Consider the following 47292-nt stretch of genomic DNA (forward strand, 5'->3'; position numbering starts at 1 on the left):
CTTGGCGCGCACGATGGCGGCGGAGTCATTGGCGGTGACGGCGCGGGCTTCGATGGCGGCGGCAGCGCCGGCACCGTCGAGGCGGTCCATGTTGGCTTCGGTGGCGTGGCCGGCGTTGGCGCCTTTGGTGGCTACTTCGCCTTCTTCTTCTTTGTCGAATTCGTCCCAGCTCAGCATGACGTGTCGTCTCCTGCGTGAGGGCTCAAAGGTGCCCGTGTGAAACCGGATGGTTGGGTGTTCACACGGCCCAGAGGCCGCGGTGGATCTTAAGGAATCGTTTGTTGCAGCAGCTAGCGCAGGCATTAAACGGAATAGGGTTACGGGTACTCTGCGTGAGGCTTGAGGTGCGGAGCGGTGCGTGCTTGCTCCTGCGGAGGCCTCAGGTCTGGCTCTTCGTCCCTGTGTAAAGGGATATTGCAGGCCCGATTTACCCGCGCATTGTAGGGGAAAAAAATGGGTTTGTGTTGGGACGGATAGTCTCGGAGGGAGAGCAAAATGAACGTCGTTACGGCCAGGGTCTTGGTTTGCAAGGGGTTGCGACTTCAGGATTTTTTTCGTGAATGCGGGAGGCTTCCGATCGTCGGCAAAGCGCCCTATGCCTTGCATATGTCTGTTTGGGTCCTTACATTGCAAATGTCATGCATAGGTAGGCGTTCTAATCATGCGCACAGTCTCAATTTTTAAAAACGGAAAGAACCAAGCTATTCGGTTTCCAAACGATATGGCTTATGAGGGCGTCGGTGAGCTCGAAATTACTCGCAATGGCGACACGATTACGCTGCGCCCCGTCCGGCCTAGCTGGGGGTCTCTGAGTGATTTGCCTAAGGCGGACGAGGATTTTCTCCAAGAGCGTCAGGACGTCGTTGGCGATGAAGGCAGGTTCAATCTGTGACGACATACATGCTGGATACCTGCATTTGCTCGTTCATCATGCGTGAGCGGCCCGAGTGTGTATTGGAGCGGTTGGCGGCGGAGGTGGCGAGGAGTAATCGAATTGTTATCTCGGCAATTACCTATGCCGAAATGCGGTACGGGCAGATTGGTAAGAAGGCCTCTCCCCAGCACAAGACATTGGTTGATGAGTTTGTAAAGCGGCTTGATGAAGTACTGCCTTGGGGGCCGGCAGCCGTGGGTGCGACGGTCGAGGTGAAGCGAAGCCTTACTGAGACAGGGCTGATCATTGGTCAAAATGACACAGCTATCGCAGGGCATGCGATTGCGGCGGGGTGTACGTTGGTGACTAACAACGTTCGGGAATTCAGTCGGGTTGCAGGATTGTCGTATGAGGACTGGGTTCATTAGGGGAGGGGAATAGATTTAGAGCTGTGGAGTCGTCTGTACGGTCTTCGCGAGCAAGCCCGCACACCGTTGGATCTAGGTGTGCCAAGGGCGGGTCCTTGGCCGCAAGAACGATTTCTTGCGGCGGCCAAGATCCGGGGTTAAACCTGTCTTAATAAGTTATTACCCGTTAGAGCAACCATTGCCCATCACGTGGTAATTAAGAATATGACGCTGACCGTGCGAGTCTTCATATTCCATCTTCACCGGTACAACTTCGCAAACTTCCGGGACATTGCTCATCGACAATACTTTGGCGACGTCCAGGTGGGTGCTGTAAGTGTAGTCCTCAACAATCGGCGGGTTCTGGCCAGCCAGCTCAGTCGGGGCCTCGTCGGCCAGGGCGGCGGTGACGCACAAGCTGCTCAAGGCCATAACTAATAAAGCTTTCATTTCTTTACTTACCTTCTTCAGGGCGAAAGGGGGCACGGGGCCCTTGTGAGGCCACGTGTGTCACTTAGGATTGGTGAGTTCGGATTAACGTTGCCTTCGTGGGGGCTGTTGCGTTGTCAATCGCGGTGCCTTTGTTGGCGGAAGTGATTCTAGGCGTGTGGGTTATATTCATATACCCGCACTTTTGATAAACACTTTTGGCGGTTTTTGTAACAATCCCGTGGTAAAGCTTTTTTCACACAGCCGCCAAGCGCCGCAGCCCGCGGGCTAGAGGCGCGAACGGGGATGTCAGGGTAATTTGTAGGGGCTTGTTACTACCATCGTCGAATGGTTCTATAGGCCAGCCCCGGCTACAACAGGGCCATACAAAAACAACTATGTCACCGAGGTAAGAAAGATGAGTGCGGCTTCCCTGTACCCCGTTCGCCCCGAAGTAGCGGCCAACACGCTGACTGACGAGGCAACCTACAAGGCCATGTACCAGCAGTCGGTGGTCAACCCCGATGGTTTCTGGCGCGAGCAAGCCAAGCGTCTTGACTGGATCAAGCCTTTCACCACGGTGAAGCAGACCTCTTTCGACGATCACCATGTCGACATCAAGTGGTTCGCCGATGGCACGCTGAACGTTTCCTACAACTGCCTGGACCGTCACCTCGCTGAGCGTGGCGACCAAGCGGCGATCATCTGGGAGGGCGATGACCCAGCCGAGAGCCGCACCATTACCTACCGCGAGCTGCATGAACAAGTCTGCAAGTTCGCCAACGCCCTGCGCGGCCAGGATGTGCACCGCGGCGATGTAGTGACGATCTATATGCCGATGATCCCCGAAGCCGTGGTCGCCATGCTGGCGTGTACCCGCATCGGTGCGATTCACTCGGTGGTGTTTGGCGGTTTTTCGCCGGAGGCCCTGGCCGGTCGTATTATCGACTGTAAGTCGAAGGTGGTGATTACCGCCGATGAAGGCATTCGCGCCGGTAAGAAAATTCCGCTGAAGGCCAACGTTGACGACGCCCTGACCAACCCGGAAACCAGCAGCATCCAGAAAGTCATCGTGTGCAAACGCACCAATGGCCAGATCAAGTGGAACCAGCATCGCGACATCTGGTACGAAGACCTGATGAAAGTGGCCGGCACTGTGTGCGCACCCAAAGAGATGGGCGCTGAAGAAGCCCTGTTCATCCTTTATACCTCCGGTTCAACCGGCAAGCCCAAAGGCGTGCAGCACACCACCGGTGGCTACCTGCTGTACGCGGCCCTGACCCATGAGCGCGTTTTCGACTACCGCCCAGGCGAGATCTACTGGTGCACCGCCGACGTCGGCTGGGTCACTGGCCACACCTACATTGTCTACGGCCCGCTGGCCAATGGCGCAACCACGCTGCTGTTCGAAGGCGTGCCGAACTATCCGGACATCACCCGGGTGGCGAAGATCGTCGACAAGCACAAGGTCAACATCCTCTACACCGCACCGACCGCGATCCGCGCGATGATGGCTTCGGGCACCGCTGCCTGTGAAGGCGCCGATGGCAGCAGCCTGCGTTTATTGGGGTCGGTGGGCGAGCCGATCAACCCGGAAGCCTGGGATTGGTACTACAAGAACGTCGGCCAATCCCGTTGCCCGATTGTCGACACTTGGTGGCAGACCGAAACCGGCGGCAACATGATGAGCCCACTGCCGGGCGCTCACGCGCTCAAGCCGGGTTCGGCCGCGCGGCCATTCTTCGGTGTGGTGCCGGCGTTGGTGGATAACCTGGGCAACCTGATTGAAGGGGCTGCCGAAGGCAATCTGGTGATCCTCGATTCGTGGCCAGGCCAGGCGCGGACGCTGTACGGCGACCATGACCGTTTCGTTGATACCTACTTCAAGACTTTCCGTGGCATGTACTTCACCGGCGACGGTGCGCGCCGTGACGAGGACGGTTACTACTGGATCACCGGCCGCGTGGACGACGTGTTGAACGTGTCCGGCCACCGCATGGGCACCGCCGAGATTGAAAGTGCCATGGTTGCCCACCCGAAAGTCGCCGAAGCGGCGGTGGTGGGTGTGCCGCACGACATCAAGGGCCAGGGCATCTATGTCTATGTCACGCTCAAAAATGGCGAAGAGCCGAACGAAGCGCTGCGCCTGGAGCTGAAAAACTGGGTGCGCAAAGAGATCGGGCCGATTGCTTCGCCGGATGTGATCCAGTGGGCACCCGGGTTGCCGAAGACGCGGTCGGGCAAAATCATGCGTCGCATCTTGCGCAAGATCGCCACGGCTGAGTATGACGGGTTGGGGGATATTTCTACCCTGGCAGACCCGGGTGTAGTGGCGCATTTGATTGAAACGCACAAGACCATGAACGTCGCGTAAGGCGGTTTGATGGGACAGAGCCCTATTCGGTGTGAGCCGGGTGGGGCTTTTTTGTGGGATCCCGAAAACAATGAAGATCAAAGGTGGGAGCAGGCAAGCCAGCGCCCACCTTTTGACGGCATTTCAAAGCAGGCCTTATGGTGTCTGACAGATCTTCATTCCATCCAAGCCAATAAATATCGGTTTCTCACGTAGGAGGTTTCTGAATGTTACCGTCGAACGCAAATGTGTAACCTCACGCCCAAACATGAGGCAAAGTGCTACGTCCCCGCCCGCAAAAGCCGCATTCCAGACACCCCAACAAATTAGATTAAACGCCACACTTGCCGTGCTAGAAGGGTTTGCGAATAATAGGCCCGCAACTTGCAGTGTCTACAGGTTTAATGTCTTTTGTCTCTGCATAAAATACAGAGGCTGTCAATGAGTTGGAACGGCTTTCTCGGTGCTTCTGTAAATTGTTGTCGCATTGAGGAAATATCGGCTTCCAGCCTGTCGTTAGAATGCCGATCACTCGCTCGTCGTCGCAGGCTTAACTGGCGTAGGACGTAGCACCGCAATTCGGTTTCCTTTAAGTCGCATCGTGGGCCATGGCTCATACTGCTGTTTTTGCCCTATACCGATGGAGTCCCAAGATGAAGAAACTCGTGCTGTTGGGCGCCCTGGCGCTGTCCGTGCTGTCCATGCAGGCTTTCGCTGAAGGCAAGCCGCTGAAAATTGGTATCGAAGCGGCTTACCCTCCGTTTGCCTCTAAAGCTCCCGATGGCAGCATCGTCGGCTTTGACTACGACATCGGCAACGCGCTGTGCGAAGAGATGAAGGTCAAGTGCACCTGGGTCGAGCAAGAATTCGACGGCCTGATCCCCGCGCTGAAAGTGCGCAAGATCGACGCGATCCTGTCGTCCATGTCCATCACTGAAGACCGCAAGAAGTCCGTGGACTTCACCAACCGCTACTACCTGACCCCCGCGCGCCTGGTGTTGAAGGAAGGCACTGCGGTCAGCGACAGTCTGGATGAACTGAAAGGCAAGAAAATCGGCGTGCAGCGCGGTTCGATCCATGACCGTTTTGCCAAGGAAGTCCTGGCCCCTAAAGGCGCCACGGTTGTGCCTTACAGCTCGCAGAACGAAATCTACCTGGACGTGGAAGCCGGTCGCCTCGACGGCACCGTGGCTGACGCTACCCTGCTGCAGGAAGGTTTCCTCGATACCCCAGCCGGCAAAGGCTACGCGTTCACCGGCCCGGCCTTCACCGACGTCAAATACTTCGGCGACGGCGTAGGCATTGCGGTACGTAAAGGCGACAAGGAAAACCTGGACCGCATCAACGCAGCGATTGCCGCGATCCGTGCCAATGGCAAGTACAAAGAAATCGAGAAAAAGTACTTCGACTTCGATATTTACGGCGCTGAAGCCAAGTAAACCGTCGTAGCTGTCTGTCCTAAATGGCGCAAGCAACAGAGTTCCTGAGGTTTGCGCCATTTTTTCATCCCCTTTTCGAGGACCTGAATCATGTTGAAAGGCTACGGGGCCGTCATCCTCGATGGCGCATGGTTGACGCTTCAGCTCGCCTTGTCGTCCATGGCCTTGGCCATTGTTCTGGGTCTGATCGGGGTCGCATTACGCCTGTCGCCGGTGCGCTGGTTGGCTTGGCTGGGTGACTTGTACTCCACGGTGATCCGCGGGATCCCCGACCTGGTGCTGATCCTGCTGATTTTCTACGGCGGTCAGGACTTGCTTAACCGCGTCGCGCCGATGCTTGGCTATGACGACTATATCGACTTGAACCCCTTGGCCGCCGGCATCGGCACCCTGGGTTTCATCTTTGGCGCCTACCTCTCGGAAACGTTTCGTGGCGCCTTCATGGCCATTCCCAAGGGCCAGGCCGAAGCCGGCCTTGCGTATGGCATGAGCAGTTTTCAGGTGTTCTTCCGGGTGATGGTGCCGCAGATGATTCGGCTGGCTATCCCTGGGTTTACCAACAACTGGCTGGTCCTCACCAAGGCCACCGCGCTGATTTCGGTGGTGGGCCTGCAAGACATGATGTTCAAGGCCAAGCAGGCGGCAGATGCCACCCGCGAGCCTTTTACCTTCTTCCTCGCAGTGGCGGCGATGTACCTGGTGATCACCAGCGTGTCGTTGCTGGCCTTGCGTTATCTTGAGAAACGCTACTCGGTAGGCGTAAGGGCGGCTGATCTATGATCTTCGACTACAACGTCATCTGGGAAGCCATGCCGCTGTACTTCGGCGGCCTGCTGATCACTCTGAAACTGCTCGCCATCTCGCTGTTCTTCGGCCTGCTCGCCGCCTTGCCCTTGGGCTTGATGCGTGTGTCCAAGCAGCCGATCGTCAATGGCGCGGCCTGGCTCTACACCTACGTGATCCGCGGCACGCCGATGCTGGTGCAGCTGTTCTTGATCTACTACGGCCTGGCCCAGTTCGAGGCGGTGCGCGAGAGTTTCGTGTGGCCGCTGCTGTCCAGCGCCACGTTCTGTGCGTGCCTGGCGTTTGCGATCAACACCAGCGCCTACACCGCCGAGATCATTGCCGGTAGCCTCAAGGCCACGCCCAACGGCGAGATCGAAGCGGCCAAGGCCATGGGTATGTCGCGCTACAAGCTGTATCGCCGCATCCTGCTGCCGTCGGCGCTGCGCCGCGCGCTGCCGCAGTACAGCAACGAAGTAATCATGATGTTGCAGACCACCAGCCTGGCCTCCATCGTCACCCTGATCGACATCACCGGTGCCGCGCGCACGGTGAACGCGCAGTTCTACCTGCCGTTCGAAGCCTATATCACCGCAGGCGTGTTCTACCTGTGCCTCACCTTTATCCTGGTGCGGCTGTTCAAGTTGGCCGAGCGCCGCTGGCTCAGCTACCTGGCTCCGCGGAAGCACTGATATGGAACGTATCGATCACCTGTTGCCCTGGGGCCACCTGGGGTGCGAGCGCCAACTGAGCGTGTTCCGCTTTGGCAAGGGCGAGCGCAAGGCGTATATCCAAGCGAGCCTGCACGCCGATGAATTGCCCGGCATGCGCGCTGCGTGGGAGCTGAAAAAGCGCCTGGCCGAGTTGGAACAGCAAGGTGCGCTCAATGGCGTGATCGAGCTGGTGCCGGTAGCCAACCCGATGGGCTTGGGCCAGTTGCTGCAAGGCAGTCACCAGGGCCGTTTCGAAGTGGGCAGCGGCAAGAACTTCAACCGCGATTTCGTCGAGTTGAGCGAGCCGGTTGCTGCGTTGCTGGACGGCAAGTTGGGCGATGATCCTCACGCCAATGTGCATATGATCCGCCAGGCGATGACCGATGCGCTCAGCGCGTTGCCCGAGCCGAGCAGCCAGCTGCAAGGCATGCAACGCATCCTGCTGAGCCACGCCTGCACCGCCGATGTAGTGCTCGACCTGCATTGCGACGCTGAAGCCGCACTGCACATGTATGCGCTGCCGCAGCACTGGCCGCAGTGGCGCTCGCTGTCGGCGCATTTGGGTGTGAAGGTCGGCCTGCTGGCGGAAGATTCCGGCGGCAGCTCGTTTGATGAAGCCTGCTCGCTGCCGTGGCTGCGCTTGTCCCAGGCGTTCCCCGAAGCACAGATCCCGTTGGCCTGCCTGGCGACGACCCTGGAACTGGGCGGCCAGGCCGACACTGGTCGTGACGAGGCGATCTTCCACGCGGAAGGCATTCTCGCGTTTCTCGCCGAGCAAGGCCTGATCAAGGGTGAATGGCCGGCTGCGCAACACGCACCGTGCGAAGGCATGCCCTTTGAAGGCACCGAGCTGCTGTTCGCCCCCCACGCCGGGGTGATCAGCTACCTGCGTAAAGCCGGTGAGTGGATCGAGAAAGGCGAGCCGATTTTTGAAGTGATTGACCCCCTGGACGACCGCGTGAGCACCGTTTGCGCGGGCACCTCGGGGGTGTTGTTTGCCGTTGAACGGCTCCGTTATGCCCAAGCGGGTTTCTGGCTGGCCAAGGTGGCGGGGCGCGAAGCGCTGCGTCACGGGCGCTTGCTCAACGACTGACCACCTGTTTTTGTGAGAACCGACCGCATGTACAAACTTGAAGTCCAAGACCTGCATAAACGCTATGGCAGTCATGAAGTGCTCAAAGGCGTGTCCCTGGCCGCCGCGGCCGGTGATGTAATCAGCATCATTGGTTCCAGTGGTTCGGGAAAAAGTACCTTTTTGCGCTGCATCAACCTGCTCGAGCAGCCTCACGCCGGCAAGATTCTGCTCAACAACGAAGAGCTGAAACTGGTGGCCAACAAAGACGGCGCCATGAAGGCCGCCGACCCTAAGCAGTTGCAACGCATGCGTTCGCGCCTGTCCATGGTGTTCCAGCATTTCAACCTGTGGTCGCACATGACCGCGCTGGAAAACGTCATGGAAGCGCCGGTGCACGTGCTGGGCATGTCGAAAAAAGAAGCCCGTGAAAAGGCCGAGCACTACCTGGCCAAAGTTGGGGTGGGCCATCGTAAGGATGCGTTCCCCGGCCATATGTCCGGCGGTGAGCAGCAGCGCGTGGCAATCGCCCGTGCCCTGGCGATGGAGCCGGAGGTGATGCTGTTCGATGAACCCACCTCTGCGCTCGACCCTGAACTGGTCGGCGAAGTGCTCAAGGTGATGCAGGACCTGGCCCAGGAAGGCCGCACCATGGTGGTGGTGACCCACGAAATGGGCTTTGCCCGTGAAGTGTCGAACCAACTGGTGTTCTTGCACAAAGGTATCGTTGAAGAACGTGGCAACCCGCGTGAGGTGCTGGTGAACCCGCAGTCGGAGCGTCTGCAGCAGTTCTTGTCAGGCAGCTTGAAATAATCAAGGCTGCTTTTGTGCACTGAAGTAGTGCATGCTCGGCAGTCTTCGGGTTGGCCCGCTCCCACATTTGGATCTTCATCAGCTTTAGAGATTTGCGTTGGTTTACGGGCTAGCATTAGCCCTTGTCTTCATTACCGTTCTTCGTTTCGGATAGCCCTCCATGACCGCCCATAAAATTGGTTTCCTGATTTGGCCCAGCACAAAAGCCCTGACGCTTGCGCTGGCTGAGGAGGCCTTGCGCGTTGCTCAGCGGGTGCATCCGGACGTGGTCTACGAGCTGTCGTTTTTGCTCGCGGAACCGGCGGCCGAAGGCGCGTGGCAACTGCCGGGCGAGCCGTGGGCCGGTAAGCTTGAGGGCTTCCAGAAACTGTTCCTGCTGGCGGACGAACCGCCGACCATCATCGCCTCGCAACTGAGCACCGCGCTCAAGCAGCTGGTGCGCGCCGGTTGCGTGATTGGCGGCTTGTCAGCGGGTGTGTACCCGCTGGCCCAGCTCGGCCTGCTCGACGGTTACCGCGCCGCCGTGCACTGGCGCTGGCAGGACGATTTCGCCGAGCGTTTCCCCAAGGTCATCGCCACCAGCCATCTGTTCGACTGGGACCGCGACCGCCTCACCGCCTGCGGTGGCATGTCTGTGCTCGATCTGCTGCTGGCAGTACTCGCCCGTGATCACGGCGCCGAACTGGCCGGTGCAGTCTCCGAAGAACTGGTGGTGGAGCGCATTCGCGAAGGCGGCGAGCGCCAGCGCATTCCACTGCAAAACCGCCTGGGTTCCAGCCATCCGAAGCTGACCCAGGCGGTTTTGTTGATGGAGGCCAATATCGAGGAACCGCTGACCACCGATGAAATCGCCCAGCACGTCTGTGTATCGCGACGACAACTCGAACGCATCTTCAAGCAATACCTCAACCGCGTCCCCAGCCAGTACTACCTGGAATTGCGCCTGAACAAGGCGCGTCAGATGCTCATGCAAACCAGCAAGTCGATCATTCAGATCGGCCTGTCGTGCGGCTTCTCCTCGGGGCCGCACTTCTCCAGCGCCTACCGCAACTTCTTTGGCGCCACACCGCGTGAAGACCGCAACCAGCGGCGCAGCAGCAGCCCGTTCGAGCTGTCTTCAGTGCCGTCCGAGCGCGGTTAGCCGTTACTCCTCATCCATGGCGTCGTCTTCCGTGACCAATGGGGCACCGTGTTCATCCACGGTCACGTCTTGGATTTGGAAATCGATCCCTGTCTGTTGGTAGTACGCGCGCAAGCGCCTCATGCTCTTTGGCGACCAGGAGTTGCCACTCAAATCCGAGTCCGCGTCGAACACCTGCAGCATTTCCATCAGTTGCGCTGGGATCTTCGTAATGGAGTTACTGCTCAGGTCGAGGTTTTGCAGCAGGGGTAGTTGAAACACACCGGCGGGCACTTCGCTTATTTCCGTGTGCGGTAAGTGCAGTGAGCTCAACTGTTGCAGGTGGGTGACGTCCGGCGCGTTATTGAGTGGGTTGTTGGCTAAGCGCAGATACTCAAGGCTGTGCAGGTCACCCATTGCCCGGGCCGCGGTCGTCGTCAGGCTGATCTCGCAGTGCGACAGGTCCAGCGTGTTCAGGTGGGGCATGCTGAAAATCGCAGATGGCAACTTACCGAGCGTGCAATGGCTGACGATCAAGGTCTGGAGGGCGCCGAAGCGGGTAAGCGTGCCATTCACATCCGTGACGGTGAATGCGCCTTTGATTTCGAGCGATGTCACATGTTCGAAACCTGCCCTCAAGACTGGCATTGCGCCGATGATCGACACGTCGAGTACTACGGCGTGAGAAAAACGATCCTCCAGGCTTTCTGTGTCTTCCGGGGTCTCGCGGCGCCACGCCTTTTCAAGCTGACGCTTCAGGCGCAGGCGATTGAGCTCTTCTTCGACGCGCAGACTGTCACCCAGTACGCCGCCAACCAGTGGATGCTGCTCAGGAATATCCTCAGTCCAATGCTGGAGGTCCGCGACCAGTTGATGGTAGTCCGCCTCAAGTGCCATCAGTGCGTTATCGATGCCGTCCAGGTCGCCGGGCAGTCCAAAAATCAATCTGTTCAGGTCTTTTTCCTGTTTTTTGGGGTAGAGCGTTTTAGCGCGGCCTCGTTGTATGGCGGGTGTCTGGATATTAAAAAACACGTCAGTACGCTGGCAGTGGGTTTTGACCTGCTCAAGGGCTTGGCGCGTCAGTGGGTTGGCAGACAGGTCGATTGCTTGGCTGACGTGGCTGGGTAGCGCGAAAAGCTCGGGGGGCAGTTCAGTGATGCTGTTCCCGCCCAGATCAATGAGGGCGCGTGGTGTTTCCGTCAACAGGCTGAGGGGCACGGCTGAAAGCCCGGTGTCCCTTAAACGCAGGGTAGTCAGGTGGGTCAGTTGACTGAAGTCCGCTGTCTCGCCCAATGGGTTGTTGCTCAGGTTCAAGTAGTTGAGTTGGGTCATGCGTTCCAGGTTCGCGCGGCTGGTTTGCGTCAGGTGGACTGAGCAGTTTTCCAGATCCAAGAGTTCGAGTTTGAGGTGCGCAAAAATCGCGGATGGGATATCGCCAAGTCTCGCTCGATAAAGACTGATCGACCGCAGTTCGGGAAAGCGGTCGAGGAAGCTTTCGACGTTGATGAATACGTCGTTGCCCCGGATCATCAGCGAGGTAATGTGCGTGAACGAAGCGTCCAAAGTGGGGAGTTCGCCAGCCAGGTTGCGGGGAATGATCAGCGAGTGCCGTTGTTGGCTGCCGGTGGTCAATTCGCGTCGCCAACTGCTTTCCAGCAACCGGCGCAGCGCGATTCTGCGTTCAACCTCTTGTGGGGCAGTGCCGGGTGTCTGTTCCCACTGGCTGAGTTGCCCTTGCAGTGTTTCCAGCTCAGCAGCCCTGCGCGCCAGTTCGATACGGCCGGCTTCGAGTGTGCCCGGCAGGTTGTAGATCAATCGGTTGAGCTCTGTTTCTGTCAGGCTTGGGTACAGTCTATGTGCCTCGTGCACCTGCGCGGTCGGTGCGTCGGCTCCGAAATCAATGCCGTGGCGTTGGTAGTAGTTCTTGACCTGTTCCAGCGTGGGCAGCGACAACGGGTTGTCGCTCAGGAAGAACGTATTGGCTTTCTGCGGGGTGATCTCAAAAAAGCCAGGTGGCAGCGTCTGGATTCGGTTGTCGTTGAGCAGCGCCACTTGTAGCTCGGCGCGACTCAGGGCTCCGGCGGGTAACTGCGCGATACCGGTGTTCGAGAAGTCGAAGTGAATCAGATCGGGCATGTTTTCGATACTGGGTGCCAGGCCCAGAGGGTTGTTAGCCAGTTCCAGCGTCTGCAAGCGGCGCAGCGATGCGATCCGGGCCTGGCTGGCCGGGTCCAGGCGTATCTGGCAATTGCTCAAGCTTAGGGAATTCAAGCGTGGCAGGGTAAAAATGGAGTCTGGAACGGTACCGAGGTTAAAGCCCCTGACCGAAAGGTGACGCAGTTGCCGGAAGCCTTGCACAAACGCGCTGGCGCCAGGGGTGTGGGGGTGTCCGCTCAGTGTTAGCAGCGACACGTGGTTGAAGTTGGCCGTCAGTTCCGGCAGCGCGCCGAGGATCGGGTACTCCAGTCGCAGGCTGTGGCCATCAACGGAGGGGTCGTCGAAGTAGTCGTCGACTTCGGTTTCGCGTCGCCAGCAGCGTCGCAACGCTTGGGCGATCATGCGCCGGTTCTGGCGCTCGTTGCTGCGTTCGGGCGCGGTTAAAGGCTGCCCAGTGTCGGGGTGGACGTCGATGACGTGTCGCCGCCAGGTACGCAGGTCACTGTCCAGTTGGCGGTACTCCTCTGCCAGTGCCGCAAGGCCGTTAGCAGCGCCTTCCGGTTGGCTGCGCAGATAGTTGAGCACGTCGTTGATTTGTCGCGCGTCGAATGCCGGGTACAGTGCCCGTGCGCGTTGCTCCAAGGTCAACGGTAACGCTGCTGGCCCTGCCTGAACGCGGTAGCCCGCATCCATTCCCAGTGCGTGCAGTGTTTCCCGACTCGGTGGGCGGATCACCTCAGGATTCAGGGCTTTTCGCAGTTCGTCGCGGGGCAGTGGGTGTTGCCGCAGGCGTTGTTGCAGCGCCGGGCCTTGATTGACGTGGAACCCTAGGGCGTTTCGTTGTGCGTCGGGCAGGGCGTTGAGCGTCGCGGTATATAGGTCGGTTTCGCCAAACAGCGGGCCTTTTTCGTCGTGAGGGACATAGCGTCCGTCGGCGGTGCGCACCAGCGTGCGTAAGAGCGGCGCATCATCCGAGCCGATGTGCAGCCATTTCTCCCCGTCGGCGGTCAGGTGTCGGGCTTCAATGCGCATATTTGGCGACCAGCCCGGTTGGACTCTCAACGTGTTCAGGGCCAGTCTTTCGCTGTCCAGGTTGGGGGATGCGATTAGGTGTTGACCCTCGTAAGCCCGGTTCAGGCGCAGTTCGGCCAGTGCGGCGCTTGCCAAGTCTGCGAGGCGCGGTGGTGTGCGTTGATGGTCGAGCTCAGACCGTTCATTCGCGCTGGCGTGGTCCAGCAAGTGTGCAGCGACCTTGGCCGGCAAGCCTGGCGCCGCCTGAGCCAACTGCTGCGTCGACGTACCTTGGCCCAGTTGCTGCTGGGCGTAACGCGACTCGAACAGCTCGGTGCGATTGCGTTCGGCGAGTCGCCCAAGCTTTTTGCGCAGTTGCTTGACGCGGTTATCCAGGCTCAGTTGCGGGTCAGCGGCGCTTTCGTCGAACTGGGCGCGGATTTCTTCCGGGCTGAGGGCTTGCAGTACGGTCTTGAGCAGTTCGCCATTGGCCAGTTGGGTTTCATGGATCTGCACGACCGGCATGCGCATGTCGCCAAACTCCCAGGCAGCCCTGCCTTCGGCGTTGAGCATGCGCAGGGAACGGGTTTTGGGCCAGTTGCCGTGGGTGGTCAGCAACTGGAGCGTGTCCTGGGGGTCGATCTGGGCATGGTCGTCAGGGTTGTCGCTGTTGAGCTGGTCTATCAGGGTTTGCAGGTCGCGATCGATGCGCAGCCGCTCAAGGGTATCGTCCAGCAGTGGCGGTATCGGCTCACCCCGTACGTGCATCTGGCGCAGGGCGTTTTCCTTGACGTTGCTGAGGTTCAAGGCCAAGCGTCGGTCGGCCTCACCCAGACCGCGCGCGCCATGTCCCAGGCGCCCCAGCAGGGTGGGTTCGTCCCATTGCAAGGGCGTGTCCAGTTCGCTGTGCCATGCGCCTGCGCCGTTGTGTTGCAGACGTGGGGCGTAGGCGTCGGGGCGGGTAGGGTGTTTGATCACATAGCCTTCGTCCCCAGCAGTTTTTTGCACGCTGTACAGCTTGTCTTCCAGTGCCAGCATGGGCTCGCCGCGCATCTGGTGCAGACCCAGGCGGTCATGGCCCAGTTTCGGCGGCAGTTTGATGTCTTGTTGATAAGGGGCAAGGTCGGGTTTCCAATAGCGCTTGGCACCATTGGCCAGGGTGACGGGCTTGAAGCGATCGATAAAGGTCAGCACTTCCTGAGGCAAAACTTTGCGCAGCTCGGCGACGCCAATGTGGCCGCCCAGGCCGAAAATACCCAGCTGTACCAAGGATTGCAGCACACTCATCAAGTGGCCAAAGGCTTCTTGGTCAAGCCCTTCGGCCCAGTCGATGACACCTTCGAAGAGGTCATCGAGCAGTTGATAGGCCATGTACGCCAGCATCAGCTCGCCCAGCCCGGGAATGAACGGTGCAACGATAAGCAGCGCGGCGTTGAGGATCGACGACGCCACATTGACGAACGAGTCCCAGCGCGCCCACCGCGCTGCGCGATCGGCCTCGGCGGTCGACACGGCCTGGGAGCGGGCGTCGTTGAGGATCTGGTTGAGTTTTTGTTGATAGAGGTGCTGCCAGGCATCGTCCTGAATCGGGGTGGCAACGAACTGTAGTTTGGGGTCGTCGGTCGGCTCCTTGCGCCACGGCGCCTGGCCGCTGCCATGCTCGGGCGGGTGCCAGGTAATGCGCGCCATGCGCTGGCTCAGGCCTGCGAAAAACACCCCGCGGTGCTCATGGGAGACGAAACGGCTGAAAAACGTCTGGTAATTGGCATCACGCAGTTGACGGGTGAGCTCCTGCTTGAACGCCAGCGCCGATGGGTATTCCTTGAGCGGATGCAGTGGATCATCCGGCACATAGGCGACCAGGCGCTGCACGGTGCGCGTGGTTTCCAGGTTGGGGGCAAGCAGCAGGATGCCGGCCAGCGGCGCACCCATCAGCGTCAAGCCGTGGCAACGCAGTGGCAGGTTGCCGAGCGTCAGGTCGCTGCGCCCTTGTAACAACCCCTCGACCTGTTGCGCAAAGTCGTCCTTGATATCTGCACCGATTTTCGCCAAATGCAGTGCGGCACGCAGGGCGGCTTTTTGGCTGGTTTCGACTTTGTTCTGGATGACAGCAGCGCTCAGCGGTTCGGTCAGACCCAGTTGCAGGCGCAGGTAACGACTGTAACGCGCGCCGATATCCAGTTCGCGGCACAGGCCGGTAAACGCGCGGATGCTGATTTTTTCCAACGTGGCCGGCAGGGTATCGAACTGTCCACTGGGCGTGGGGCGGGTGATAAAGGTTGATGCCGCCTCGTAGGCGCCCTCGACGGTTTCACCCTGCTCGAAGTTGTGCAGCGCGGCGTCCAGCAATGACACGGTCCAGGTGCGCGCGGCACCGGACGGTAGCTTAAACAACGTGATGGTCTGGGGAATGTACAGGCGCAGGTAGACGGCTTCGCTGTTGAGGTGCAGGCCGTAGCGCGTCAGCAGCGCTTCTTCGAGGATGCCACGTGCGTAGGTCCTGGGGTCCTGCACATTGTTAAGCGCGTCATCCACGGTATTTTGCGCGCTCCAGTGAGCGGCGTTCAGGCGTTTGAGTTCGCCCAGCAGCGCGGGGCTGGTGTGCAGTGGTTTTGGTTGGGCTTGGGACATGGCTTGGTGCTTGGCGCTGGAGGCCTTGCCCAGCCAGTCGGGAATGGCGGTTTGCAGCAGGTGATAGTGGCTGTCGGGCTGAACGGTATCAGTAGGGGGTGTTGGCGTGCTCATGGGCGCAACTCTGAATGGCAACAAAGCACATCAGTAGATCAGTGCGTTTCCCCCGGCCTGCTCTAGATAGTTAGTTTAAACTGCGCCATTGCGATGCTATTTGTCGCATTGGCGTAAACCCGCCAAAATCGCGGGTTGGCGCTATAAGAAGTTGTCGCTTGGCGGCAAGGCCCTACTGAAAACTGTCCTTACAATCCCTGCATCGCCCGCCAGTTCCAGGCAGGCGTTCCTCTTCAGGAGACTCCGATGTCCGTTGAGCAAGCCCCGGTGCAACGTGCCGATTTCGACCAGGTCATGGTTCCCAACTATGCACCTGCTGCCTTCATTCCCGTACGTGGCGAAGGTTCGCGCGTGTGGGACCAGGCCGGTCGCGAGCTGATCGACTTTGCCGGCGGCATCGCGGTCAACGTATTGGGCCACGCCCACCCGGCGTTGGTCGGGGCTCTGACCGAACAGGCCAACAAGCTGTGGCACGTCTCCAACGTCTTCACCAATGAGCCGGCCCTGCGCCTGGCGCATAAACTGATCGACGCCACCTTTGCCGAGCGGGTGTTCTTCTGCAACTCCGGCGCCGAAGCCAACGAGGCCGCGTTCAAGCTGGCCCGTCGCGTCGCGTTCGACCGTTTCGGCACCGAGAAGTACGAGATCATCGCGGCGCTGAACAGCTTCCACGGCCGTACCTTGTTCACCGTTAACGTCGGTGGCCAGTCCAAGTACTCCGATGGCTTCGGGCCTAAAATCACCGGCATCACCCACGTGCCTTACAACGACCTGGCTGCGCTGAAAGCCGCCGTGTCTGACAAGACCTGCGCCGTAGTGCTGGAGCCGATCCAGGGCGAAGGCGGCGTACTGCCGGCCGAACTGGCTTACCTGCAAGGTGCCCGTGAACTGTGCGACGCGAACAACGCATTGCTGGTGTTCGACGAAGTGCAAACCGGCATGGGCCGCAGCGGCCACCTGTTCGCCTATCAGCGTTACGGCGTGACGCCGGACATCCTCACCAGCGCCAAGAGCCTGGGCGGCGGTTTCCCGATCGCAGCGATGCTCACCACCGAAGCGCTGGCCAAGCACCTGGTCGTCGGCACCCACGGCACCACCTACGGCGGCAACCCGCTGGCGTGCGCAGTGGCCGAGGCAGTGATCGACGTGATCAACACCCCTGAAGTGCTGGCCGGTGTGAACGCCAAGCACGACCTGTTCAAGGCGCGCCTGGAGCAGATCGGCAAGCAATACGGCATCTTCACCCAAGTGCGCGGCATGGGCCTGCTGATTGGTTGCGTGCTGAGCGATGCGTTCAAAGGCAAGGCCAAGGACGTGTTCAACGCAGCCGAGAAAGAAAACCTGATGATCCTGCAAGCTGGCCCGGATGTGGTGCGTTTTGCACCGAGTTTGGTGGTGGAAGAAGCGGATATCAACGAAGGCCTGGACCGTTTTGAGCGTGCTGTAAAAGCACTGACGCAAGTTTGATCTACCGCTCGGCGCCTGGCGATCGGGCGTCGAGCAAAAATTCTATATGCCGGACCGAGTCAAATGTGGGAGCTGGCTTGCCTGCGATAGCATCACCTCGGTGCAACTGACAGACCGAGTTGCCTGCATCGCAGGCAAGCCAGCTCCCACATGGATCTGCTTGCACATCGAGATGTATGTGAACTCAGATCTCGTGTCCGGCATTTTTCCCTCTATGAAGTTTTCGAGTTAAGGAGTGACACCATGCTGGTGATGCGCCCCGCGCAAATGGCTGATCTGGGCGAGGTACAGCGTCTGGCTGCGGACAGCCCGATTGGTGTCACCTCCTTGCCGGACGATGTGGAACGCCTGAGTGACAAGATCGCTGCCAGCGAAGCGTCCTTCGCGGCCGAGGTCAGTTTCAACGGAGAAGAAAGCTATTTCTTCGTATTGGAGGACACCGAGACCGGCAAGCTCGCGGGCTGCTCGGCCATCGTCGCCTCGGCCGGTTACTCGGAGCCGTTCTACAGTTTCCGTAACGAGACCTTCGTGCACGCCTCCCGCGAGTTGAAGATCCACAACAAGATCCACGTGCTTTCCCAGTGCCATGACCTCACCGGCAACAGCCTGCTCACCAGTTTCTACGTGGTGCCGGAGCTGGTCGGTTCGCTGTGGTCGGAGCTCAACTCCCGTGGCCGTTTGCTGTTTGTCGCCAGCCACCCTGAGCGTTTTGCTGACTCGGTGGTGACCGAAATCGTCGGCTACAGCGACGAGAACGGGGATTCGCCGTTCTGGGACGCCATCGGCCGCAATTTCTTCGACCTCAACTACGCTGCCGCCGAGCGCCTGTGCGGGCTGAAAAGCCGTACGTTCCTCGCTGAGCTGATGCCGCATTACCCCATCTACGTGCCGCTGCTGCCGGACGAAGCCCAGGAAGCGATGGGCCAGGTGCACCCACGGGCGCAGATCACCTTCGACATCCTGATGCGCGAAGGCTTCGAGACCGACCATTACATCGACATTTTCGACGGTGGCCCGACGCTGCACGCACGGGTTTCGGGCATTCGCTCGATTGCCCAGAGCCGCGTGGTACCGGTAAAGATCGGCGAGAGGGTAAAGGGTGTGGGCCGCCAGTACCTGGTGAGCAACGTGCAGTTGCAGGATTACCGTGCGGTGATGCTGGAGCTGGACTATGCGCCCGGCAAACCGGTGACCCTGGACCTGGCAGCCGCCGAGGCCTTGGGCGTCGGCGAAGGCGCGAGCGTGCGCTTGGTAGCGGTTTAAAAGCAGAGTTTCGCGGGTGGCCTGAAGCAGGCGGCCCGTCTGAGGAGATAGCATGATCGTTCGTCCCGTACGCAGCAGCGATTTACCGGCCCTGATTGATCTGGCGCGCAGCACCGGCACCGGTCTCACCACCTTGCCGGCCAACGAAGAGCGCCTGACCCACCGGGTTGGCTGGGCGGAAAAAACCTTTCGCGGCGACGCCGGGCGCGGCGATGCCGACTACCTGTTCGTGCTGGAAAACGACGAGGGCCGCGTGGTGGGCATTTCCGCCATTGCCGGCGCCGTTGGCCTGCGTGAGCCCTGGTACAACTTCCGGGTCGGCCTGACTGTCAGCGCCTCCCAGGAGCTGAATATCTACCGCGAGATTCCGACGCTGTTCCTGGCCAATGACCTTACCGGTAATTCCGAGCTGTGCTCGTTGTTCCTGCACGCCGATTACCGCACCGGCCTCAACGGCCGCATGCTGGCCAAGGCGCGCTTGCTGTTTATCGCTGAATTTCCGCAACTGTTCGGCAACAAGATCATTGCCGAGATGCGCGGTGTGTCCAACGACGCCGGGCGTTCGCCGTTCTGGGAAAGCCTGGGCCGCCATTTCTTCAAAATGGAGTTCAGCCAGGCCGATTACCTCACCGGCGTGGGCAACAAAGCGTTTATCGCCGAGCTGATGCCGAAGTTTCCCCTGTACAGCTGCTTCCTGTCGGAAGACGCACGCAACGTAATCGGCAAGGTCCACCCGGACACCGAACCTGCGCTGAGCATGCTCAAGAGTGAAGGCTTCAGCTACCAGGGCTATGTCGACATCTTCGACGCCGGCCCTGCGGTGGAATGCGAGACCAGTAAGATCCGCGCGGTCCGCGACAGCGAAGCGCTGGTGCTGGCGATCGGCACGCCCGGCGACGACGCCACCCCGTTCCTGATCCATAACCGTAAACGCGACGATTGCCGCATCACCGCCGCCCCAGCGCGGCTGGCGGCAGGCACCCTGGTGGTTGACCCGCTCACCGCCAAGCGCCTGCAGCTGATCGCCGGCGATCAAGTGCGTGCCGTACCGTTGTCCGCTGCCCGGGAGTCGAAATAATGAATTCGCTGTATATCGCAGGTAGCTGGTTGGAAGGCCAGGGTGAACTGTTCGAATCGCGCAACCCGGTGACCCAGCAAGTACTGTGGGCCGGCAATGGCGCCACTGCCGAGCAGGTCGAATCCGCCGTGCAGGCCGCACGCCAGGCATTCCCTGCGTGGGCCAAGCGCCCGCTGGAAGAACGCATCAGCGTGCTGGAAACCTTCGCCGCCACCCTGAAAAGCCGCGCCGATGAAATCGCCCGTTGCATCGGCGAAGAAACCGGCAAGCCGCTGTGGGAATCGGCCACCGAAGTCACCAGCATGGCCAACAAGATCGCGATCTCGGTGCAAAGCTACCGCGAACGCACCGGCGAGAAGAGCGGCCCGTTGGGCGACGCCACCGCCGTATTGCGTCACAAACCTCACGGTGTGGTTGCGGTGTTCGGTCCGTACAACTTCCCTGGCCACTTGCCGAATGGGCATATCGTGCCGGCGTTGCTGGCGGGCAATACTGTGCTGTTCAAACCGAGTGAGCTGACCCCCAAAGTCGCCGAGTTGACCGTGCAGTGCTGGATCGACGCGGGGTTGCCGGCGGGTGTGCTGAACCTGCTGCAAGGCGCGCGTGAGACCGGTATCGCGCTGGCGGCCAATCCTGGCATCGACGGTTTGTTCTTTACGGGCTCCAGCCGCACCGGCAATCACCTGCACCAGCAGTTCTCCGGGCGCCCGGACAAGATCCTGGCCCTGGAAATGGGCGGCAATAACCCGCTGGTGGTCGACGAAGTGGCCGATGTGGACGCGGCGGTCTACACCATCATTCAGTCGGCGTTTATCTCCGCCGGCCAGCGTTGCACCTGTGCCCGCCGTTTGCTGGTGCCGGAAGGCGCCTGGGGTGATGCGTTGCTGGCGCGCCTGGTGGCGGTCAGCGCGACGATTGAAGTGGGTGCGTTTGACCAGCAACCGGCGCCGTTCATGGGCTCGGTGATCTCTCTTGGCGCCGCCAAGGCCTTGATGGACGCCCAGGAACTGATGCTGGCCAACGGCGCCGTGGCGTTGTTGGAAATGACTCAGCCTCAGGATCAGGCCGCCTTGCTGACCCCAGGCATCATCGACGTGACGGCCGTGACCGAACGCGAAGACGAAGAACTGTTCGGCCCACTGTTGCAAGTGATCCGCTACGCTGATTTTGAAGCGGCGATTGTCGAGGCCAACAACACCCAGTACGGGCTGGCCGCCGGTTTGTTGTCGGATTCTGAGGCACGCTACCAGCAGTTCTGGCTGGAAAGCCGCGCAGGCATCGTCAACTGGAACAAACAGCTGACCGGCGCCGCCAGTACCGCGCCGTTCGGTGGGGTAGGGGCGTCGGGCAACCATCGCGCCAGTGCGTATTACGCGGCGGATTATTGCGCGTACCCGGTGGCGTCGCTGGAAACGCCTAGCCTGGTTGTTCCAGCCACACTAACCCCCGGCATTACGCTGATCTAAATCGGGGAGCGGGCTTGCTCGCGAAAGCGGTGTGTCATTCAACATTTCAGGTGACTGATCCAGCGCATTCGCGAGCAAGCCCGCTCCCACTTGATTTGTGGTGTATTCAAGTAATTTGAAGCCTATAAAAACAGATGTTCGTGGAGCCTCGCCGATGAAATCCTATGAAGTCAATTTTGACGGTCTAGTGGGGCCGACCCATAACTACGGCGGTTTGTCCTTCGGCAACGTCGCGTCCCAGAGCAACAGCCAGCAGCATTCAAGCCCCAAGGAAGCGGCGTTGCAGGGCCTGCAAAAAATGAAAGCGCTGATGGACATGGGCTTTGTGCAAGGCGTATTGGCGCCGCAGGAGCGCCCGGACGTGGCCGCTTTGCGCAGCCTTGGTTTCAGCGGCACCGATGCTCAGGTGATTCAGCAGGCGGCCAAGCAGGCAATGCCTTTGCTGGTCGCGAGCTGCTCGGCGTCGAGCATGTGGGTAGCCAATGCCGCGACCGTCAGCCCAAGCGCTGATACGGCCGACGGCCGCGTGCATTTCACCGCTGCCAACCTCAATTGCAAATACCACCGCAGCATCGAACACCCCACCACCAGCCGTGTGCTGGGCGCGATGTTTGCCGATGAAAAGCACTTTGCTCACCACGCTGCGTTGCCGGCAGTGGCGCAGTTCGGCGACGAAGGCGCGGCCAACCACACGCGCTTCTGCCGGGAATACGGTGAGGCCGGCGTTGAGTTTTTCGTGTTCGGTCGCAGTGCGTTCGACCCCCGCTACCCGGCGCCGCAGAAGTACCCGGCGCGCCAGACGCTTGAAGCGTCCCAGGCAGTTGCACGCCTGCACGGCTTGAAGGATAACGGTGTGGTGTACGCCCAGCAGAACCCGGCGGTGATCGATGCCGGCGTGTTCCACAATGATGTGATCGCGGTGGGCAACGGTGAAGTGTTGTTCTATCACGAGGACGCGTTCCTCAATACCGAGCAGATGCTTGGCGAGCTGCAAGGCAAACTGGGCAAGTTGGGCGGCAACTTCCAGTCTGTTTGCGTGCCCCGCGCCCAGGTCAGCGTCGAGGACGCGGTGCGTTCCTACCTGTTCAACAGCCAGTTGCTGACCCGTGCCGACGGCTCAATGCTGCTGATCGTGCCGGACGAATGCCGCGTCAATGAACGCGTCTGGCATTACCTGCAAAGCCTTACGGCTTCAGGCGGGCTGATTCGTGAAGTGAAAGTCTTCGACCTCAAGCAAAGCATGCAGAACGGCGGTGGTCCGGCGTGCCTGCGCTTGCGCGTAGCCTTGAACGAAGCCGAGCTGGCGGCGGTGAATCCAGGCGTTATCATGACTGCACCGTTGTACGAAACCCTGACCCAGTGGGTCGACAAGCACTACCGCGACAGCCTTCGTGAAACCGACCTGGCTGACCCGCAATTGCTGCTGGAGTGCCGGACGGCATTGGATGAACTGACGCAAATCCTTAAACTGGGCTCGGTTTATCCTTTCCAGATCAATTAATGCCGTATGGCTGAGAGTTATTTTATGACCACCGACACCCTGAAACTGATCCTTGAAGACACCGACGGCACCCAGCTGGAAACCTCCTGCACCCGCGTCGCTGTGGTCTGGCAGGGCAAGGAAATCTGGATTCAGCACGACGGCCGTGGCCAACTGCTGATCGGCGTAGACGTGGAAGAAGGTGACGCGGAATACGCCAACCTGCTCATGCGCCCATTGGCCACCAACCTGATGAGCCTGCAACTGGAAATGGAACCGGCCGACGTCGAAGGTGATGACGACGATCACGTCCACGGCCCAGGCTGCAACCACTAAGGAAGCTGCGTATGCTCGCCCTCGGCAAACTGCTTGAACTGACCCTCGCCGGTCGTGAACCGGCGCAAAAAATTCAACTGACTGTCGACGGCGTGCAAATGCGCTGGCTCAGCGAGGGCGCACTTGAAGTGCGCCCGCCGCAAGCCCAGGACAAAGGCAGCGACTTGCTGCTGTCGTCCGGCATCCATGGCAACGAAACCGCGCCGATCGAACTGCTCGACCGCCTGTTGCATGGCATCGCCCGTGGGGAGATCAAACCCCGCAATCGTATTCTGTTCCTGTTCGGCAACCCCGAGGCCATGCGCCGCGGCGAGCGTTACCTCGAACTGGACGTCAACCGGCTGTTCAACGGCCGTCATGAAAAAAACATCGGCCCTGAAGCCATGCGTGCCGCCGAGCTTGAGCAATTGGCCCGCAGCTTCTTCAGCGTGCCTGACCGTTCGCGCCTGCATTACGACCTGCACACGGCTATTCGCGGCTCGAAGATCGAGCAGTTTGCCCTGTATCCGTGGAAGGAAGGTCGCCAGCACTCTCGCCACGAACTGGCGCGCCTCAACGCTGCCGGCATGCAAGCGGTGCTGCTGCAAAACAAGACCTCGATCACCTTCACCGCGTTTACCTACGAGCAGCTGGAAGCCGAGGCCTTCACGCTGGAGTTGGGCAAGGCGCGACCGTTTGGGCAGAACCAGAGTGTGGATGTGTCGCGCCTGGAAACTCGCCTCAAGCAGATCATTGAAGGCACTGAGCCTGATACCGATAGCCTTGAAGGCCTGAAGCTGTTCGCCGTTGCGCGTGAAGTGATCAAGCACAGCGATGCCTTCCTGATGCACTTGCCGGCGGATGTGGAAAACTTTTCGGAACTGGAAAAGGGCTATCTGCTGGCCGAAGACGTGGCCAAGACCCGTTGGGTGATCGAAGAGGAGGGCGCGCGCATCATCTTTCCCAACCCGAAGGTGAAGAATGGCTTGCGGGCGGGGATATTGATTGTGCCGACGACGGACGCTGGTTTGGCCTGAATTCCAAGCCAGCTCCCACACAAGCCCAGCTCTGAGGCTGGGCCTGGCGGTATTGTTTAGACCGCTACAGCACGCGGCTCGCTGCGACGGATCGCACGCACTTTGTGCAGCGTATCGGCGCAGGTCCGCGCCGCTTCCTGGCCTTTGTGCACGAAGTGCTCGTAGAAAAAGGTGTGGTGCTCAGTGCCCGCATGGAAGTGATGCGGTGTCAGCGATACCGAGAACACCGGCACTTCAGTTTCCAGCTGCACCTGCATCAGGCCGCTGACGACCGATTGGGCCACGAATTCGTGACGGTAGATGCCGCCATCCACCACCAGCGCAGCAGCGACGATACCCGCGTAGCGGCCGGTCTTGGCCAGCAGCTTGGCGTGCAGGGGCATTTCAAAGGCGCCGCCGACTTCAAAGAAATCAATATCCGATTCCTGGTAGCCCTGGGCGATCATTTCGGCGAGGAAGCCTTTGCGGGATTGGTCGACAATATCCTTGTGCCAGCAGGCCTGGATAAACGCGACGCGCTCGCCGTGATGGTTTTTGCTTTTGCTGTCGATTGCGGTGGGTTGCATGTTCTGACTCCTGTTTAAGAAAAAAACAGGGCGTTATGAATCGAATGGGATTTAAGGGTACGCAAGCACATTTCGTGCACGGCCCTTAGGCGCCAATCCCGTTCTCTCTTCATCCGGACTATGACCGTCGGCCCCGGGATCACACCGGGTCTGCTGACCTTGTCGCCGTCCTGCGTGAGCAGTTCGAGGCGCCAAGCGCTCGCGGGCTATACACATTGCGTGTAATTACCGCCGGTGGGGAATTGCACCCCGCCCTGAGAACGTTGCCACCAGAACCCTGGCGGCGGAGAGTTTTTAACACGGTTTTTCGCAAACTGCACGATCACCGTATCGATAAGCTATATCGGTTTGTTTGGTCGGTATTCGATTGAATGCAGCGGGGGCTTGATATTCCGTGGCTTTGCCCGCAGTAATCACTCACAAAAAGAACTTACTGAACCCCTAGAGGCTTGTTTCATGTCTGTGATCGACCTGCGCAGCGACACCGTGACCCAACCCACTCCCGGCATGCTCGACGCCATGGCCACTGCTGTCAGCGGCGATGATGTGTATGGCGAAGACCCCAGCGTCAATCGTCTGGAGGCCGAGCTGGCCAAGCGCCTGGGCTTTGCCGCTGCGCTGTTCGTGCCTACCGGAACCATGAGCAACCTGCTGGCGTTGATGGCTCACTGTGAGCGTGGCGAGGAATACATCGTCGGCCAGCAGGCCCACACCTACAAATACGAAGGTGGCGGGGCAGCGGTGTTGGGTTCGATCCAACCGCAACCGCTGGACGTGCAGGCGGATGGCTCCCTGGACCTGGACCAAGTGCTGGCGGCGATCAAGCCGGACGACTTCCATTTCGCCCGTACCCGCCTGCTGGCACTGGAAAACACCATGCAGGGGAAGGTATTGCCGCTGGACTACCTGGCGAAGGCGAGGGCATTCACCCGGGAACAGGGTCTGGCCCTGCATTTGGATGGCGCACGGCTCTACAACGCCGCGGTCAAGCTGGGCGTGGAGGCGCGTGAGATTGCCAAGCACTTTGATTCGGTGTCGGTGTGCCTGTCCAAGGGCCTTGGCGCGCCGATTGGCTCAGTGTTGTGCGGTTCCACGGCGTTGATCGCCAAGGCCAGGCGCCTGCGCAAGATGGTCGGCGGCGGCATGCGCCAGGCCGGTTCCCTGGCGGCGGCCGGGCTGTATGCGCTGGATCACCAGGTGCAGCGCCTGGCCGACGACCACGCTAACGCCCAATGGCTGGGCGATGAGCTGCGCAAAGTGGGTTATGAAGTGGAGCCGGTACAGACCAACATGGTCTACGTGCAGATCGGTGATCGGGCCGAAGCCTTGAAGGTTTTTGCTGCCGAGCGTGGTATCAAGTTGAGCACTGCGCCGCGCCTGCGCATGGTCACGCATAGGGATGTCAGTCGGGCGCAGATCGAGCAAGTCGTGCAGGCATTCGTCGAGTTTTCGCGCAAATGAGCCTGCAGACCGTCTAATTGAACCGTTCAATCGTATAAACACGCTGTACCCCCGGCAAAGGGCCGATATAATGCGGCCCTTTGCCGTCGCTCCGTCTGATGATGTTGCGCACTGGCCTTTGGCCGCAGCCTCCGTGGAAGAACCTAATGAAAAGCGCAGAAATCCGTGAAGCCTTCCTTCGCTTCTTCGAAGAGCAAGGTCACACCCGTGTCGCCTCCAGCTCCTTGATCCCAGGCAATGACCCAACCCTGCTGTTCACTAACGCGGGGATGAACCAGTTCAAGGACTGCTTCCTGGGCCAGGAAAAGCGCGCCTACACCCGCGCCACCAGCAGCCAGAAGTGCGTGCGTGCCGGCGGCAAGAACAGTGACCTGGAAAACGTGGGCTACACCGCCCGCCACCACACGTTCTTCGAAATGCTGGGTAACTTCAGCTTTGGTGACTACTTCAAGAAAGATGCGATTACGTTCGCCTGGACCTTCCTGACCGGCGTGTTGAAGCTGCCAGAGGAAAAACTCTGGGTTACCGTGTACGCCACGGACGACGAAGCGTACGACATCTGGACCAAGGAAGTCGGCGTGCCCGTCGAGCGCATGATTCGCATCGGCGACAACAAGGGTGCGCCGTACGCTTCCGACAACTTCTGGACCATGGGCGATACCGGCCCGTGTGGCCCTTGCACCGAGATCTTCTACGACCACGGCGCCGACATCTGGGGTGGCCCCCCGGGTTCGCCCGAAGAAGACGGCGACCGTTACATCGAGATCTGGAACAACGTGTTCATGCAGTTCAACCGCACCGCCGATGGCGTGTTGCATCCGCTACCTGCGCCGTCGGTGGATACCGGCATGGGCCTGGAGCGGATCAGTGCGGTGCTGCAGCACGTTCACTCCAACTACGAAATCGACCTGTTCACCCAGTTGTTGAGCGCGTCGGCCGCGGCGATTGGGTGTGCCAATGAAAGCCAGTCTTCCCTCAAGGTGGTGTCTGACCACATCCGTTCCTGCGGTTTCCTGATCGCCGACGGTGTGTTGCCGTCCAACGAAGGCCGTGGCTATGTGCTGCGCCGTATCATCCGTCGCGCCTGCCGTCACGGTAACAAGCTGGGCGCCACTGGCAGCTTCTTCTACAAAATCGTGGCCGCACTGGTTGCCGAGATGGGCGAAGCCTTCCCGGAACTCAAGCAGCAGCAAAGCACTATCGAGCGCGTGCTCAAGGCTGAGGAGGAGCAGTTCTCCAAGACCCTCGAACACGGCCTGAAAATCCTCGAGCAGGACCTGGCTGAACTCAAAGGCTCCGTGGTGCCAGGCGATGTGGTGTTCAAGCTGTATGACACCTATGGCTTCCCGATGGACCTGACCGCCGACATCGCCCGTGAGCGTGAGCTGACCATTGATGAAGCGGGTTTTGAGCGTGAGATGGAAGCCCAGCGCGTGCGTGCTCGCTCCGCCAGCTCCTTTGGCCTTGACTACAACACCCTGGTCAAGGTTGACGTGCCCACCGAATTCATCGGTTACAAGGCTACCGTTGGCGCTGCCAAGATCGTTGCCCTCTATAAAGACGGCAAGTCGGTCGACGTGTTGAGTGAAGGCGAAGAGGCGGTTGTGGTCCTCGACCAGACGCCGTTCTACGCCGAGTCGGGTGGCCAGATTGGTGATTGTGGTTTCCTGAGTTCGACGTCCGGCCGTTTTGAGGTGCGCGACACCACCAAGACCGGCGGTGCGTTCCTGCATCACGGTGTGTTAGTGCTGGGCAACTTGACGGTTGGTGCGCCGGTGGACACCCAGGTCGATGCCGATGTACGCCATGCGACCGCGTTGAATCACTCGGCCACTCACCTGCTGCACGCCGCGCTGCGCCAGGTACTGGGCGAGCACGTTCAGCAGAAAGGTTCGTTGGTTGACAGCCAGCGCCTGCGCTTCGACTTCAGCCACTTTGAAGCGATCAAGCCCGAGCAGATCAAGGCCCTGGAAGACATCGTCAACGCTGAGATTCGCAAGAACACCCCAGTAGAAACCGAAGAAACCGACATCGAGACCGCCAAGGCCAAAGGCGCCATGGCGCTGTTCGGCGAGAAGTACGGCGACAACGTGCGTGTCTTGAGCATGGGCGGCAGTTTCTCTGTGGAGCTGTGTGGCGGTATCCACGCCAACCGTACCGGCGACATCGCCCTGCTGAAAATCATCAGCGAAGGGGGTGTAGCGTCCGGTGTGCGTCGTATCGAGGCCGTCACTGGCGCTGCAGCCCTGGCCTACCTCAATGCGGCTGAAGAACAACTCAAGGAAGCGGCCAGCCTGGTCAAGGGCAGTCGCGACAACCTGATCGACAAGCTGTCCGCTGTGCTGGAGCGCAACCGTGCGCTGGAGAAACAGCTGGAGCAGTTGCAGGCCAAGGCGGCCAGTGCGGCGGGCGATGATTTGTCGGCTTCTGCGGTGGACGTCAAGGACGTGAAAGTGTTGGCTGCGCGCCTGGACGGTCAGGACGGCAAGGCGCTGTTGGCCTTGGTCGATCAGTTGAAGAACAAGCTCGGCCGCGCAGTGATCCTGCTCGGCGGTGTCCATGAGGATAAGGTCGTTCTGGTTGCCGGTGTAACCAAGGACCTGACTGGCCAACTCAAGGCCGGTGATTTGATGAAGCAAGCCGCCGCGGCAGTGGGCGGGAAGGGCGGTGGTCGTCCGGACATGGCGCAAGGCGGTGGTGTAGACGCTGGCGCCCTGGACGCAGCCCTGGCCCTGACCGTGCCGTTTGTCGAGGCAGGTATTTAAGGCACTGTTAATCAGCCCGTGGTCTAGTCGCGGGCGGGTTCGGTGCTGGTTGATTGGTTATCAGGCGCCCCTTTACGGGCTGAGGCGGCTTAGAAATGGCTTTGATCGTACAGAAATTTGGAGGCACCTCGGTCGGCTCTGTCGAAAGAATCGAGCAGGTGGCCGACAAGGTTAAGAAATTCCGCGATGCTGGCGACGACCTGGTGGTGGTGCTGTCGGCCATGAGCGGCGAGACCAATCGCCTGATCGATCTGGCCAAGGCAATCAGTGGTGATCAACAGCCGCTCCCGCGTGAGCTGGATGTGATCGTGTCCACCGGCGAGCAGGTGACCATCGCCTTGCTGGCCATGGCGCTGAATAAGCGCGGTGTGCCGGCGGTGTCCTACACTGGCAGCCAGGTGCGTATCCTCACTGACAGCGCGCATACCAAGGCGCGCATCCTGCAAATTGATGATCAGAAAATTCGCACTGATCTAAAAGCCGGCCGCGTGGTAGTTGTAGCGGGCTTCCAGGGTGTGGATGAGCAGGGCAATATCACCACCCTCGGGCGTGGCGGTTCAGATACCACCGGCGTGGCGCTGGCGGCGGCGCTCAAGGCCGATGAATGTCAGATTTACACCGATGTGGATGGCGTCTATACCACCGATCCGCGTGTAGTGTCCGTGGCTCAGCGCCTGGATAAGATCACCTTTGAAGAGATGCTGGAAATGGCCAGCCTTGGTTCCAAGGTGTTGCAGATCCGCGCGGTGGAGTTTGCCGGCAAGTACAACGTTCCGCTGCGCGTATTGCACAGCTTCAAAGAGGGTCCGGGCACCCTCATTACTATTGATGAAGAGGAATCCATGGAACAGCCAATCATTTCCGGTATCGCTTTCAACCGTGATGAAGCCAAGCTGACCATCCGTGGCGTGCCAGACACCCCGGGCGTGGCGTTCAAAATCCTGGGCCCTATCAGCGGCGCGAACATCGAAGTCGACATGATCGTGCAGAACGTATCGCACGATAACACCACCGATTTCACCTTCACCGTGCACCGCAACGAGTACGATGCGGCGGAGCGGATCCTGCAGAACACTGCGAAGGAAATCAGTGCCCGCGAAGTGATCGGCGACACCAAGATTGCCAAGGTGTCGATCGTGGGTGTGGGCATGCGTTCGCATGCCGGCGTTGCCAGCCGTATGTTTGAGGCCCTGGCCAAGGAAAGCATCAATATCCAGATGATCTCTACCTCGGAAATCAAGGTTTCGGTGGTGATCGAAGAGAAGTACCTGGAACTGGCTGTACGTGCGCTGCATACCGCTTTTGAGCTGGACGCTCCGGCCCGACAGGGCGAGTGATGCAGTGCCAGAAAGGCGCGGTTTACCGCGCCTTTCATTTTTTTGTAGGGCGCATGTTCTTTTGCGTGGGCTCGACAATACTTAGGTGGTAGAGCTACGGCTTTTAGGTTGTAGGTCGAATGCCTTTTTTTTGCAGACTGTTGTTCCTGAACTGAAATGCGTGAGGAGAAAGGTATGTTGATTCTGACTCGTCGTTGCGCAGAAAGCCTGATTATCGGTGATGGCGAAATCACCGTGACCGTGCTTGGCGTCAAAGGCAATCAAGTACGTATCGGGGTTAACGCTCCGAAAGAGGTAGCGGTGCACCGCGAGGAAATCTACCTGCGGATCAAGAAAGAGAAGGACGAAGAACCAAGCCTTTAATTTTTATCGTTTTTTATGTTTGCAAACGGGGATGAACGTGGTTAATATACGCCCCGTGTTGCGGAGAGCTGGCCGAGTGGCCGAAGGCGCTCCCCTGCTAAGGGAGTACACCTCAAAAGGGTGTCGGGGGTTCGAATCCCCCGTTCTCCGCCATTATTTGCTTAGTACGTTGCAATCTGGTTTTTTCGGTAAGTTGTTGAAGTTACTCGAAAAAATAGCTTTACATAGAGATTGAACGGCCTATAATGCGCGGCAACAAATGCACTCGTAGCTCAGCTGGATAGAGTACTCGGCTACGAACCGAGCGGTCACAGGTTCGAATCCTGTCGAGTGCACCAATTAAGAGTCAGTTGCAGCAATGCAGGTGATTCGGTTGCAACCAGTTGTGATCTGGTCTAAAAACACAATCTGCACTCGTAGCTCAGCTGGATAGAGTACTCGGCTACGAACCGAGCGGTCACAGGTTCGAATCCTGTCGAGTGCACCATACAAACAAAAAGCCCGCCTAGTGCGGGCTTTTTGCCGTCTGGAGTTTGTGTAGGATTTTTTCTTTTTCGCTTCTCTCATGTGTTTTCCTTCCACACTGCGTCGTCGCAGTTCATAGATGCAGCCAATGCTTAGCGTTGGCTCGCAAGCGCTTGTTCTTTCCAGTTTTTTAACGTTTAAAGTGGCCGGGCGGTGTATCATTGCGCCCGTCAGCCCCGCCGGGGCTTGTGGAATACCTCCATGGACTTACCCAGTAGTTACTCAGTACCCCGTTTTACCAATCATGAATTGACTGATTGATCCTTCCGGCGTGCCCCGCTGCTGGGAGTGGAGTTCGCCTATGACCGAAGTAGAAGTAAAGAAAAAAACACAAGACAGCCTGCAGGATCGCTTGGCTCAAGTCATTGAGCTGCTGCAGCGCCAGCGCGTGGTCGAAGACCTTACGCACCGCCAGGATGGCCCGAATAACGACTTGGTCGAAAACCTTGTCCACCGGCAAAACCTCGTCGAGCTGCAACGCAAGCTCGATGACCTGCACTCCGCCGACGTCGCCTATATTCTCGAAGCCCTTCCGCTGGATGACCGACTGGCCCTTTGGCAATTGGTCAAGGCTGATCGTGACGGCGACATCCTGCTCGAAGTATCCGACTCAGTCCGTGAAACCCTGATCGCCGACATGGACGATCATGAGCTCCTGGCTGCGGCCAGGGAGATGGACGCCGATGAGCTGGCTGACCTTGCCCCCGAGCTGCCACGTGATGTTGTCCATGAGCTGATGGAGGCGCTGGACACGCAACAGCGCGAGCGCGTGCGCTCTGCGTTGTCTTACGATGAGGATCAAGTCGGCGCGCTGATGGACTTCGAGATGGTCACCATCCGCGAAGACGTCAGCCTGGAAGTGGTCCTGCGCTACCTGCGCCGGCTGAAAGAGCTGCCTGGTCACACCGACAAGCTGTTCGTGGTCGACTACGAAGGCATTCTCAAGGGTGTACTGCCGATCAAGCGTCTGTTGGTCAATGATCCCGACAAGATGGTTGCGGATTTAATGGCCAGCGATACGGTGAGTTTTCACCCAGATGAAGATGCCTACGACGCGGCGCAAGCATTCGAGCGTTATGACTTGATCTCGGCGCCGGTGGTCGACAAGAACGGTAAATTGATTGGCCGTTTGACCATCGATGAGATCGTCGACCTGATTCGTGAAGAGAGTGAAACTGAAGTCCTCAACATGGCGGGTTTGCGTGAAGAGGAAGATATCTTTGCGTCGGTCTGGCGTTCGCTGCGTAACCGCTGGGCCTGGCTGGCGGTCAATCTGGTTACCGCCTTTATTGCCTCGCGTGTGATCGGCTTGTTCGAAGGCTCCATTGAGAAGCTGGTAGCCCTGGCGGCATTGATGCCGATTGTGGCTGGTATTGGTGGCAACTCCGGCAACCAGACGATCACGATGATCGTGCGCGCGATGGCGCTGGACCAAGTGAGTACGGCTAACTCATCGCGTCTGTTGCGCAAAGAGCTGGCCGTGGGCCTGATCAACGGGTTGGTGTGGGGTGGGGTGATCGGTGTGGTGGCCTACTTGCTATATGGCAGTTGGTCGCTCGGCGTGGTGATGACTGCTGCCATGACCCTCAACCTGCTGTTGGCGGCCCTGATGGGGGTGTCGATCCCCATGACCCTGGCGCGTCTTGGGCGGGACCCGGCGATGGGTGCCAGCGTGATGATCACAGCCATGACCGACAGTGGTGGATTCTTCATCTTCCTGGGCTTGGCAACAATTTTCCTGCTCTGATCCCTTTCGGAGGGGGCAAGTCTGCCCCCTAACGAGCTCCCGGCGTAGCACCAGCACATCAAAATGTGTGGATGCCTATACAAATTCCAGGCAAAAAAAAGCCAGCACAGGGCTGGCTTTGGCTTTCAGCTGCAAATCAATTGGCTTCTGCGGCCGCCTCAACGTCGTGCGCGATGAGCGAGACGAGAGCATTTTGCTGGCGGTGGGAAAGCTGGCGAAAACGCTGCAGCAGTTCGCGTTCGTGCAGCGACAGCTCGGGGCTGTCCAGACGCATGCTCAACTCGTCGCCCAGCGCACCTTCCTGAATGAGGCTTTGTTCCAGGCGCGCGATGATTTCGGAGTTCATGCTGCGGTGATGATTGCGAGCCACCTCGGCAATGCGTTCACGCATTCCGTCTGGCAGACGTACGACGAACTTGTCAGCCGTACGGCTGGAATAAATTGCCTGTTTCAATGGGCGCATATATTTAACCGGTTAGTTCAGGGGAGCGGTTTTTGGAATTGGCCGCAAGATGAATGTTAAGACAAGACTCACGACCAAAGTTCAACCCGAATTGCAAAGAGGCCGCATCATGCCTCAGATTTGCCAGTTCCTTGGCGTCAATTCTGTGACAAATATTGAACTGACTAAAGGCTTTATGCCAGCACTCATTTGTTTTTTTGCGGACTGGTTTGAAAAATCTTCTACGGGTGATTCCGCGAGGGAACTTCCCATAACTCCAGACCAGCACAGGGCTTGAGGCCGAACATCCTACAGCAAGGTGGCACTTTGCCCTTAGTTTTAAGAATAGTGGCAATCTGCCGATTAGCCAGAACAAGGCGACGTAAGGTAGGAGGGGATCAGCGCAGGACAGGGTCGAACTTGATACGACGACCGACAATGAGGGAGATCAACAACAGGCTGGCAAACACACCGGTGGCAATAAATGCGGTGGTTTGGCCGTCTTGCGATTCGGCGCCCAAGCCCACAGCGCCGGTGAAGGCGGTCAGGCACAAAAACAGCCAGGCAGATTTGGTCATTTACGATTTCCTTAGAAAACCCAGTGTTCAGATGCAGGTGCAGCCTGGGTGCCTTCGGTCAGGCGTACCAGCGATTGCGCGTTGGGCGTCATTACCGCCAGTTGCGGCCGCTGTTGCAGGTGATGCGGGACAGCCTGACTGATCTGCGCAGGATCGTCAGCGCCAGTCGATTGAAAATGGAATGTTGCTAATGCAGCCAAGGCTACGGTGTTGAGGGCTAACAGAAGGGCACTGTTCATGGTCATGTTCTCCGCTTAACGCCGTGGCCTGTTGGGTTTGTAGGAGAAGTATTGCAGGTCTCGTGCCAATCCATTAATCCAATAAAATCAATGGTTTAAGTGTACTTTAAAGGTACGAAAGGTTGCAATTTGCAATGATGGCATTTTGAGGGAGTGCATTTTGCACGATGGCGGCAAGTGCCCGGATTTACGGGGCGAAACTGCGATCAGCCGCGCAGGGATCGGCCTACACTCAAAAAGCCGACGGACGACATGACAAAACCCACCTCGGCCGTTAACATGCACGCCGTCCGTCGCCGTGCCCTTGGCCAGACGACTGTCATTTGTCCCAGTAGCTCAATTGGATAGAGCATCCCCCTCCTAAGGGGAAGGTTGGCCGTTCGAACCGGCCCTGGGACACCATCTACCTCAAGGCTTTCAGCTACCCTCCCTCTGCTCGGTACGGCATCTCCGTGCCCCGGGCTGCGCAGCCCATATTGACCTGCGCAATGCCCCCGCTCAGAAGTCCACAGTTACGCCGGTGTAAAGCGCGCGCCCATCACCTGGAGAATGCAGGGATGCCTGTGCACCATCCGGGTCGTACCAGACGTATTCATAGTATCGGTCTGTAAGGTTTTTTAGTTGTAGGTCGACGCTGACGGACTGCGTCACCTTGTAGGTTGCACCCAGGTTAACCAGCACGTAGCCGCCATAGGTTCCTTTGGTGTTTTCCCGCTCCAGATAATAGTGAGTCTGGCCGTTCATCCAGGCGGTGAGCTGTAAGGCAGGTGTCACGTCATAGCTTATGCCTGCGTTGTAAAGGTGATGCGGGATGTGATCGATTTCCTGACCTTTGCTGTTAGGCAGCGTTGCGCTCGGCCGGAGTATTTTCGAGTACTGCCACGAGTACGCCATCCAAATTTCGGTGCGGTCGTCAGGGTGCAGGTTCATTTGCAAGTCATAGCCCCACCGCCGGGTTTCACCGACGTTATCGGACTCGCCGCTCGGGTCATTAAGCCTGCGACTGACTTCCCCAGAGGCCTCTTGCTGCCAATAGGCGACTCGCCCATCGACCCAGTCAGCCGGCGTGAACTTGATGCCCGTTTCCCAACCTTCGTTGATCGAAGGTGCCAGGTCAGTATCCCGGGGCGGAATTTTATAGGCCGCCGCTCCCGTGCCTACCTGAAAGGTGCGCCCCCAGTTTGCGTAAACGCTGGCGACCTCCCATGGGGAATAGACAACGCTGATCTTCGGCTGCTTGATCAGTCCGTAATCGTTGATGTCGAAGTCGGCGCCGGTCATTTCGTTGGTGAAGTCACCCTGGATCTTGTCGACCCGGTAGGCCGGTACGATCTTCAGTGACTCGAAAGGTTTGATCTCGGCTTGGATATAAGCGCCGTAGGTGTCGAAGTCGAACTGTTGATTGCGAGTGGTCGCCAGGCGTGCACGGTCTTTGGTGCGATAGCGTTCGCTCTTGTTTTGCTGTTGTTGTACGTCTGCACCACCTTCCAGGGCAAAATCGTATAGCCCGCTGACGTCCGGGCGCCACGTCAATGACGTGAGGGCGCCGTATTGAGTCTCGTAGGTGTCGCGCTCCTGCTGCGAGCTTGTTTGCCAGTATTGCGTCCAGCGCCTGTCATCGAAGGTGTTGACGTAAGTCTTGGCTGACCAGGCGAGCGTATCAGCCAGGTCGGTATCGAAATGCAGGCTGACCTGGTTCATGCGCCGGGTGCCTTTATCCGTGGCATTGAAACGGTTGGTCATCTCGGGGTGATGACGTGCATCGTCCTCAGCCAGATAGCCCGGCTCCAGAGCCTCGGTTTCGTAGTGACGTGCGATCAGGCCGATGCGGTAGCTGGCATCGTCGGGCGTATAGAACCATTTGCCTGACATTGAGAACTTGTCGGCTTCGGCATGATCCCGGTAGCCCTCGGACTTCTGATAGGCGAAGAAATAGTTTTGAGTCCAGTTGCTGCTTTCAATGCCTTTGGCGAGTTGGGCCTCCTGGGTATTGAAGCTGCCATAACGAAGCCGCGCTTTTGTGTAGTCGCCACCCGTGCGGGTCAGCATATTGACGTTGCCGGCGATGTTATTCAGGCCATAACGCGCATCGCTGGTGCCACGCACCACCTCGATGCTGTCCAGCTCCATGGGAAAAATCATGTCCATGTACGGCATGTTGCCGTCGTTGCTATTGCTTGGGATTCCGTCGATCAGCAATTTGACCGCATTCACTTCCCCTTCGCCGTTGAAGCCTCGCAAGGAGATCTTGCCGGAGGTGGTGCCTTGGTTGAACTCCGTAAGCATCACTCCCGGGGCGCGGCTGAACAGTTCCCAGCTGTAATTGACGGGCATCTTTTCGAGGATGTCTGCCCCCAGGATATCTACCGAGCTGAGGACGGTGCTGGTGCTCAATGGGCCGCTGGGCGCCGCTTGAACATTTACTGTGCCGAGGGTCAACGTTGAGTCTTCCACCTTGGTGACGTCAGCCAACGCGGAGCACAAGGGGCTTATTGCGAATAAACCAGCGGACATCATCGGCCACAGGGGACGGGGCACAGGCAAACGCTTTGCGTGACGCAAAGGCAATGGAGCAGGCATAGCACGCACTTCCTGATGATCAAGAAACTTTAAGGGCGTTCAGCGTCCTTCGCGGGCCGCTAAAAGGATTTAAAGAGAGCTGCACCGGACAATGTCGCGGTGTTGTGATCAGGCGAGGGGGGAGGCGCGTGGACTGAGGCTGGGCCAACGAATCCTTGGGTGCCGGGTTGGCAACTCTGGATTTTCGAGGGAGGTATCGGGTGTGTACTGCGGCAGAAAATGCCGGTAGTAGTTGGAGGGTAATGCGGCCAGTCCGGCGTGGCCACAACAGCAGTCACCGTGTTGCATGACCGATTTCGACTGAGGTACCTGTAAGGCATCGATTACTTTGCTGAATGCTTGAGGCAACGCGCTCGAGTTTCCACCCGAACAGAACCCGCCCCAGAGCATCAGGCGCGTGTCGGGCGTCTGCATCGCACGGCTCAAGGGCATGGCGAACAGGTTCAGCAAGACCGCCAGGCAGGCGATCCAGGGGCTGATGCGCTTCAACGAACCCATAAATGAAATCGCCGTAAAGGGGCCACTATTTAGCCCGCTTTAACGGATGAAGTAAATTTTTCCAGGGTGCGCTATTTTGCCACAGGTGCTACACCTTTGCGGGCGCGTGATGGTAATCAGGGGCATTATCGCTGCCTATTCACGGCACCCGCCACATCCGTTTGATCAAGTGACAGCAGGGAGTAGGCGACCTTTGATGGATATTCAATTTTGCGGTAATGGCACGCGTGATAACCCGTCTATAGGTACATGCGATGAATACCGCGTGAGCGGCATTACCAGCATCGATGATCTGACCGGGGCTTATCGTAAGCTGGCTGACACCCACCCTGGTTTTAAGCCCTTATTCTCGCTTGATGATCTGTCCCAGGCCCGTTACACCTCAGGGCATGCGCGCAATAATCTGGGGATGGGCGACGCATCGGCGCAGGACATCATCGGGTTGCCTCCAGCGTGCTTCGAGATGGGTGAATACATCGGTTATCCGACGACTTCATTCGTGCTGAGCCGCCCGATATATCCTTGGCTGACCGCGTTGCGAAGGATTTTTGTGCGCTCTACAACACTGACGATGAAAGCCTGCCAGCACGGGTCCGTGCAGTCACAGAGGCGATCTCAGGTCGCACGCACCAGTGGTTGCGTTACGTGGAGTGACGCTTTGTGAAAGCCATAAGCCCTGACGGCCGAGCATTTTCGATACTTTGTCGAACCTTGTCGGTGTTCAGGGTTCTCAGCACGTGCGCGGTGTATTTATCTCAACTTATGTACCTTGCAAGCGGTCGGGCAGCGTCTGAGCTATTACGCACAATAATCCCCGGAAACAGCGAATGTTGCCTGTCCGGACCCGGCCACCCCGGACTATCATGCCGATAGTCCTACCTCTCACCGCAAGGAGCCGCTCGGAACGCCGATGCGCCAAATCTGGAAATCTTTTCGAGCCCTTTATTTCGCCTCTTTGATGATGCTGATCGGCTCCGGCTTGCTCAGTACCTACCTGGCGTTGCGCCTGGCGGCGGACCATGTCGACAGCCTGTGGGTGGGTGCGCTGATGGCGGCCAACTATTTTGGCCTGGTGCTGGGAGGCAAGATCGGGCACCGCCTGATTGCCCGGGTCGGGCATATCCGCGCCTATGCCACCTGTGCTGGGATTGTCGGCGCAGCGGTGTTGGGCCATGGCCTGGTCGACTGGCTGCCGGCCTGGATTGTGCTGCGGATCATCGTAGGCCTGGGGATGATGTGCCAGTACATGGTGATCGAAAGCTGGCTCAATGAGCAGGCCGACGTCAAGCAGCGTGGGGTGGTGTTCAGCGGTTACATGATTGCGTCCTACCTGGGCCTGGTGCTCGGTCAACTGATCCTGGTCATGCACCCCCAGCTTGGCCTTGAATTGCTGATGCTGGTCGCGCTGTGTTTTGCCCTGTGCCTGGTGCCGGTGGCCATGACCCAGCGTATTCACCCGGCACCGCTGCATCCGGCGCCGATGGAGCCGCGCTTCTTTATCAAGCGCGTGCCACAGTCACTGAGTACTGTGCTGGGGTCGGGCTTGATTGTCGGTTCTTTCTACGGTCTGGCGCCGCTCTATGCGTCGCAGCAAGGGCTCAGCACCGAGCAGGTCGGCTTGTTCATGGGTAGCTGCATTTTTGCCGGCCTGCTGGTGCAATGGCCGCTTGGCTGGTTATCGGATCGGTATGACCGGGCGCTGCTGATCCGCTGTTTTGCCTTGTGCCTCGCGGTGGCGGCGTTGCCGCTGGCCATCATGTCCAAAGTCCCCCTGGAAGTGCTGTTTGTCGCTGGGTTCTTGTGCTCGCTGGTGCAGTTTTGCCTGTACCCGTTGGCCGTGGCGTTTTCCAATGACCACGTCGAAGGTGATCGTCGGGTCTCCCTGACAGCGATGCTGCTGGTGACCTACGGTGTCGGCGCCAGCATCGGGCCTTTGTTGGCGGGCGTGGTGATGAAGCTCTTTGGCAGTCAGATGCTGTACGCGTTCTTCAGTCTGTGCGCGGTGATCCTGGTATGGCGCATCCGCCCGAAAGCCGTGACCAACCTGCACCAAGTGGAAGATGCGCCACTGCATCACGTGGCGATGCCTGACAGTATGTCCAGCTCACCGCTGGTCGCTGCCCTGGACCCGCGGGTTGATGAGCAGGTGGTGCAAGAGCAGATGCAAAACACCGTTCCCGACCCGGAGCCGGAGACCGAGCCGCAACCACCGACGGATGAGCCGCCCTTTGAGGGGCCGCCGGAGCCGCTGGGGCCCGAAGAGCATCCGCATGACTTGAGCAGGGCGCGTCCCTGAAAGCAAAAACGGGCAGATCCCTCAAGGATCTGCCCGTTTTTTATGGCGGTTGTTAAGCCTTAAAAATCGTCGTCTTTGTCGAAGCGCCGTGCTTCACGTTGGAGCTGGTATACAAAACGCTCGACCTGACGCTGCACCAAACCACTCATGTTATGGAAGCGCACGCCGGCGAAGGTGGTGTTGATCCTTTCTTCGAAATGCAGATAACGCAGTTCGACCGAGGTGGTCATGCTGCCAAAGGGCAGTGCCGCGATAAACCGATCGTAGACCTGGCCCAGTTGCAAGCGCTCGGAAATGTCGCCTTCAAAACGCAGTTTGCAGCCGGTAGCGGAAATATCCAGCAACTTACCGTTGACCGGCGCTTGGAGTTTCTCGCCGCCCAATTCGATGTTGATCAGTTGCGCCAACTTCAACGCGGCGCGAAAGGCATTGCGCCGTTGATGGTAGACCACCTCGTCAGGCAGGCCGCCGGTGTAAATACGGTGGCCGTCCTTTTCGCTTACGGTAAGCGTACCGTTGCTTTCCCATGCGATACGCACACCGTCATGGAAACCTTCAATGCGGAACGGTTCGCCATTTTCGAGGTGGCGTTCACCGTCGCGGGGGATCATTTCATCCAGGGCGAGGGTACCGCCGTCCCGATTGACGTCCACCAAGTAGCTCTGGAAGCGTTGGCTGCGTTCATGGAAGGTGATGATCAGCGGGTCATGGCTTTCTTGCAGCATCCGCAAGGTGCTGGCGATTTCCAGAGGGGTGGTGAGGACCTTGGGTGGCTGCGGGGCATCTTCCGCATTAAGGGCGTTGAACACGGTTCTTCCATCTCCAGACAAAATACGACTACACGCAAGAGCAGGCATTCTGCCAGTATGTTGCGCGCCTTGGATAGGCCGCGCTGTAAACGGGCGTCAGGCTTGGCTGCGGGTGCTTGGCTTGACCAGGCGCGAGGTGGAGCCTTGCGCGTTATATAGCGCCGGAGGCTCACCGCCGTGAAGTATACGCAACTGGTTGGCGGTCGTAGCTTGCTGAAGCTGGATCGACTGACCGTTGAGCCGGTTGGCTTCCTGGCACAAGGAGAGCAATTGATTGAGTTCTTTGCTCTGGGCCAGTAATTGGTCGCCGACCGAGGAGTGGCTGGCCAGCTGCGCCAGGCCGTCCTGGTCGGCGGGCAGGCCCAGGCTGATGAGGATCTGACTGCGTTTTTTGCCGTGCTGTTCCAGCAGGACAATCAACGACTGCTTGCGCGCCAGAATTTCTTCCAGCAAGGGCATATCGCGGCCGTAGAGGGCCAGGGATTCCTCCCTGAGCAGCTCGAGCAGCTGTTGCGTCGGCGCTAGATCATCAATGATCAGCTGAAGCAGATTTTCGTCGTGATGCATGGCTGGCCTTGGGTTTTAAGCGTCCAAAAGCCCGGCGCAGGCCTTTGCCTAGCGCTCGGCTTCGAAGTTAAGCAGCTTGCTGGCTACACGGTTGCTGTCGACTTTATAGCTGCCATCGGCGATTGCCTGTTTCAATTCAGCCACACGGGCTTTATTGACCACCGGTTGATCGCGCAGCGAGTCAGTGACCTTCTGCAACTGTTGAGCCTCATTGCTCAGGTGTACGGATTCCCCGCTCTGGCTGACGCTGGCCTGTTCTGCCTTGGCTGGCAGAGGCTGGGCCTTGGCTTCCACGCTTTCCTTGGAACGCGTAGTGCCTGCCGTTGATGGGGCGTTATTCAAACGACTGAAATCGATGACCATGATAAAAAACCTCTGGGTATTTGGACGCTTGCCATGTTTTCGGCAATACCCGGATTAACTTTAGGCGCGAATGACAATAAATCTCCGCACGGAACATCTCGTGCACAGTGTAGAAAAAGCCAGCGTCCACTACCAGCAATCTATAAAGCGACCTCGACTTGCCCCGGCGCCGTTACCCTGGCCTTGATTACCCGGTTGGAATTGAGGTTCTTGACGCGTATCTGTTCGCTCATACCGCCGTTGGACAAGGCTTCCCCCGGCATTTTTACCTGCAGTGCACCACTGCTGGCGGAAATGACCACCTGTTCGCCTTTGCGAATCACCTCTGCCTGCTCAAGATGCACCAGCGTGATCACCTGGTCAGTGACCACTGGTCGGGTCAATTTCTGCCCGATGGCCTGATCGAGGGACGTCAGGTAGCCCTGACTGATCATGCTGATGTCGCGCTCGCGCAACACAACGTCCTCGAAACCGATGATGCCGGTGCGTTTGAGTGGGCGGGCCACCACCACCACATCGCGAAACAACTTGACCTGGGCCGGCACGAACACGGTCCAGGGCGAGGCGCCGTCGCAGCGAACCTTGACCGTCACGCGGCCGATGGGCTGTGCCGGGCTTTCCAGGGTGGCTGTCAATTCCTTGTCGCACATTGGCATGCGCAAACGCGGGTCCAACTGGTTGACCTGGATTTCATAACGCCCTGGCGTCTGGGTGGTCGCCAGATAATCTTCTACAGTGAACTCAAGAAAGCCTTGAGTGACGCCGATAAGTAGATCAGGCAGGGTGACGTTATCTGCGCGGGCTGTGGCGCTCAGGCCCAAGGCGAGGGCGAGTATCGCCAGCGGTGTGCAGAACAATCTGCAAAACCGTGTAGGGTTGGAGCGTCGGGAAACCGTCGTTTTAATGTCCATAATCAATAAATAGCAAAGCTCGTGCCGTTTAGCGTTGGGTGCGCGTCGCACCCTCAAAGGTTTTAGCGTAGGAGTCTGGGCATGGCAGGAGTAATGGATTCAGTAAACCAGCGCACACAGCTGGTAGGGCAGAATCGCCTGGAGTTGTTGCTTTTTCGCTTGGATGGCAAACAGCTGTATGGCATCAACGTGTTCAAGGTGCGGGAAGTGCTGCAATGCCCCAAGCTGACGATCATGCCCAAGTCCAGCCCGGTGGTGTGCGGCGTTGCCAATATCCGTGGCGCGACGATCCCGATTCTTGATCTGGCCCTGGCCACCAGTTCTGCAGGTTTGCAGGATCGCCAGAATCCATTCGTGATCATCACCGAGTACAACACCAAGACCCAGGGTTTCCTGGTGCGCTCGGTGGAACGCATCGTCAACATGAATTGGGAGGAGATCCATCCGCCGCCCAAGGGCACGGGTCGCGATCATTACCTCACGGCAGTGACGCGGGTAGATAACCAGTTGGTCGAAATCATCGACGTGGAAAAAATCCTCGCCGAAGTGGCACCCACGTCGGAATCGATTTCCGTGGGTGTGGTGGACGCTGAAACTGCGCACAAGGCAGTCTCCCTGCGCGTGTTGACGGTGGACGACTCTTCTGTGGCACGTAAACAGGTGACCCGTTGCCTGCAAACCGTCGGCGTGGAAGTGGTGGCTCTGAACGATGGTCGCCAGGCGTTGGACTACCTGCGCAAGCTGGTGGATGACGGCAAGAAGCCAGAAGAAGAATTCTTGATGATGATCTCCGACATCGAGATGCCGGAAATGGACGGCTATACCCTCACGGCCGAGATACGCAACGATCCACGCATGCAAAAATTACATATCATCCTGCATACTTCGTTGTCGGGTGTATTCAACCAGGCAATGGTCAAGAAGGTCGGTGCCGATGACTTCCTGGCCAAATTCCGCCCCGATGACCTGGCATCCCGGGTCGTCGAGCGGATCAAAGCAGCAGATCACGGCTAGGGGCTTTTTCCCTGGCGATCACACGATTTAAGAGGCGGTATCAGTGTCTACAGGTAATTTGGATTTTGAACAGTTCCGGGTCTTCCTGGAAAAGGCCTGTGGCATATTGCTTGGTGAAAACAAGCAGTATCTGGTATCCAGCCGTCTCAACAAACTGATGGAGCAGCAGGGCATCAAGTCGTTGGGTGAGCTGGTCCAGCGCATCCAGGGGCAGCCGCGCAGCGGGCTCAAGGAAATGGTGGTCGATGCCATGACCACCAACGAAACCCTGTGGTTTCGCGACACCTACCCCTTTGAAGTGCTCAAGAGCAAAGTGCTGCCGGAGGCCATCAAGGCCAGCCCGGGCCAGCGCCTGCGCATCTGGTCGGCGGCGTGCTCCTCGGGGCAGGAGCCGTACTCGATCTCGATGTCCATCGATGAGTTCGAGCGGACCAACATGGGCCAGTTGAAGGCCGGGGCGCAAATCGTGGCCACCGACCTGTCCGGCACCATGCTCACCAACTGCAAGACCGGCGAGTACGACAGCCTTGCCCTGGGCCGTGGCTTGTCCCCGGAGCGCCTGCAGCGTTACTTCGACTCCAAAGGGGCGGGACGCTGGGCAATCAAGGCGCCGATCAAGAGCCGCGTCGAGTTTCGCTCGTTCAACCTGCTCGACAGCTACGCCAGCCTGGGCAAGTTCGACATGGTGTTCTGCCGCAACGTGTTGATCTATTTCTCCGCTGAAGTGAAGAAGGACATCCTGCTGCGCATCCACGGTACGCTCAAGCGGGGCGGCTATCTGTTCCTCGGTGCATCCGAAGCGCTGAACGGTTTGCCGGATCATTACCAGATGGTGCAGTGCAGCCCGGGGATCATCTACCAGGCTAAATAGTACGCAAATCTAAAGGTGGGAGCGGGCAAGCCCGCTCCCACTTTTTTTTGTGGCAATTCTCCCAATAGCGGCAACCCTCCATTGCCGCTTTACTGGCGCCACGCGGAAACCCCTTGCCGCTTTTCTGGCATTGCCGCCGGCAACCGCCTCGCAAACCCTTGATATACGGGCCTGCGCAAGATTGGCATGCACCTTGCTATAGCTCTGTTAACGAAAAGCAGGTCAGCCTAAAGGTTTCCGCCATGAGCATCAGCTTCGATAAAGCGCTCGGTATCCACGAACAAGCCCTGGGCTTCCGCGCCCAGCGTGCCGAAGTCCTGGCCAACAACATTGCCAACGCCGACACCCCGAACTACAAGGCTCGGGATCTGGACTTCTCCGCCGTGCTCGCCGCACAGCAGGACAAGACCAAAAACGGCACCTTCGCCTTGAACATGACCAACAGCCGTCATATTGAAGCGCAAGGCCTGAGCAATGGTGACGAGTCGTTGCTGTATCGCACGCCGATGCAGCCGTCGATCGACCAGAACACCGTCGACGCCCAGCTGGAGCAATCGGCCTATGCCGAGAACTCGGTGAACTTTCAAGCCAGCTTCACCCTGCTTAACAGCAAATTCAAAGGGCTGATGTCAGCCCTGCGTGGAGAGTAAGCCATGTCCCTGTCCAGTGTTTTCAATATTGCCGGCAGTGGCATGAGCGCGCAGACCACGCGTTTGAACACCGTCGCCAGTAACATCGCCAACGCCGAGACCGTGTCTTCGAGCATTGACCAGACCTACCGTGCCCGTCACCCGGTGTTCGCCACCATGTTCCAGGGTGGCCAGGCTGGCGGCAGCGATTCGCTGTTCCAGGACCAGGGTAATGCCGGTTCTGGCGTCCAGGTGCTTGGTGTGGTCGAAGACCAGAGCAACCTTGAAGCCCGCTACGAACCCAACCATCCCGCCGCGAACGAAAAGGGTTATGTCTACTACCCCAACGTCAACGTGGTTGAGGAAATGGCCGACATGATTTCCGCCAGCCGTTCGTTCCAGACCAATGCGGAAATGATGAACACCGCCAAAACCATGATGCAGAAGGTCCTGACCCTGGGTCAGTGATAAGGGGCGCCAAATAATGGCCATCGTTGATACGAGTAACAACACGGCAGTCCAGGACCTTTTCAACTCCAAGGTCAAGGCCGCGACAGACAACAGCAGCGTCGGTGATGCAGCCAAGACGGCGACGGGCAGCCAGTCGCTGGGCAAGGATGCGTTCCTGCAACTGCTGGTGACCCAACTGAAAAACCAGGACCCGTTGTCGCCGCAAGACAACGGCGCGTTCGTGGCCCAGTTGGCGCAGTTCAGCAGCCTGGAAGGCATCAACACCCTGAACGACTCGGTGAACAACATCTCGAGCAACTTCAGCTCGTCGCAAGCTTTGCAGGCGTCGTCGCTGGTAGGGCGTTCGATCATCACCCAGACCGACAAGGCGCTGGTGGACACCAGCAAGAGCATGACCGGTTCAGTTGCAGTGACTGCGGCGACAGGCAACGTCGCCATCAAGATCACCGACAAAGACGGCAACGTGGTGCGCACTATTGATACGGGCGCCCAGAGTGCAGGCAACTCCGACTTTATCTGGGATGGCAAGAACGACAAGGGTGAGGTCGCCCCAGCGGGCACTTACACCTTCGCGGCCACTACCAAGAATGACAACGGCGACGCGGTTGCCTTGGCAACTTCGCTGCCGGCAACGGTAACCAGCGTGACGTTGAGCAAGACCGGCGGCGAAATGCTGCTGAACCTTGCAGGCGGCATGGGCAGCGTCAGGCTGTCGCAAATCCAGACTATCGGTACATAGAGCCGGCTAACTACGGCAGAGGGAGAGAAACATGTCTTTTAATATCGGCCTTAGCGGCCTCTATGCGGCCAACAAACAACTGGACGTGACCGGCAACAACATCGCCAACGTCGCGACCACTGGCTTCAAGTCGTCCCGTGCGGAGTTCGCGGACATCTACGCGGCCTCCAAGCTGGGCACCGGCCAGAACAGCATCGGCAACGGCGTGAACCTGGCGGCTGTGTCCCAGCAGTTCACCCAGGGTGACGTCAACAACAGCGGTGGCGTACTGGACATGGCGATCCAGGGCGGTGGCTTCTTCGTTCAGAAGGGCAGCGACGGCTCGCTGGAGTACACCCGCAGCGGTGCCTTCCGTGCCGACAAAGACGGCTATATCACCAACAATACCGGCACTTCGCGCTTGCAAGGCTACGCCGCGGACGCGGACGGCCAAATCGTCAAGGGCGGCTTGACCGACCTGCAACTGAACCTGTCGTACCTGCCACCCAAGGCGTCCACCAAGGTGGATTCCACCAGTAACCTGAACTCGTCGTCGCCGGTGATCGACCAGGTTACCAAGCTGTTTGATCCTACTGATACGAGCACCTTTACCACCCAGAACAGCACCACGTTGTATGACGCCCAGGGTAACTCCCACGAAATGGTGCAGTACATGGTGAAATCGGACGCCAACGAGTGGAAGGCTTACACGTTGATCGACGGCCGTAACCTGGATGGCTCTAAGCCTACAACCACCGGCGCCACCGCCCCCGTGCCGGCGACCTATACCTTTGACGGTGCCGGTAAGCTTCTGGGGGTCACCGGTACAGGTGTGGTCGGCACGACCCTGACACTCACGGGTTGGGTCCCGGGTACGGTGACCAACGGTACATGGGCGCCAAACAACGCTACAGCGCCGGATATTGCCGTCAATCTGGGCAATGTCACCCAGTACAACTCGGCCAGTTACCGCAACCCGCCGACCACCGATGGTTACGCTACCGGGCAGATCACCGGCCTGAAAATCGACGGCAGCGGCGTACTGTTCGCCACGTTCAGCAACCAGCAGAGCAAGGCCATCGGCCAGATTTCCCTGGCCAGCTTCAACAACGAACAAGGTTTGCAGCCGTCGGGCGGCACCACTTGGAGAGAGACCTTCGCCTCGGGTCAACCGGGTTACGACACTCCGCAATCCGGTACCCTGGGTTCGATCGTGGCCAACTCCCTGGAGAACTCCAACGTCAACCTGACCAACGAGTTGGTGGACCTGATCAAGGCCCAGAGCAACTACCAGGCGAACGCCAAGACCATCTCCACCCAGAGCACCATTATGCAGACCATCATTCAGATGACGTGATGCAGTCGTGCTCCATAAGAAGCCCCTCGTAAGAGGTAATGCTGTTCACTTAAGCATTTGAGCTCACGTCGAAGTTCCTAGAAAATCCGATGCCAGATATCTGGCATCGGATTTTTTATGTCTGTTCAGCAGCACCTGCTCGACCTCGGCGACCTTTTCAACT

At 58.7% G+C, this 47292-nt stretch carries 41 protein-coding genes, 4 tRNA genes, 1 pseudogene and 1 riboswitch; of the genes and pseudogenes, 33 read left to right on the top strand and 13 right to left on the bottom strand.

Annotated features, from left to right (window positions below):
- Nucleotides 1-177 (bottom strand): annotated as a pseudogene (locus AACY44_RS26080) (ribonucleotide-diphosphate reductase subunit beta); the annotation flags it as partial.
- Nucleotides 178-661: 484 nt separating this feature from the next.
- Here AACY44_RS26080 and vapB point away from each other — a divergent pair.
- Both vapB and AACY44_RS26090 read left to right on the top strand, forming a co-directional pair.
- Nucleotides 662-892 carry a type II toxin-antitoxin system VapB family antitoxin gene (gene vapB / locus AACY44_RS26085; protein ID WP_339420786.1) on the top strand — a complete coding sequence of 77 codons (231 nt, stop codon included), beginning with the start codon at nucleotides 662-664 and terminating at the stop codon, nucleotides 890-892.
- Nucleotides 889-1302: a type II toxin-antitoxin system VapC family toxin gene (locus tag AACY44_RS26090; RefSeq protein ID WP_339531363.1), complete on the top strand. Its 414-nt coding sequence runs from the start codon at nucleotides 889-891 to the stop codon at nucleotides 1300-1302. Before vapB ends, AACY44_RS26090 begins: the two co-directional genes overlap by 4 nt.
- Before the next feature lie 159 nt (nucleotides 1303-1461).
- Here the strand turns inward: AACY44_RS26090 and AACY44_RS26095 are convergent, their stop codons facing one another.
- On the bottom strand, nucleotides 1462-1731 hold the full coding sequence (locus AACY44_RS26095; RefSeq protein ID WP_339420782.1) for a DUF2790 domain-containing protein: 270 nt from the start codon (nucleotides 1729-1731) through the stop codon (nucleotides 1462-1464).
- A 397-nt stretch (nucleotides 1732-2128) separates the two neighbouring features.
- Here AACY44_RS26095 and acs point away from each other — a divergent pair, with 397 nt between their 5' ends.
- The 7 genes from acs to argR all read left to right on the top strand — a co-directional run bounded on the left by acs (nucleotide 2129) and on the right by argR (nucleotide 10024).
- Nucleotides 2129-4084 carry an acetate--CoA ligase gene (gene acs, locus AACY44_RS26100; protein ID WP_339420780.1) on the top strand — a complete coding sequence of 652 codons (1956 nt, stop codon included), beginning with the start codon at nucleotides 2129-2131 and terminating at the stop codon, nucleotides 4082-4084.
- A 632-nt stretch (nucleotides 4085-4716) separates the two neighbouring features.
- The gene (locus AACY44_RS26105; protein WP_339420778.1) at nucleotides 4717-5502 is read left to right on the top strand and encodes an ABC transporter substrate-binding protein; all 786 of its coding nucleotides are present in this window, start codon (nucleotides 4717-4719) and stop codon (nucleotides 5500-5502) included.
- Between the two features lie 90 nt (nucleotides 5503-5592).
- On the top strand, nucleotides 5593-6282 hold the full coding sequence (locus tag AACY44_RS26110; protein ID WP_032886746.1) for an ABC transporter permease: 690 nt from the start codon (nucleotides 5593-5595) through the stop codon (nucleotides 6280-6282).
- Nucleotides 6279-6977, top strand: a complete 699-nt coding sequence (locus tag AACY44_RS26115) for an ABC transporter permease (protein WP_339420776.1) — start codon at nucleotides 6279-6281, stop codon at nucleotides 6975-6977. The genes AACY44_RS26110 and AACY44_RS26115 overlap by 4 nt, the downstream gene beginning before the upstream one ends.
- Nucleotide 6978: 1 nt before the next feature.
- Nucleotides 6979-8091 (top strand): succinylglutamate desuccinylase/aspartoacylase family protein, encoded by a 1113-nt coding sequence (locus AACY44_RS26120; protein ID WP_339420774.1) that lies wholly within the window; start codon nucleotides 6979-6981, stop codon nucleotides 8089-8091.
- Nucleotides 8092-8118: 27 nt separating this feature from the next.
- Nucleotides 8119-8883 carry an ABC transporter ATP-binding protein gene (locus AACY44_RS26125; protein ID WP_005790637.1) on the top strand — a complete coding sequence of 255 codons (765 nt, stop codon included), beginning with the start codon at nucleotides 8119-8121 and terminating at the stop codon, nucleotides 8881-8883.
- A gap of 160 nt (nucleotides 8884-9043) precedes the next feature.
- Nucleotides 9044-10024 carry a transcriptional regulator ArgR gene (gene argR, locus AACY44_RS26130; RefSeq protein ID WP_339420771.1) on the top strand — a complete coding sequence of 327 codons (981 nt, stop codon included), beginning with the start codon at nucleotides 9044-9046 and terminating at the stop codon, nucleotides 10022-10024.
- Nucleotides 10025-10027: 3 nt separating this feature from the next.
- Here argR and AACY44_RS26135 read toward each other — a convergent pair whose 3' ends face one another.
- The gene (locus tag AACY44_RS26135; protein ID WP_339531365.1) at nucleotides 10028-15916 is read right to left on the bottom strand and encodes a dermonecrotic toxin domain-containing protein; all 5889 of its coding nucleotides are present in this window, start codon (nucleotides 15914-15916) and stop codon (nucleotides 10028-10030) included.
- Nucleotides 15917-16162: 246 nt separating this feature from the next.
- Between AACY44_RS26135 and AACY44_RS26140 the strand changes: the two genes are divergently transcribed.
- The 7 genes from AACY44_RS26140 to astE all read left to right on the top strand — a co-directional run bounded on the left by AACY44_RS26140 (nucleotide 16163) and on the right by astE (nucleotide 24022).
- Nucleotides 16163-17383 (top strand): aspartate aminotransferase family protein, encoded by a 1221-nt coding sequence (locus AACY44_RS26140; protein ID WP_339457276.1) that lies wholly within the window; start codon nucleotides 16163-16165, stop codon nucleotides 17381-17383.
- 243 nt (nucleotides 17384-17626) lie between these two features.
- On the top strand, nucleotides 17627-18646 hold the full coding sequence (aruF, locus tag AACY44_RS26145; RefSeq protein ID WP_339420768.1) for an arginine/ornithine succinyltransferase subunit alpha: 1020 nt from the start codon (nucleotides 17627-17629) through the stop codon (nucleotides 18644-18646).
- A gap of 52 nt (nucleotides 18647-18698) precedes the next feature.
- Nucleotides 18699-19724, top strand: a complete 1026-nt coding sequence (astA, locus tag AACY44_RS26150) for an arginine N-succinyltransferase (protein ID WP_065874005.1) — start codon at nucleotides 18699-18701, stop codon at nucleotides 19722-19724.
- Complete coding sequence (gene astD / locus AACY44_RS26155; RefSeq protein ID WP_339420790.1) at nucleotides 19721-21190, top strand: succinylglutamate-semialdehyde dehydrogenase; 1470 nt, start codon at nucleotides 19721-19723, stop codon at nucleotides 21188-21190. Before astA ends, astD begins: the two co-directional genes overlap by 4 nt.
- Before the next feature lie 154 nt (nucleotides 21191-21344).
- Nucleotides 21345-22691, top strand: a complete 1347-nt coding sequence (gene astB, locus AACY44_RS26160; RefSeq protein ID WP_339420766.1) for an N-succinylarginine dihydrolase — start codon at nucleotides 21345-21347, stop codon at nucleotides 22689-22691.
- A gap of 24 nt (nucleotides 22692-22715) precedes the next feature.
- Nucleotides 22716-23006 carry a hypothetical protein gene (locus AACY44_RS26165; protein ID WP_003214319.1) on the top strand — a complete coding sequence of 97 codons (291 nt, stop codon included), beginning with the start codon at nucleotides 22716-22718 and terminating at the stop codon, nucleotides 23004-23006.
- A gap of 11 nt (nucleotides 23007-23017) precedes the next feature.
- Nucleotides 23018-24022, top strand: coding sequence for a succinylglutamate desuccinylase (astE, locus tag AACY44_RS26170; protein WP_339420764.1), 1005 nt, complete (start codon nucleotides 23018-23020; stop codon nucleotides 24020-24022).
- A gap of 56 nt (nucleotides 24023-24078) precedes the next feature.
- Here the strand turns inward: astE and AACY44_RS26175 are convergent, their stop codons facing one another.
- On the bottom strand, nucleotides 24079-24588 hold the full coding sequence (locus tag AACY44_RS26175) for a 6,7-dimethyl-8-ribityllumazine synthase (protein WP_065874001.1): 510 nt from the start codon (nucleotides 24586-24588) through the stop codon (nucleotides 24079-24081).
- Nucleotides 24589-24684: 96 nt separating this feature from the next.
- Nucleotides 24685-24854: riboswitch (FMN riboswitch) on the bottom strand.
- A 190-nt stretch (nucleotides 24855-25044) separates the two neighbouring features.
- Here AACY44_RS26175 and ltaE point away from each other — a divergent pair.
- The 8 genes from ltaE (at nucleotide 25045) to mgtE (ending at nucleotide 32786) form a co-directional block, all read left to right on the top strand.
- On the top strand, nucleotides 25045-26049 hold the full coding sequence (gene ltaE / locus AACY44_RS26180; RefSeq protein ID WP_339420761.1) for a low-specificity L-threonine aldolase: 1005 nt from the start codon (nucleotides 25045-25047) through the stop codon (nucleotides 26047-26049).
- 146 nt (nucleotides 26050-26195) lie between these two features.
- Nucleotides 26196-28814 (top strand): alanine--tRNA ligase, encoded by a 2619-nt coding sequence (gene alaS, locus AACY44_RS26185; protein WP_339420759.1) that lies wholly within the window; start codon nucleotides 26196-26198, stop codon nucleotides 28812-28814.
- A gap of 95 nt (nucleotides 28815-28909) precedes the next feature.
- Nucleotides 28910-30151, top strand: coding sequence for an aspartate kinase (locus AACY44_RS26190; RefSeq protein WP_049711891.1), 1242 nt, complete (start codon nucleotides 28910-28912; stop codon nucleotides 30149-30151).
- Nucleotides 30152-30325: 174 nt separating this feature from the next.
- Nucleotides 30326-30514, top strand: a complete 189-nt coding sequence (csrA, locus tag AACY44_RS26195) for a carbon storage regulator CsrA (protein ID WP_003175645.1) — start codon at nucleotides 30326-30328, stop codon at nucleotides 30512-30514.
- A 62-nt stretch (nucleotides 30515-30576) separates the two neighbouring features.
- Nucleotides 30577-30667 (top strand) — tRNA-Ser (locus AACY44_RS26200).
- A gap of 108 nt (nucleotides 30668-30775) precedes the next feature.
- Nucleotides 30776-30852: transfer RNA gene (locus AACY44_RS26205), tRNA-Arg, on the top strand.
- 72 nt (nucleotides 30853-30924) lie between these two features.
- Nucleotides 30925-31001 (top strand) — tRNA-Arg (locus AACY44_RS26210).
- Between the two features lie 339 nt (nucleotides 31002-31340).
- A complete protein-coding gene (gene mgtE / locus AACY44_RS26215) occupies nucleotides 31341-32786 on the top strand; it encodes a magnesium transporter (RefSeq protein WP_339420757.1) in 1446 nt (481 codons plus the stop codon).
- Between the two features lie 136 nt (nucleotides 32787-32922).
- Here the strand turns inward: mgtE and AACY44_RS26220 are convergent, their stop codons facing one another.
- The 3 genes from AACY44_RS26220 to AACY44_RS26230 all read right to left on the bottom strand — a co-directional run bounded on the left by AACY44_RS26220 (nucleotide 32923) and on the right by AACY44_RS26230 (nucleotide 34045).
- Nucleotides 32923-33249: an Arc family DNA-binding protein gene (locus tag AACY44_RS26220; protein WP_003175643.1), complete on the bottom strand. Its 327-nt coding sequence runs from the start codon at nucleotides 33247-33249 to the stop codon at nucleotides 32923-32925.
- Between the two features lie 377 nt (nucleotides 33250-33626).
- Entirely contained in the window at nucleotides 33627-33806 is a 180-nt protein-coding gene (locus AACY44_RS26225) for a PA3371 family protein (protein WP_339420755.1), read from the bottom strand.
- An 11-nt stretch (nucleotides 33807-33817) separates the two neighbouring features.
- A complete protein-coding gene (locus tag AACY44_RS26230) occupies nucleotides 33818-34045 on the bottom strand; it encodes a hypothetical protein (RefSeq protein ID WP_339439428.1) in 228 nt (75 codons plus the stop codon).
- Nucleotides 34046-34370: 325 nt separating this feature from the next.
- Here AACY44_RS26230 and AACY44_RS26235 point away from each other — a divergent pair.
- Nucleotides 34371-34447, top strand: a tRNA-Arg gene (locus AACY44_RS26235).
- A gap of 96 nt (nucleotides 34448-34543) precedes the next feature.
- On the opposite strand, the gene AACY44_RS26240 is transcribed toward AACY44_RS26235, so the two are convergent.
- Nucleotides 34544-36562 carry a TonB-dependent receptor gene (locus tag AACY44_RS26240; RefSeq protein ID WP_339437396.1) on the bottom strand — a complete coding sequence of 673 codons (2019 nt, stop codon included), beginning with the start codon at nucleotides 36560-36562 and terminating at the stop codon, nucleotides 34544-34546.
- A gap of 171 nt (nucleotides 36563-36733) precedes the next feature.
- Nucleotides 36734-37123, bottom strand: a complete 390-nt coding sequence (locus AACY44_RS26245; protein ID WP_339420752.1) for a DUF2946 domain-containing protein — start codon at nucleotides 37121-37123, stop codon at nucleotides 36734-36736.
- A gap of 196 nt (nucleotides 37124-37319) precedes the next feature.
- On the opposite strand from AACY44_RS26245, the gene AACY44_RS26250 reads away from it, so the two are divergent.
- Together AACY44_RS26250 and AACY44_RS26255 are read left to right on the top strand one after the other, a co-directional pair.
- Nucleotides 37320-37787, top strand: coding sequence for a hypothetical protein (locus AACY44_RS26250; RefSeq protein ID WP_339420750.1), 468 nt, complete (start codon nucleotides 37320-37322; stop codon nucleotides 37785-37787).
- 246 nt (nucleotides 37788-38033) lie between these two features.
- Nucleotides 38034-39419 carry an MFS transporter gene (locus AACY44_RS26255; protein WP_339420749.1) on the top strand — a complete coding sequence of 462 codons (1386 nt, stop codon included), beginning with the start codon at nucleotides 38034-38036 and terminating at the stop codon, nucleotides 39417-39419.
- Between the two features lie 59 nt (nucleotides 39420-39478).
- On the opposite strand, the gene AACY44_RS26260 is transcribed toward AACY44_RS26255, so the two are convergent.
- The 4 genes from AACY44_RS26260 to flgA form a co-directional block, all read right to left on the bottom strand.
- Nucleotides 39479-40228, bottom strand: coding sequence for a flagellar brake protein (locus tag AACY44_RS26260; protein ID WP_339420748.1), 750 nt, complete (start codon nucleotides 40226-40228; stop codon nucleotides 39479-39481).
- 96 nt (nucleotides 40229-40324) lie between these two features.
- On the bottom strand, nucleotides 40325-40795 hold the full coding sequence (locus AACY44_RS26265; protein ID WP_339420747.1) for a flagella synthesis protein FlgN: 471 nt from the start codon (nucleotides 40793-40795) through the stop codon (nucleotides 40325-40327).
- Between the two features lie 48 nt (nucleotides 40796-40843).
- Nucleotides 40844-41158 (bottom strand): flagellar biosynthesis anti-sigma factor FlgM, encoded by a 315-nt coding sequence (gene flgM / locus AACY44_RS26270; RefSeq protein WP_339420746.1) that lies wholly within the window; start codon nucleotides 41156-41158, stop codon nucleotides 40844-40846.
- Nucleotides 41159-41298: 140 nt separating this feature from the next.
- Entirely contained in the window at nucleotides 41299-42069 is a 771-nt protein-coding gene (gene flgA, locus AACY44_RS26275; protein ID WP_339420745.1) for a flagellar basal body P-ring formation chaperone FlgA, read from the bottom strand.
- Nucleotides 42070-42150: 81 nt separating this feature from the next.
- On the opposite strand from flgA, the gene AACY44_RS26280 reads away from it, so the two are divergent.
- The 6 genes from AACY44_RS26280 to flgE all read left to right on the top strand — a co-directional run bounded on the left by AACY44_RS26280 (nucleotide 42151) and on the right by flgE (nucleotide 47129).
- A complete protein-coding gene (locus AACY44_RS26280) occupies nucleotides 42151-43083 on the top strand; it encodes a chemotaxis protein CheV (protein ID WP_339420744.1) in 933 nt (310 codons plus the stop codon).
- Between the two features lie 43 nt (nucleotides 43084-43126).
- Nucleotides 43127-43954, top strand: a complete 828-nt coding sequence (gene cheR, locus AACY44_RS26285; protein ID WP_339420743.1) for a protein-glutamate O-methyltransferase CheR — start codon at nucleotides 43127-43129, stop codon at nucleotides 43952-43954.
- Nucleotides 43955-44196: 242 nt separating this feature from the next.
- Nucleotides 44197-44604, top strand: coding sequence for a flagellar basal body rod protein FlgB (gene flgB, locus AACY44_RS26290; protein WP_010208346.1), 408 nt, complete (start codon nucleotides 44197-44199; stop codon nucleotides 44602-44604).
- 3 nt (nucleotides 44605-44607) lie between these two features.
- On the top strand, nucleotides 44608-45051 hold the full coding sequence (flgC, locus tag AACY44_RS26295; protein WP_065873987.1) for a flagellar basal body rod protein FlgC: 444 nt from the start codon (nucleotides 44608-44610) through the stop codon (nucleotides 45049-45051).
- A gap of 16 nt (nucleotides 45052-45067) precedes the next feature.
- Complete coding sequence (flgD, locus tag AACY44_RS26300) at nucleotides 45068-45793, top strand: flagellar hook assembly protein FlgD (RefSeq protein WP_339420741.1); 726 nt, start codon at nucleotides 45068-45070, stop codon at nucleotides 45791-45793.
- A 31-nt stretch (nucleotides 45794-45824) separates the two neighbouring features.
- On the top strand, nucleotides 45825-47129 hold the full coding sequence (gene flgE, locus AACY44_RS26305; protein ID WP_339420740.1) for a flagellar hook protein FlgE: 1305 nt from the start codon (nucleotides 45825-45827) through the stop codon (nucleotides 47127-47129).
- Nucleotides 47130-47292 lie beyond the last annotated feature (163 nt).

It is taken from the genome of Pseudomonas sp. RA_15y_Pfl1_P11, from assembly GCF_963970975.1.
GTDB lineage: Bacteria > Pseudomonadota > Gammaproteobacteria > Pseudomonadales > Pseudomonadaceae > Aquipseudomonas > Aquipseudomonas tritici.

What these genes read in the sequence shown, in the direction of transcription:
- AACY44_RS26110 (WP_032886746.1), top strand. Translation starts at nt 5,593, where the DNA reads ATGTTGAAAGGCTACGGGGCCGTCATCCTCGATGGCGCATGGTTGACG.
- AACY44_RS26230 (WP_339439428.1), bottom strand. Translation starts at nt 34,045, where the DNA reads ATGAACAGTGCCCTTCTGTTAGCCCTCAACACCGTAGCCTTGGCTGCA.
- AACY44_RS26125 (WP_005790637.1), top strand. Translation starts at nt 8,119, where the DNA reads ATGTACAAACTTGAAGTCCAAGACCTGCATAAACGCTATGGCAGTCAT.
- astB (WP_339420766.1), top strand. Translation starts at nt 21,345, where the DNA reads ATGAAATCCTATGAAGTCAATTTTGACGGTCTAGTGGGGCCGACCCAT.
- AACY44_RS26220 (WP_003175643.1), bottom strand. Translation starts at nt 33,249, where the DNA reads ATGCGCCCATTGAAACAGGCAATTTATTCCAGCCGTACGGCTGACAAG.
- AACY44_RS26225 (WP_339420755.1), bottom strand. Translation starts at nt 33,806, where the DNA reads ATGACCAAATCTGCCTGGCTGTTTTTGTGCCTGACCGCCTTCACCGGC.
- AACY44_RS26115 (WP_339420776.1), top strand. Translation starts at nt 6,279, where the DNA reads ATGATCTTCGACTACAACGTCATCTGGGAAGCCATGCCGCTGTACTTC.
- AACY44_RS26120 (WP_339420774.1), top strand. Translation starts at nt 6,979, where the DNA reads ATGGAACGTATCGATCACCTGTTGCCCTGGGGCCACCTGGGGTGCGAG.
- AACY44_RS26095 (WP_339420782.1), bottom strand. Translation starts at nt 1,731, where the DNA reads ATGAAAGCTTTATTAGTTATGGCCTTGAGCAGCTTGTGCGTCACCGCC.
- flgA (WP_339420745.1), bottom strand. Translation starts at nt 42,069, where the DNA reads ATGGACATTAAAACGACGGTTTCCCGACGCTCCAACCCTACACGGTTT.
- flgD (WP_339420741.1), top strand. Translation starts at nt 45,068, where the DNA reads ATGGCCATCGTTGATACGAGTAACAACACGGCAGTCCAGGACCTTTTC.
- AACY44_RS26135 (WP_339531365.1), bottom strand. Translation starts at nt 15,916, where the DNA reads ATGAGCACGCCAACACCCCCTACTGATACCGTTCAGCCCGACAGCCAC.
- AACY44_RS26280 (WP_339420744.1), top strand. Translation starts at nt 42,151, where the DNA reads ATGGCAGGAGTAATGGATTCAGTAAACCAGCGCACACAGCTGGTAGGG.
- astA (WP_065874005.1), top strand. Translation starts at nt 18,699, where the DNA reads ATGATCGTTCGTCCCGTACGCAGCAGCGATTTACCGGCCCTGATTGAT.
- AACY44_RS26175 (WP_065874001.1), bottom strand. Translation starts at nt 24,588, where the DNA reads ATGCAACCCACCGCAATCGACAGCAAAAGCAAAAACCATCACGGCGAG.
- flgM (WP_339420746.1), bottom strand. Translation starts at nt 41,158, where the DNA reads ATGGTCATCGATTTCAGTCGTTTGAATAACGCCCCATCAACGGCAGGC.
- acs (WP_339420780.1), top strand. Translation starts at nt 2,129, where the DNA reads ATGAGTGCGGCTTCCCTGTACCCCGTTCGCCCCGAAGTAGCGGCCAAC.
- AACY44_RS26190 (WP_049711891.1), top strand. Translation starts at nt 28,910, where the DNA reads ATGGCTTTGATCGTACAGAAATTTGGAGGCACCTCGGTCGGCTCTGTC.
- AACY44_RS26245 (WP_339420752.1), bottom strand. Translation starts at nt 37,123, where the DNA reads ATGGGTTCGTTGAAGCGCATCAGCCCCTGGATCGCCTGCCTGGCGGTC.
- AACY44_RS26255 (WP_339420749.1), top strand. Translation starts at nt 38,034, where the DNA reads ATGCGCCAAATCTGGAAATCTTTTCGAGCCCTTTATTTCGCCTCTTTG.
- flgB (WP_010208346.1), top strand. Translation starts at nt 44,197, where the DNA reads ATGAGCATCAGCTTCGATAAAGCGCTCGGTATCCACGAACAAGCCCTG.
- vapB (WP_339420786.1), top strand. Translation starts at nt 662, where the DNA reads ATGCGCACAGTCTCAATTTTTAAAAACGGAAAGAACCAAGCTATTCGG.
- AACY44_RS26240 (WP_339437396.1), bottom strand. Translation starts at nt 36,562, where the DNA reads ATGATGTCCGCTGGTTTATTCGCAATAAGCCCCTTGTGCTCCGCGTTG.
- csrA (WP_003175645.1), top strand. Translation starts at nt 30,326, where the DNA reads ATGTTGATTCTGACTCGTCGTTGCGCAGAAAGCCTGATTATCGGTGAT.
- mgtE (WP_339420757.1), top strand. Translation starts at nt 31,341, where the DNA reads ATGACCGAAGTAGAAGTAAAGAAAAAAACACAAGACAGCCTGCAGGAT.
- alaS (WP_339420759.1), top strand. Translation starts at nt 26,196, where the DNA reads ATGAAAAGCGCAGAAATCCGTGAAGCCTTCCTTCGCTTCTTCGAAGAG.
- AACY44_RS26165 (WP_003214319.1), top strand. Translation starts at nt 22,716, where the DNA reads ATGACCACCGACACCCTGAAACTGATCCTTGAAGACACCGACGGCACC.
- flgE (WP_339420740.1), top strand. Translation starts at nt 45,825, where the DNA reads ATGTCTTTTAATATCGGCCTTAGCGGCCTCTATGCGGCCAACAAACAA.
- AACY44_RS26265 (WP_339420747.1), bottom strand. Translation starts at nt 40,795, where the DNA reads ATGCATCACGACGAAAATCTGCTTCAGCTGATCATTGATGATCTAGCG.
- argR (WP_339420771.1), top strand. Translation starts at nt 9,044, where the DNA reads ATGACCGCCCATAAAATTGGTTTCCTGATTTGGCCCAGCACAAAAGCC.
- AACY44_RS26140 (WP_339457276.1), top strand. Translation starts at nt 16,163, where the DNA reads ATGTCCGTTGAGCAAGCCCCGGTGCAACGTGCCGATTTCGACCAGGTC.
- aruF (WP_339420768.1), top strand. Translation starts at nt 17,627, where the DNA reads ATGCTGGTGATGCGCCCCGCGCAAATGGCTGATCTGGGCGAGGTACAG.
- astE (WP_339420764.1), top strand. Translation starts at nt 23,018, where the DNA reads ATGCTCGCCCTCGGCAAACTGCTTGAACTGACCCTCGCCGGTCGTGAA.
- AACY44_RS26250 (WP_339420750.1), top strand. Translation starts at nt 37,320, where the DNA reads ATGGATATTCAATTTTGCGGTAATGGCACGCGTGATAACCCGTCTATA.
- ltaE (WP_339420761.1), top strand. Translation starts at nt 25,045, where the DNA reads ATGTCTGTGATCGACCTGCGCAGCGACACCGTGACCCAACCCACTCCC.
- AACY44_RS26105 (WP_339420778.1), top strand. Translation starts at nt 4,717, where the DNA reads ATGAAGAAACTCGTGCTGTTGGGCGCCCTGGCGCTGTCCGTGCTGTCC.
- flgC (WP_065873987.1), top strand. Translation starts at nt 44,608, where the DNA reads ATGTCCCTGTCCAGTGTTTTCAATATTGCCGGCAGTGGCATGAGCGCG.